The organism is Salinigranum rubrum (assembly GCF_002906575.1).
Lineage (GTDB): Archaea > Halobacteriota > Halobacteria > Halobacteriales > Haloferacaceae > Salinigranum > Salinigranum rubrum.
Genome location: NZ_CP026309.1, coordinates 3,568,171 through 3,623,208, shown reverse-complemented (window position 1 = coordinate 3,623,208; position 55,038 = coordinate 3,568,171). Strand labels below are relative to the sequence as shown.

General features: G+C 65.4%; 59 protein-coding genes, 3 tRNA genes and 4 pseudogenes (2 of these 66 cut by a window edge). 35 read left to right on the top strand and 31 right to left on the bottom strand.

The genetic code is table 11. The features are described from left to right. The 3 genes from C2R22_RS17775 to C2R22_RS17765 form a co-directional block, all read right to left on the bottom strand. Positions 1–289 carry the beginning of an acyl-CoA synthetase gene (locus tag C2R22_RS17775; protein WP_103426948.1) on the bottom strand. 1,361 nt of this gene lie to the left of the window's left edge, so only the first 289 of its 1,650 coding nucleotides appear in the window; it begins with the start codon at positions 287–289; its stop codon lies off the left edge, out of view. Positions 290–418: 129 nt separating this feature from the next. Further along, positions 419–1,219, bottom strand: coding sequence for a CoA-transferase subunit beta (locus C2R22_RS17770; protein ID WP_103426947.1), 801 nt, complete (start codon positions 1,217–1,219; stop codon positions 419–421). After that, positions 1,209–2,102, bottom strand: coding sequence for a CoA transferase subunit A (locus C2R22_RS17765; protein WP_245902808.1), 894 nt, complete (start codon positions 2,100–2,102; stop codon positions 1,209–1,211). Before C2R22_RS17765 ends, C2R22_RS17770 begins: the two co-directional genes overlap by 11 nt. 185 nt (positions 2,103–2,287) lie before the next feature. On the opposite strand from C2R22_RS17765, the gene C2R22_RS17760 reads away from it, so the two are divergent. From C2R22_RS17760 to C2R22_RS17745, 4 genes are all read left to right on the top strand, one after another. Continuing rightward, positions 2,288–3,628 carry an ABC transporter substrate-binding protein gene (locus C2R22_RS17760; protein ID WP_103426946.1) on the top strand — a complete coding sequence of 447 codons (1,341 nt, stop codon included), beginning with the start codon at positions 2,288–2,290 and terminating at the stop codon, positions 3,626–3,628. 163 nt (positions 3,629–3,791) lie between these two features. Further along, positions 3,792–4,652 carry a branched-chain amino acid ABC transporter permease gene (locus C2R22_RS17755; protein ID WP_103426945.1) on the top strand — a complete coding sequence of 287 codons (861 nt, stop codon included), beginning with the start codon at positions 3,792–3,794 and terminating at the stop codon, positions 4,650–4,652. Beyond that, on the top strand, positions 4,649–5,686 hold the full coding sequence (locus C2R22_RS17750) for a branched-chain amino acid ABC transporter permease (protein ID WP_103426944.1): 1,038 nt from the start codon (positions 4,649–4,651) through the stop codon (positions 5,684–5,686). Before C2R22_RS17755 ends, C2R22_RS17750 begins: the two co-directional genes overlap by 4 nt. Positions 5,687–5,766: 80 nt before the next feature. Then, positions 5,767–6,219 (top strand): pyridoxamine 5'-phosphate oxidase family protein, encoded by a 453-nt coding sequence (locus C2R22_RS17745; RefSeq protein WP_103426943.1) that lies wholly within the window; start codon positions 5,767–5,769, stop codon positions 6,217–6,219. A 7-nt stretch (positions 6,220–6,226) separates the two neighbouring features. Here the strand turns inward: C2R22_RS17745 and C2R22_RS17740 are convergent, their stop codons facing one another. Beyond that, positions 6,227–6,919: an ABC transporter ATP-binding protein gene (locus tag C2R22_RS17740; protein ID WP_103426942.1), complete on the bottom strand. Its 693-nt coding sequence runs from the start codon at positions 6,917–6,919 to the stop codon at positions 6,227–6,229. After that, on the bottom strand, positions 6,916–7,641 hold the full coding sequence (locus tag C2R22_RS17735) for an ABC transporter ATP-binding protein (protein ID WP_103426941.1): 726 nt from the start codon (positions 7,639–7,641) through the stop codon (positions 6,916–6,918). Before C2R22_RS17735 ends, C2R22_RS17740 begins: the two co-directional genes overlap by 4 nt. Before the next feature lie 399 nt (positions 7,642–8,040). Between C2R22_RS17735 and C2R22_RS17730 the strand changes: the two are divergent. From C2R22_RS17730 to C2R22_RS17720, 3 genes and pseudogenes are all read left to right on the top strand, one after another. Next, a pseudogene (locus C2R22_RS17730) lies at positions 8,041–9,215 on the top strand (thiolase domain-containing protein). Continuing rightward, a complete protein-coding gene (locus tag C2R22_RS17725; RefSeq protein WP_103426940.1) occupies positions 9,212–10,690 on the top strand; it encodes a 3-hydroxy-3-methylglutaryl CoA synthase in 1,479 nt (492 codons plus the stop codon). The pseudogene C2R22_RS17730 and the gene C2R22_RS17725 overlap by 4 nt, the downstream one beginning before the upstream one ends. Then, positions 10,687–11,493, top strand: coding sequence for an enoyl-CoA hydratase-related protein (locus C2R22_RS17720; RefSeq protein WP_103426939.1), 807 nt, complete (start codon positions 10,687–10,689; stop codon positions 11,491–11,493). Before C2R22_RS17725 ends, C2R22_RS17720 begins: the two co-directional genes overlap by 4 nt. A 12-nt stretch (positions 11,494–11,505) precedes the next feature. Here the strand turns inward: C2R22_RS17720 and C2R22_RS17715 are convergent, their stop codons facing one another. Next, positions 11,506–11,955, bottom strand: a complete 450-nt coding sequence (locus tag C2R22_RS17715; RefSeq protein WP_103426938.1) for an acyl-CoA thioesterase — start codon at positions 11,953–11,955, stop codon at positions 11,506–11,508. Positions 11,956–12,055: 100 nt separating this feature from the next. Between C2R22_RS17715 and C2R22_RS17710 the strand changes: the two genes are divergently transcribed. The 3 genes from C2R22_RS17710 to C2R22_RS17700 all read left to right on the top strand — a co-directional run bounded on the left by C2R22_RS17710 (position 12,056) and on the right by C2R22_RS17700 (position 14,653). Further along, positions 12,056–12,853, top strand: coding sequence for an enoyl-CoA hydratase/isomerase family protein (locus C2R22_RS17710; protein ID WP_103426937.1), 798 nt, complete (start codon positions 12,056–12,058; stop codon positions 12,851–12,853). 109 nt (positions 12,854–12,962) lie between these two features. Beyond that, complete coding sequence (locus C2R22_RS17705; protein WP_103426936.1) at positions 12,963–13,856, top strand: 3-hydroxyacyl-CoA dehydrogenase family protein; 894 nt, start codon at positions 12,963–12,965, stop codon at positions 13,854–13,856. Further along, positions 13,853–14,653, top strand: a complete 801-nt coding sequence (locus C2R22_RS17700) for an enoyl-CoA hydratase/isomerase family protein (protein WP_103426935.1) — start codon at positions 13,853–13,855, stop codon at positions 14,651–14,653. Before C2R22_RS17705 ends, C2R22_RS17700 begins: the two co-directional genes overlap by 4 nt. Before the next feature lie 35 nt (positions 14,654–14,688). On the opposite strand, the gene C2R22_RS17695 is transcribed toward C2R22_RS17700, so the two are convergent. Continuing rightward, the gene (locus C2R22_RS17695) at positions 14,689–15,801 is read right to left on the bottom strand and encodes an NAD(P)-dependent alcohol dehydrogenase (protein ID WP_103426934.1); all 1,113 of its coding nucleotides are present in this window, start codon (positions 15,799–15,801) and stop codon (positions 14,689–14,691) included. A 396-nt stretch (positions 15,802–16,197) separates the two neighbouring features. Here C2R22_RS17695 and C2R22_RS17690 point away from each other — a divergent pair. The 3 genes and pseudogenes from C2R22_RS17690 (at position 16,198) to C2R22_RS17680 (ending at position 19,774) form a co-directional block, all read left to right on the top strand. Next, a pseudogene (locus tag C2R22_RS17690) lies at positions 16,198–17,723 on the top strand (heme-binding protein). Positions 17,724–17,822: 99 nt separating this feature from the next. Then, positions 17,823–18,113 carry a PAS domain S-box protein gene (locus C2R22_RS17685; RefSeq protein WP_103426933.1) on the top strand — a complete coding sequence of 97 codons (291 nt, stop codon included), beginning with the start codon at positions 17,823–17,825 and terminating at the stop codon, positions 18,111–18,113. Continuing rightward, positions 18,110–19,774 (top strand): GAF domain-containing sensor histidine kinase, encoded by a 1,665-nt coding sequence (locus C2R22_RS17680; protein WP_103426932.1) that lies wholly within the window; start codon positions 18,110–18,112, stop codon positions 19,772–19,774. Before C2R22_RS17685 ends, C2R22_RS17680 begins: the two co-directional genes overlap by 4 nt. Before the next feature lie 3 nt (positions 19,775–19,777). Here C2R22_RS17680 and C2R22_RS17675 read toward each other — a convergent pair whose 3' ends face one another. The 4 genes from C2R22_RS17675 to C2R22_RS17660 form a co-directional block, all read right to left on the bottom strand. Continuing rightward, positions 19,778–19,996: a hypothetical protein gene (locus tag C2R22_RS17675; RefSeq protein ID WP_103426931.1), complete on the bottom strand. Its 219-nt coding sequence runs from the start codon at positions 19,994–19,996 to the stop codon at positions 19,778–19,780. 2 nt (positions 19,997–19,998) lie between these two features. Continuing rightward, positions 19,999–21,051 carry an aldo/keto reductase gene (locus tag C2R22_RS17670; RefSeq protein ID WP_103426930.1) on the bottom strand — a complete coding sequence of 351 codons (1,053 nt, stop codon included), beginning with the start codon at positions 21,049–21,051 and terminating at the stop codon, positions 19,999–20,001. Positions 21,052–21,076: 25 nt separating this feature from the next. Then, entirely contained in the window at positions 21,077–21,439 is a 363-nt protein-coding gene (locus tag C2R22_RS17665; protein ID WP_103426929.1) for a hypothetical protein, read from the bottom strand. 76 nt (positions 21,440–21,515) lie between these two features. Next, the gene (locus C2R22_RS17660) at positions 21,516–21,755 is read right to left on the bottom strand and encodes a hypothetical protein (protein ID WP_103426928.1); all 240 of its coding nucleotides are present in this window, start codon (positions 21,753–21,755) and stop codon (positions 21,516–21,518) included. A 74-nt stretch (positions 21,756–21,829) separates the two neighbouring features. Here C2R22_RS17660 and C2R22_RS17655 point away from each other — a divergent pair. Together C2R22_RS17655 and C2R22_RS26515 are read left to right on the top strand one after the other, a co-directional pair. After that, positions 21,830–23,713: pseudogene (locus tag C2R22_RS17655) on the top strand (sucrose-6-phosphate hydrolase); the annotation flags it as partial. Next, positions 23,689–24,027 carry a GH32 C-terminal domain-containing protein gene (locus tag C2R22_RS26515; protein WP_245903036.1) on the top strand — a complete coding sequence of 113 codons (339 nt, stop codon included), beginning with the start codon at positions 23,689–23,691 and terminating at the stop codon, positions 24,025–24,027. The pseudogene C2R22_RS17655 and the gene C2R22_RS26515, both read left to right, overlap by 25 nt. 29 nt (positions 24,028–24,056) lie before the next feature. Here C2R22_RS26515 and C2R22_RS17650 read toward each other — a convergent pair whose 3' ends face one another. Both C2R22_RS17650 and C2R22_RS17645 read right to left on the bottom strand, forming a co-directional pair. After that, complete coding sequence (locus C2R22_RS17650) at positions 24,057–24,437, bottom strand: hypothetical protein (RefSeq protein ID WP_103426927.1); 381 nt, start codon at positions 24,435–24,437, stop codon at positions 24,057–24,059. A gap of 50 nt (positions 24,438–24,487) precedes the next feature. Continuing rightward, positions 24,488–25,807 carry a glycoside hydrolase family 68 protein gene (locus C2R22_RS17645; RefSeq protein WP_103426926.1) on the bottom strand — a complete coding sequence of 440 codons (1,320 nt, stop codon included), beginning with the start codon at positions 25,805–25,807 and terminating at the stop codon, positions 24,488–24,490. Positions 25,808–25,948: 141 nt separating this feature from the next. On the opposite strand from C2R22_RS17645, the pseudogene C2R22_RS17640 reads away from it, so the two are divergent. The 8 genes and pseudogenes from C2R22_RS17640 (at position 25,949) to C2R22_RS17605 (ending at position 30,319) form a co-directional block, all read left to right on the top strand. Further along, a pseudogene (locus tag C2R22_RS17640) lies at positions 25,949–26,877 on the top strand (acyltransferase). A gap of 231 nt (positions 26,878–27,108) precedes the next feature. Beyond that, a complete protein-coding gene (locus tag C2R22_RS17635) occupies positions 27,109–27,519 on the top strand; it encodes a DUF7577 domain-containing protein (protein WP_103426925.1) in 411 nt (136 codons plus the stop codon). Then, positions 27,489–28,244 (top strand): Nmad3 family putative nucleotide modification protein, encoded by a 756-nt coding sequence (locus tag C2R22_RS17630; protein WP_245902807.1) that lies wholly within the window; start codon positions 27,489–27,491, stop codon positions 28,242–28,244. Before C2R22_RS17635 ends, C2R22_RS17630 begins: the two co-directional genes overlap by 31 nt. A 76-nt stretch (positions 28,245–28,320) precedes the next feature. Further along, entirely contained in the window at positions 28,321–28,992 is a 672-nt protein-coding gene (locus tag C2R22_RS17625; protein ID WP_103426923.1) for a hypothetical protein, read from the top strand. A 116-nt stretch (positions 28,993–29,108) separates the two neighbouring features. After that, entirely contained in the window at positions 29,109–29,558 is a 450-nt protein-coding gene (locus C2R22_RS17620) for a hypothetical protein (RefSeq protein WP_103426922.1), read from the top strand. Positions 29,559–29,621: 63 nt separating this feature from the next. After that, positions 29,622–29,972 (top strand): hypothetical protein, encoded by a 351-nt coding sequence (locus C2R22_RS17615; RefSeq protein ID WP_103426921.1) that lies wholly within the window; start codon positions 29,622–29,624, stop codon positions 29,970–29,972. After that, on the top strand, positions 29,969–30,184 hold the full coding sequence (locus tag C2R22_RS17610; RefSeq protein ID WP_103426920.1) for a hypothetical protein: 216 nt from the start codon (positions 29,969–29,971) through the stop codon (positions 30,182–30,184). Before C2R22_RS17615 ends, C2R22_RS17610 begins: the two co-directional genes overlap by 4 nt. A gap of 51 nt (positions 30,185–30,235) precedes the next feature. Continuing rightward, positions 30,236–30,319: transfer RNA gene (locus C2R22_RS17605), tRNA-Ser, on the top strand. 266 nt (positions 30,320–30,585) lie between these two features. On the opposite strand, the gene C2R22_RS17600 is transcribed toward C2R22_RS17605, so the two are convergent. The 5 genes from C2R22_RS17600 to C2R22_RS17580 form a co-directional block, all read right to left on the bottom strand. Further along, positions 30,586–31,704 carry an ATP-binding response regulator gene (locus C2R22_RS17600; protein ID WP_162562560.1) on the bottom strand — a complete coding sequence of 373 codons (1,119 nt, stop codon included), beginning with the start codon at positions 31,702–31,704 and terminating at the stop codon, positions 30,586–30,588. A 15-nt stretch (positions 31,705–31,719) separates the two neighbouring features. Then, positions 31,720–32,181, bottom strand: a complete 462-nt coding sequence (locus C2R22_RS17595; protein ID WP_103426918.1) for a response regulator — start codon at positions 32,179–32,181, stop codon at positions 31,720–31,722. Then, on the bottom strand, positions 32,178–34,418 hold the full coding sequence (locus C2R22_RS17590; RefSeq protein ID WP_103426917.1) for a PAS domain-containing sensor histidine kinase: 2,241 nt from the start codon (positions 34,416–34,418) through the stop codon (positions 32,178–32,180). Before C2R22_RS17590 ends, C2R22_RS17595 begins: the two co-directional genes overlap by 4 nt. A 232-nt stretch (positions 34,419–34,650) precedes the next feature. Beyond that, positions 34,651–34,722: transfer RNA gene (locus C2R22_RS17585), tRNA-Thr, on the bottom strand. 152 nt (positions 34,723–34,874) lie between these two features. Then, complete coding sequence (locus tag C2R22_RS17580) at positions 34,875–35,591, bottom strand: DUF7114 family protein (protein ID WP_103426916.1); 717 nt, start codon at positions 35,589–35,591, stop codon at positions 34,875–34,877. Between the two features lie 60 nt (positions 35,592–35,651). Here C2R22_RS17580 and C2R22_RS17575 point away from each other — a divergent pair, with 60 nt between their 5' ends. Together C2R22_RS17575 and C2R22_RS17570 are read left to right on the top strand one after the other, a co-directional pair. Further along, complete coding sequence (locus tag C2R22_RS17575) at positions 35,652–36,347, top strand: enoyl-CoA hydratase/isomerase family protein (RefSeq protein WP_103426915.1); 696 nt, start codon at positions 35,652–35,654, stop codon at positions 36,345–36,347. An 82-nt stretch (positions 36,348–36,429) separates the two neighbouring features. Further along, a complete protein-coding gene (locus tag C2R22_RS17570; RefSeq protein ID WP_103426914.1) occupies positions 36,430–37,071 on the top strand; it encodes a hypothetical protein in 642 nt (213 codons plus the stop codon). A 129-nt stretch (positions 37,072–37,200) separates the two neighbouring features. Here the strand turns inward: C2R22_RS17570 and C2R22_RS17565 are convergent, their stop codons facing one another. Beyond that, positions 37,201–38,031 carry an NAD+ synthase gene (locus tag C2R22_RS17565; protein WP_103426913.1) on the bottom strand — a complete coding sequence of 277 codons (831 nt, stop codon included), beginning with the start codon at positions 38,029–38,031 and terminating at the stop codon, positions 37,201–37,203. A 337-nt stretch (positions 38,032–38,368) separates the two neighbouring features. On the opposite strand from C2R22_RS17565, the gene C2R22_RS17560 reads away from it, so the two are divergent. The 6 genes from C2R22_RS17560 to C2R22_RS25275 all read left to right on the top strand — a co-directional run bounded on the left by C2R22_RS17560 (position 38,369) and on the right by C2R22_RS25275 (position 43,836). Beyond that, entirely contained in the window at positions 38,369–39,496 is a 1,128-nt protein-coding gene (locus C2R22_RS17560; protein WP_394342396.1) for a tyrosine-type recombinase/integrase, read from the top strand. Positions 39,497–40,706: 1,210 nt separating this feature from the next. After that, a complete protein-coding gene (locus C2R22_RS17555; RefSeq protein WP_103426911.1) occupies positions 40,707–41,537 on the top strand; it encodes a hypothetical protein in 831 nt (276 codons plus the stop codon). Positions 41,538–41,905: 368 nt separating this feature from the next. Then, on the top strand, positions 41,906–42,187 hold the full coding sequence (locus C2R22_RS17550) for a hypothetical protein (RefSeq protein ID WP_162562558.1): 282 nt from the start codon (positions 41,906–41,908) through the stop codon (positions 42,185–42,187). Between the two features lie 4 nt (positions 42,188–42,191). Next, complete coding sequence (locus tag C2R22_RS17545) at positions 42,192–42,485, top strand: hypothetical protein (RefSeq protein ID WP_103426909.1); 294 nt, start codon at positions 42,192–42,194, stop codon at positions 42,483–42,485. A 216-nt stretch (positions 42,486–42,701) separates the two neighbouring features. After that, positions 42,702–43,193 carry a hypothetical protein gene (locus tag C2R22_RS25280; RefSeq protein WP_162562557.1) on the top strand — a complete coding sequence of 164 codons (492 nt, stop codon included), beginning with the start codon at positions 42,702–42,704 and terminating at the stop codon, positions 43,191–43,193. A 79-nt stretch (positions 43,194–43,272) separates the two neighbouring features. Then, positions 43,273–43,836 carry a hypothetical protein gene (locus tag C2R22_RS25275; protein WP_162562556.1) on the top strand — a complete coding sequence of 188 codons (564 nt, stop codon included), beginning with the start codon at positions 43,273–43,275 and terminating at the stop codon, positions 43,834–43,836. A 24-nt stretch (positions 43,837–43,860) separates the two neighbouring features. On the opposite strand, the gene C2R22_RS25270 is transcribed toward C2R22_RS25275, so the two are convergent. Continuing rightward, positions 43,861–44,661: a hypothetical protein gene (locus tag C2R22_RS25270; RefSeq protein ID WP_162562555.1), complete on the bottom strand. Its 801-nt coding sequence runs from the start codon at positions 44,659–44,661 to the stop codon at positions 43,861–43,863. 730 nt (positions 44,662–45,391) lie between these two features. Here C2R22_RS25270 and C2R22_RS17540 point away from each other — a divergent pair. Both C2R22_RS17540 and C2R22_RS17535 read left to right on the top strand, forming a co-directional pair. Then, positions 45,392–45,462: transfer RNA gene (locus C2R22_RS17540), tRNA-Gly, on the top strand. A gap of 339 nt (positions 45,463–45,801) precedes the next feature. After that, on the top strand, positions 45,802–46,524 hold the full coding sequence (locus C2R22_RS17535) for a TIGR00266 family protein (RefSeq protein ID WP_103426908.1): 723 nt from the start codon (positions 45,802–45,804) through the stop codon (positions 46,522–46,524). A gap of 54 nt (positions 46,525–46,578) precedes the next feature. Here the strand turns inward: C2R22_RS17535 and C2R22_RS17530 are convergent, their stop codons facing one another. After that, positions 46,579–47,199, bottom strand: a complete 621-nt coding sequence (locus C2R22_RS17530) for a metal-dependent hydrolase (RefSeq protein WP_173862813.1) — start codon at positions 47,197–47,199, stop codon at positions 46,579–46,581. 115 nt (positions 47,200–47,314) lie between these two features. Here C2R22_RS17530 and C2R22_RS17525 point away from each other — a divergent pair, with 115 nt between their 5' ends. Together C2R22_RS17525 and C2R22_RS17520 are read left to right on the top strand one after the other, a co-directional pair. After that, positions 47,315–47,983: a potassium channel family protein gene (locus C2R22_RS17525; RefSeq protein ID WP_103426907.1), complete on the top strand. Its 669-nt coding sequence runs from the start codon at positions 47,315–47,317 to the stop codon at positions 47,981–47,983. A gap of 363 nt (positions 47,984–48,346) precedes the next feature. Next, positions 48,347–48,949: a DUF7384 family protein gene (locus C2R22_RS17520; RefSeq protein WP_173862812.1), complete on the top strand. Its 603-nt coding sequence runs from the start codon at positions 48,347–48,349 to the stop codon at positions 48,947–48,949. 72 nt (positions 48,950–49,021) lie between these two features. Here C2R22_RS17520 and C2R22_RS17515 read toward each other — a convergent pair whose 3' ends face one another. The 10 genes from C2R22_RS17515 to C2R22_RS17470 form a co-directional block, all read right to left on the bottom strand. Beyond that, positions 49,022–49,657, bottom strand: a complete 636-nt coding sequence (locus C2R22_RS17515) for a non-canonical purine NTP pyrophosphatase (protein WP_103426906.1) — start codon at positions 49,655–49,657, stop codon at positions 49,022–49,024. Positions 49,658–49,718: 61 nt separating this feature from the next. Next, positions 49,719–49,991 carry a DUF5808 domain-containing protein gene (locus C2R22_RS17510; protein WP_103426905.1) on the bottom strand — a complete coding sequence of 91 codons (273 nt, stop codon included), beginning with the start codon at positions 49,989–49,991 and terminating at the stop codon, positions 49,719–49,721. A gap of 49 nt (positions 49,992–50,040) precedes the next feature. Further along, positions 50,041–50,244 (bottom strand): hypothetical protein, encoded by a 204-nt coding sequence (locus C2R22_RS17505; protein ID WP_103426904.1) that lies wholly within the window; start codon positions 50,242–50,244, stop codon positions 50,041–50,043. 201 nt (positions 50,245–50,445) lie between these two features. Beyond that, a complete protein-coding gene (locus tag C2R22_RS17500; protein WP_103426903.1) occupies positions 50,446–52,047 on the bottom strand; it encodes a bifunctional N(6)-L-threonylcarbamoyladenine synthase/serine/threonine protein kinase in 1,602 nt (533 codons plus the stop codon). Between the two features lie 12 nt (positions 52,048–52,059). Beyond that, a complete protein-coding gene (locus tag C2R22_RS17495) occupies positions 52,060–52,374 on the bottom strand; it encodes a 30S ribosomal protein S24e (protein WP_103426902.1) in 315 nt (104 codons plus the stop codon). A 99-nt stretch (positions 52,375–52,473) separates the two neighbouring features. Beyond that, positions 52,474–53,034, bottom strand: a complete 561-nt coding sequence (locus C2R22_RS17490; protein ID WP_103426901.1) for a GTP-dependent dephospho-CoA kinase family protein — start codon at positions 53,032–53,034, stop codon at positions 52,474–52,476. Between the two features lie 23 nt (positions 53,035–53,057). Continuing rightward, positions 53,058–53,255: a transcription elongation factor subunit Spt4 gene (spt4, locus tag C2R22_RS17485; protein ID WP_103426900.1), complete on the bottom strand. Its 198-nt coding sequence runs from the start codon at positions 53,253–53,255 to the stop codon at positions 53,058–53,060. Continuing rightward, positions 53,255–53,824: a DNA-directed RNA polymerase gene (locus C2R22_RS17480; protein WP_103426899.1), complete on the bottom strand. Its 570-nt coding sequence runs from the start codon at positions 53,822–53,824 to the stop codon at positions 53,255–53,257. Before C2R22_RS17480 ends, spt4 begins: the two co-directional genes overlap by 1 nt. A 17-nt stretch (positions 53,825–53,841) precedes the next feature. After that, positions 53,842–54,219: a PIN domain-containing protein gene (locus C2R22_RS17475; RefSeq protein ID WP_103427735.1), complete on the bottom strand. Its 378-nt coding sequence runs from the start codon at positions 54,217–54,219 to the stop codon at positions 53,842–53,844. A gap of 15 nt (positions 54,220–54,234) precedes the next feature. Next, positions 54,235–55,038, bottom strand: partial view of a translation initiation factor IF-2 subunit gamma gene (locus C2R22_RS17470; RefSeq protein ID WP_394342370.1) — the 3' portion only. The gene runs 429 nt beyond the window's last position; the window shows 804 of its 1,233 coding nt (coding positions 430–1,233); its start codon lies off the right edge, out of view; its stop codon occupies positions 54,235–54,237.

The window sequence follows — 55,038 nt, the reverse complement described above, 5'->3', positions numbered from 1 at the left end:
CCTCCGGTCTGTTGGGGAACCGGACCACGACGCGGCTCCCCGCCTCGACGCCAATCTCCGACAGCGCGTTCCCGAACCGGTTTACCCGTGACTGCAGGTCCGCGTAGGTGATCTCCTCGTCCTCGAAGTAGATGGCGACGTCGTCACCGCGGCCCTCCTCGACGTGCCGGTCGACCAGTTCGGTGGCGGCGTTGATTCGTTTCGGGTAGTGCGTCTCCGGGAGCGTGAAGAGCAAGTCCGGCATCGACTCCGCGTCCGGGAGCTTCCCCTCCGGAACCTGTGGCTGCATGACAGGGGAGAGTGTTTCGGCGGGGAATATAGTAGTTCCTACTAGTCGTTCGGGATAGATACGCGGAACCGCCTCCTCCGAACCGGCGGACGCGACGGAGGCGGTCTCGGAGTGGGGAGACGGGGGCGCTCAGCGCGTCCAGAAGCCGTCGGGGTCGAACGTCCGGATGAGGTCGAGTTCCTCCGCGGTGGGTTCGGGCGTGGTCTCGACCGCTCCGCCCGCGTCGCCCGTGAGGTCCGACTTCGCTCGGAGGTCCCACGGGAAGTCCTCGCGCACCTCGTCGAGGCTCACGCCGGGATGACAGCTCTTCACGTACAGTTCGCCGTCCTCGAAGCCGAACGACGCTTTCGTCGTGACCAGTGCGCTCGGACCCCCACCCGGGAGGCCCTCGCGCTCGCGCCAGTCGCCACCGTCGCCGTGACCGGGACTGGTGACGTATTCGACGCGCTCGACGAAGCGGCGGGGCTCGTGCGCCATCAGGACGACCGTCCGGTCGGCCATGCAGGCGATGTCGCAGGCGCCACCGCTTCCGGGAAGTCGAATCTCCCGGTCGCCCGCGTGGACGCGCGTTGTGTTGAGGTTCCCGTATCGGTCTATCTCCGCGCCACCGAGGAAGCCGACGTCGATGTCGCCGCGGGCGAGCCGGCCCATCACGTCGAGCATCCTCGTCGTCGACACCGCGCGGTTCAGGTTCGGGAGGTCACACATCGTGTGGATGAAGCCCTCCGCGGCGTCGCCGCGGACGACGCCGCTCTCGAACACCGACGTCGCGTTCGGCGCGTGCGTGCTGACCGCGACCTGGAAGGCGATGAGCGGCAACCGCATCCCGACGAACGCCACGTCTCCATCGGAGATTTCGCGGGCGGCCGCGCTCACCATCAGTTCCCGCGCCGTGTACTCGTGGTCCCCACCCACACCCTCACTGGCCATAGGTCACCTCCGCGGCGACGGTCGGTTCCTCGACCGAGAGGTCGCGGTCGATCTTTTCCATGTACGCGGCGCGGTCGTCGACGCCGTACACCCACTCGTCGAGCCACGCGGCCGCGTCGTCGGGGTCGCGGGTCGACTCGGCGTATTCGAGGTAGAAGTCGTTGTCGCGGTGGTACCGCCCGGCGAGCGGGGAGGGATGTGCGCCGAAGGGAACCTCGACGACGGCGTCGACCTGCTCGCGGGTGATGCGGGTCCGACTCGGGTCGCTCGTGATGACCGACTCGTCGACGACCTCTTCGGCGGTGACGACGACGCGGTCGGCCGCCCGGACGCCCTCGTACGTGACGCCGGTGTTCCCCCAGAGGTGGGCGTCTCCCGCGGGCGAGGCGCGCTGGACGTGCACGAACGTCCAGTCCGGGGCGATTGCGGGAACCTGGACGACCCGCTCGCCCTCGAAGGGGTCCTCGGTGACGCGCAAGTGCGGCTCCGCGGCGATGTCGCTCCCGAGCAACGAGCGCGTCGGGAGGTACGGCACGCCCAGTTCCGCCGCGTGGAGCGAGAGCGCGATGGAGAAGTTCGAGTGGTTCTCGACGTCTATCTCCCCGCCTTCGACCGCCCGGCGGTAGTTGTAGCCGCTGCCGGCGCTGACGTTCCCGACCCACGCGGCGCGTACCTGCGAGACGAGGTCCGCGGCCACGAACTGGTCGAAGAGGACGTCGCTGATGGGGCCGACGAGCGTCAGGTCCTCGACCCCCTGTCTGATGAGTTCGTGCCCGGCGGCGGAGGGGATGGCGTGTTCGAGCGCCAGTCCGGCGGCGACGGTGCTCCCCCGGTCGATCCGGCCGATGGCCTCGGCCATGCTGGTCGTCTTGTCTGCCGGCATGGCTCAGAGGCCGCGGGCAGTCCTCATAAATCCACGCCCGTCGGCAGCGGACGCCCGACCGTCGTCGCCCACGACGCCCGCGGCCGGCCCCGCCCCGACTCTCGATTCGACCCCCGGACACGTGCCAGCGTGTGCCACGAAGCCAGCCTGCAAAGATATAAATCCCCGGAATAATAGTGACACTCATGAAGGACAGGGCGTACTTCGAGAGACGCGAGTTTCTGAAAGCGACCGGTGGCGTCGCCGGCCTCGGGCTCCTGGCGGGGTGCTCGGGGAACGGTGGAGAAAGTAGCGGTGGCGGCGGCGAAACCGAGAGCGGTGGCGGCAGCGACGGTGGTGGTAGTGGCGATGGTAACGGCGGTAGCGACAGCAACGGTGGCGGCGACGGGGGCGAGAGCACCAGCAGCGGCGGCGACGGGGGGTCGGGTGACCCCCTCGTCATCGGCGCGCTCCAGCCGCTCTCGGGGCCGTTCACCCCGTGGGGCAACGCACACAAGGCCGGGCTCTCCTTCGCCGTCGAGGAGATCAACGCCGACGGCGGCGTCATGGGGCGCGAACTGACGGTCGTCGAAACGGACACCGGGAGCGACGCCGCGGCGGCCGATTCCAGCTTCCGCCGGTTCGTCGAACAGGAGAGCGCCGTGGCGGTGACCGGCCCCGTCTCCTCTGACGTCGGTATCCGGACCGCACGCACGGCACAGGACCTGGAGGTCCCGCTCTTCCTCCACATGTCCGGGTCGAACGAGGCCATCACTCCGGAGACGACATACACGTTCCGGGTCGGCCTGCTCCCGGCCGCGACGACGATGCAGGCGCAGGCGGCGTTCGTCGAGGACGCCGGCTACACGCGCGTCGGCGCCATCATCGGCGACTACGCGTGGGGGCGCTCGGTCGAGAGCGGCATCCAGGAGCACTTCGGCGTCGACGTCGACATCCGCGCCGCACCGGTCAGCGCGAGCGACTTCCGGTCGTTCATCCGGCAGTTCCCACAGGACCTCGAGATGATGATCGCGACCGGCCACCCGCCGGGGTCGCTCTCCATCGCGACCCAGCTAAACGAACTCGGCTACAGCCCCGAGGTAATCACCGGTCCGAGCTTCCCGCCGGGCGTCATCGCCGGCGCGCTCGGCGACCTCGCGTTCGAGGGCGGGTTCACGCACGTCCACAACACCGACGTCTACTCCGACGAGTTCGCCGAGGTCGCTCAGCGGTTCGGCGAGGAGCGGAGCGCGCAGTTCGACACCCACACCGCGTACGGCTACGTCACCGGGAAACTGATCGCGGCGGCCATCGAGGACGCGGGCTCGGCCGACCCGACCGCCATCGCCGACGCCACCCGGAACATCGAGTTCGACACGCTGTTCGCCAACCCCATCCAGTACTCCGAGAACGGCGAACTGGCGAACCAGGTGCAGATTTACAGCCAGCTTACGCCGGAGGCGCCGTCGTACTACCCGGACGGGGATTTCGGCTTCGAAGAGCAGTTCCGCACCGACGCGCTCCCCGCGCTCGCTCCCGACATGTGAGCTGACCCGGGACGAAACAGCCCCGCCGGGGAGACGAACCCCGGTCGGTACGCCCCCTGTCGCCGCCAGCCGTCACACTGCCTCGACGGTCGCTTACCTCACGGTCGACCGTTGGGAGTTCCGAAAGGTATACGTCACTCACCGCATCTGGTATGAGCAACTCATGGTAACGGTCAGCACACTGCTGGGTGTCGCGGTCGACGGCCTCGCGTTCGGGGTGTTCCTCGCCCTGCTCGGCGTCGGCATCACGCTCGTCTTCGGCCTCGGCGAGGTGCTCAACCTCGCAATCGGCGCGTTCGCCGTCCTCACCGTCCTCGTCGCCACCGTGGTCGTCAACGCGGGACAGGGGCTCGTCGTCGCGGCCGTCGTCGCGCTCGTCGCCGTCACGGCCTTCGGACTCGTGGTCGACCGGACGCTCCTCTCGCTCGTCTACCGCTCGGAAGGGGAGGAACGCATCCTCCTCGGCATCTTCACCACGCTCGGACTCACGGTGTTGCTCGACGGCGTCCTCATCAACTTCTTCCCCTCCCGGTACACGCTCCCGCTCGACGTCGGCACCGTCTCGCTCGGCGGCGCGGTCCTCACCGGCAGTTCGCTCGCCGTCATCACCATCGGCGTGGTGGTCCTCGGCGCCCTGTTCGCCTTCCTCCGGGGCACGTTCCTCGGGAAGGCCACCCGGACCGTGTTTCAAGACGAGCGCGGGGCCCGCCTGGTGGGGGTGAACCCCCGCAAGATACGCACGCTCATCTTCGTCCTCTCGGCGGCCGTCGCGGGCCTCGGCGGCCTCGTCTTCGCCGTCGGCTCCGCGGTGTCGGTCGCCAGCGGCTTCCAGTTCACCACGTTCGCGCTCATCATCTCCATCGTCGGCGGCGTCCGGAGCCTCGTCGGCGCCATCACCGCCGGCGTCCTCCTCGGCCTCGTCAACCAGTTCGCCAACTTCTTCGTCGGCTCGTACATCGCCACGATCATCCTCTTCACCGCCGCAATCGTCGTGCTCCTCGTCCGCCCGGAGGCGATCTCATGAGCGACCGTCCCTCCTTCGGCGTCGAGGCGCGGAACGTCCTCCTCGTCGCCGCGGTGTTCGCCCTCGCGCCGCTCCCGGTGCTCGGGAGCAGCTACTACGAGAGCGTGCTCGCGCATCTTGTCCTCATCGCCCTCCTGGCGGTGGCGCTCAACATCGTCTTCGGCCACACCGACCAGCTCTTCCTGTTCGTCGGCGGCCTCGCCGGCCTCGGCGCGTACGCGACGGGCCTGACGGCCGACGCGCTCGGCGTTTCCGCGTGGCTCACGCTCCTGCCGGCGGCCGTCCTCTGCGGCCTCGTCGGCCTCGCCGTCAGCTGGGTCGCCGCCAAGCGGAACTTCACCGTCGTGCTCATCTCCATCCTCACGCTGAACCTCCAACTCGTCTTCACCGAGGTGTTCGTCGGCGCGCGCGACATCACGCGCGGCTCGACCGGCTTCCCGTACGAGTACTTCTCGCTCGAAGTCGTCGCCAGCGCGGTCGGCGTCGGGGAGAAACTCGTCCTCTACTACCTCGTCGTGCTCCTCCTCGTCCTGACGCTGTTTCTCTACCTCCGCCTCGTCCACTCGAAGTACGGCGTGGCGTTCGACGCCATCCGCGAGGACGAAATCGCCGCCGAGTCCATCGGCATCGACGTCGTCCGGTACAAGACCATCGCGGGCTTCATCGGCGCGTTCCTCATCGGCCTCATCGGGGCGTTTTTCGCCCGGGAGTCCGCGTACATCCTCCCCGGGAGCTTCACGTTCCTCGCCGTCGACGTCATCGTCCTCATCGTCCTCGTCGTCGGCGGCCTCCGCACCACGCTCGGCCCGGTCGTCGGCGCGACCATCGTCGTCGCCATCGAGGAGTTCCTCTCCTCCGCACAGAACCTCCAGTCGTGGCGGACCGCCATCTTCGGCGCGCTCCTCATCGTCCTCTTCTTGTACTTCCGCCGGGGCGTCGTCCGCTCGGCGCGCGAGACGCTCGTCGACTTCGGCCTGATGGACGAGGGACGCGAGGGCGGGGGCGGCGGACCGACGACCGACGGCGGGCGGTAGCCGCTCCTCCACCTCGCGCCGTTCTCGCGGGCTGGGAACCGTGCCCCCGTTCTATCCTCGTCGCCGTCGAACTCCCGTTCATGTCCAGTGACGACCTGGCAGAGGCCCGCGGCACCCGGATGACCGACGAGGCGATAGACGACTTCCTCAGCGAGCAGGGGTTCGGCGCGCTCGCGCTCTCGGACGGCGGCCGGTCGTACGCCGTCCCCGTCTCGTTCGGCTACGACGCCGAGCGGGAGCGGTGTTACCTCTCGCTCGTCCGGTTCGGCGACGACAGCGAGAAGCTCCGGTTCGCCGAGACGACGACGTCGGCCGCGCTGTGCTGTTTTTCGGTGGCGTCGCGGTTCGAGTGGCGAAGCGTCGTCGTCCGCGGCCCGCTCGAACCGGTTCCGGAGGACGAGCGCGACCACGCCGAGTCGGTGATGGACGACAACGCGTGGTTCCCCAGTCTCTTCCCGCCCACGGAGCCGATTACGGCCGTCGAGCGGGTCGCGCTTGCGATGGAGGAGGTGTCGGGCCGACGTTCGGGCTGACCGCGAGTTAGAGATACGCTTGCTTGATGTGCTCGGATTCGAGGAGCGCCGCACCGGTGTCCTCGGTGACCATCTCGCCGTTCTCCAAGAGGTAGGCGCGCTCGGCCAGTCCGAGCGCCTTGTGGACGTGCTGTTCGACGAGGAGGACGGTCACCTCGTCGCTGATCTCCTCTATCTTCTCGAACACCCGGGTCGTGATCTGGGGGGCGAGGCCCTCCGACGGTTCGTCGAGCGCGAGGATCTTCGGGCGAGCCATCAGTCCCCGGCCGATGGCGAGCATCTGCTGTTGGCCGCCGCTCATCGAGCCTGCCCGCTGCTCTTGGCGCTCTTCGAGGATGGGGAAGAGTTCGAACACCTCTCGCATCGTCTCGCGGAGTTCGGCGCGCTTCGTGTACGCTCCCATTTCGAGGTTCTCGCGGACGGTCATGTCGCCGAAGAGGTTGCGCTCCTCGGAGACGTGGACGAACCCCTGTCTGACGACCTCGGAGGGGTCCATCCCGGCCACGTCCTCCCCCCAGGCGGTGACGCGCCCGTCGTCGACGGGGTGGAGGCCGGACATCACTCTGAGGAGCGTCGACTTCCCCGCGCCGTTGGGCCCGACGATGGCGACGACGCTGTCCTCTTCGGAGATGTGGAACGAGAGGTCCCACAGCACCTGAATGTTCCCGTACGAGACGTCGATTTCGTCGACTTCGATCACGCTTCGTCCCCCAGGTACGCCTCGATGACCGTCTCGTTCGCGCGGATCTGCTCGGGGGTGCCCTCCGCGATTTTCTTGCCGGAGTTCAGGACGATGATGCGGTCGGCGACGCCCATGATGGCGTCCATGATGTGTTCGATCCAGAAGACGCTCACGCCGCGTTCGTCACGAAGTCGACGGATCGTGTCCGTGAGCCCCGCGATTTCGCCCGGCGTGAGTCCGCTCGCGATCTCGTCGAGGAGGAGCAGTCGCGGCTCCGAGGCGAGCGCCCGCGCGAGTTCGAGTTGCTTCTTCTGGGCGATGGGGAGGTTGCTGGCGAGGGTGTCGGCCTTGTCGTCGAGACCGATGAATTCGAGCGCCTCCCGACCGCGCTCTCTGGCCTCCTCGGTCGAGGGCGAGGCGTCGGAGCCGAACATCGCGCCGGCCGCCGCGTTCTCCAGGACGGTCATCTCGTCGAACACGCGGACGATCTGAAACGTGCGGACGAGTCCGCGCCGGGCGATGAGGTGGGTGTCGAGGCCGACGACGTCGGTTCCGTCGAACTCGATTCGCGCACCCGGTTCGGGTTCGTGGACGCTCGTGATGGTGTTGAACAGCGTCGTCTTGCCGGCGCCGTTGGGGCCGATGAGGCCGACGATCTCCCCGTCACCGATGTCGAAGCTGACGTCGTCGACCGCGACCAGCCCCCCGAACTCCTTGCGGAGGTCGGTCACTGATAACATGATACTCACAGTCCCCGCCAGCACTATAACGCTTTCTCGACGCCGACCCGTGCCGGAACCGGCTGGTGTCTCCCGACTGACGCGTCCGCGCGTCCTACGGTGGCTCGACACCGTTCGGCCGAACCGTTCCTGTTCCTCCCGTTCCGAACCACCTCGACGGGACCGTTCAGCCCAAGTCGACGTAGCCGAACGAACCGGGACGGGTGGGACTGAAAGGGGCCGGTCTCTCGGCGAACCCGGACGAGACACGCACGCGAGCGAAGCGAGCGCGCGCAGCGAGTCCCGGGAGCCGAGAGAGCGGGGGCTTTCGAGGCGTGTTCGACTTCTCCACTGTCCCCTCTCCGACTACTGCTCCCGGTCCACACGCTTTTCTACACCGACCGCGACGGGAGAGACACGATGGGCGATGCGTACCTCATCGGGGCCGGGCAGTCGCCGTTCGGGTCGTTCCCGGACGAGACGTACCGGTCCCTCTTCGACACCGCGTTCGACCGCTGTCTGGGGAGCGTCGACGGCGACGTCGACCCCAGCGAGATAACCGAGGCGTTCGTCGGAACGCTCGGCGTCGGCGGCCGACAGATCGGCCTCAGCGGCCCCGCCGTCACCGAACACCTGGGGCTCCACGGGATTCCGACGACCCGCGTCGAGAACGCCTGCGCTTCCAGCGGCTACGCGCTCCGGAACGCCGTCGCCGCGGTGCGGGCAGGGATGGCCGACCTCGTCCTCGCCGGGGGTACGAGGTGATGACCGACACGAGCGGCGACCACACGAAGTGGTGGCTCGGCGTCTCCGGGGAGACCGAGTGGGAGCGTCTCTCGGGAACGACCTTCGCCGGCGTGTACGCACAGATGGCGAGCGCGCACATGGCCGAGTACGGCACGACGACGGAGGACCTCTCGCGCGTCGCCGTGAAGAACCACTCGAACGGCGCGCAGAACCCCGACGCCCACCTCGGCTTCGAGTGCACGCTGGAGGACGCGATGAACGCGCCCTCGGTCGCGGACCCGCTGAACCTCTACCACTGCTGTCCGACGACCGACGGCGCGAGCGCCGTCCTCGTCGCGAGCGAGGACCTGGCTCGAAAGCTCTCGGACGAACCCATCAAAATCGCGGGCGTCGGCGCGGCCAGCGGTCGCGTCGGCCTCTTTCAGCGCCCCTCGCTGACCTCGATTCCGGCGACGCGAACCGCCGCCGAGCGCGCCTACGAGGAGGCCGGGGTCTCCCCGACCGACCTCGACTTCGCGGAGGTCCACGACTGCTTCGCCATCGCGGAACTGCTCGCGTACGAGGATCTCGGCTTCTGCGACCCCGGTGGCGCCGGTGAACTCCTCCGGGAGGGCCGCACCGACCCCGACGGCGACCTGCCGGTGAACACCAGCGGCGGCCTCAAGTCGAAGGGTCACCCCATCGGCGCGACGGGGACGGGACAGGTCGTCGAGGCGTTCAAGCAGTTCCGCGGGAAGGCGGCGGTCCAGACCGACGACCCGCAGTACGGTCTCACGCACAACGTCGGCGGGTCCGGAGGCGGCGTCACGGTCCACGTGTTCGAGCGGGCCGCGGAGGTGGGGTCGTGACCGCTGGTGAGGGCAGGAGAGGAATCGTCGCCGCGGGCGTGTACGTCCCGCGGGCCCGCGTCACGAGCGAGGCCGTCCGGGAGGCCTGGGGCACGTTCGCGGGGAAGGGCATCGACACCGCTGCGGTCCCCGCGGGCGACGAAGACGCGCTGACGATGGGCGTCGCCGCCGCGCGGCGCGCTCTCGACAACGCGTCGCTCGACCCCACCGATGTGACGACGGTGGCGTTCGCGACGACGACCCCGCCGCTCGCCGAGGAGGGACTCACCCCTCGGCTGGGACGGGCGCTGGGACTCTCCGAGACGGTTCGCGGATTCCACCACGGGCAGAGTACGGCCGCCGGCGCGGACGCGCTGGAGACGGCGCTCTCGGCGACCGGCCCCGCGCTGGCTGTCGTCGCCGACGCGCCGACGGGTGACCTCGGGGGCACCGACCACGCGATGGGTGCCGGCGCGGCCGCGTTCGTCGTCGGCGAGGACGCGCCCGTCACCGTCGTCGGCCGCGCGGCGGCGACGGACGAGGCACCGGGGCTGCGCCTCCGCGAACCCGGCGGAGAGACCACGTCGCTCGACATCACGAGCTACGAGCGGGGAGTCGTTCGAGAGACCGTCCGCCGGGCCGTCGCCGGTCTCGACGTCGACCCCGACGACGTCGGCGGCGCTGCCGTCCACCAGCCGAACGGGTCGCTCCCGTACCGCGTTGCGGGCGAGGGGATTCCGACTTCCGCCGTCGCCGCGGGCCTCGTCGTCGACCGCATCGGCGACGCCGGCGCGGCGACCGTTCCCATCGGCCTTGCCGCCGCTCTCGAATCCGTGGATGAGTCGACGCCGGCCGACGGAGTGACGCTCGCCGCGTTCTTCGGGAGCGGATCGAGCGCTGTCGCCGTCGCCTTCGAGGGGAGTCTCGACAGCGACGAGGCGGTGACAGTCGACGGCGATGCGGACGAGAGCGAGAACGAGGGGGTGAGCTACGTCGAGTCGCTCCGCAAGCGCGGACGCCTCGGCGACGGCGACGTCGCCGGCGGCGGGGCGAACGTCTCGCTCCCGAACTGGCGGCGCACGCTCGACGGCCGATACCTACACACGGCCGGTCGGTGCCCCGCGTGTGACGCGCTCTCGTTCCCCGGCGAGGGTGCCTGCGACGCCTGTCACGAGCGCGTCGAGTTCGAACGAGTCCCGCTCGAACGCGAGGGAACCGTCGAGGCGCGGACGGTCATCGGCCACGGCGGCGCGCCGCCGGAGTTCGTCGACCTCCAGCGGCGCGAGGGCGCGTACGGCGCGGTACTGGTTCGACTCGCCGCGCGCTCGGGCGGGGGGTCGGTCGTCGTCCCCGCCCAGGTGACCGACTGCGACCCGGGTGACGTCGCGGTCGGTGACGCCGTCCGGACGACCGTCCGCCGAATCTACACGCAGGAGGGCGTGTCGCGCTACGGGGCGAAGTTCGTGCCGGCGGAGTCGACGGAGACGGGTCGGTGACGACCCGAACCGACCGCCTGCACGACCGCGTCCGCGTCGAGTACCGGACGGACCGCGTCGCGTGGGTGGTGCTCGAACCGGGCGACGAGTCGATGAACAGCTTCACCGCCCCCGTCGTGGATGCGATGCGCGAGGGTGTCGCGGTCGCTGCCGAGCGCGCGCGGGTCGTCGTCCTCCGTGGGGAGGGGGGATTCGCCGTCGGCGCGGACCTCCGGCATCTCCGCGAGCAACCGCCCGAGTCGCGTTCGGAGGTCGTCGACGACATCGTCTCGGCGTCGAACGAACTCGTCACCGCCATCCGCGCCGTTCCCGCGCTCGTCGTCGCCGCGGTCACCGGTGTCGCGGCCGGCGGCGGGTTCGGTTTCGCGCTCGCCTGCGACCTCGTCGTCGCCCACGAGGAGGCGACGTTCGACGCGGCCTACGCGCGCATCGGACTGACCCCCGACAACGCGACGCCGTTCTTCCTCGCGCGACTCCTCGGGCCGTACCGCGCCCGGGAGGTGCTGTTCTCGCCCGACCCGCTGTCCGCGGAGGAAGCCCGTGACTTCGGCCTCGTCTCGGCCGTCTACGACGGGTCGCCCGCGGCGTTCGACGACCAGGTCGCAGGGTTCGTCGAGCGGTTCACCCGCCATCCTCCCTCCCTGGTCGGCGAGACGAAGGCGCTCGTCGACAGCGCCCTGGAGACGAGTCTGGACGAACACCTCGCGCTCGAACGCGAGGCCGTCGTCGCGGCGAGCGGGACCGACCGCTTCGCGGAGGGCATCGACGCGTTCTTCGACCGGCGCGACCCCGACTGGGCCTGACTCGCGCGTCTCTCACGTCTCCCGGTCGGGATGGGCGTCGAGCGCCGCGCGCTGGAGGCGGCGCCCCTCGTCGGTCACCACGTCGAGGTCGGGGACGGGCGTCGGCGTGTTCGCGTCGTCGACGGCGACGTACGTCGCGTACGAACTCGTCGTGAGTTCGGTCTCGCCGGTTCGTGGGTCCTCCCGGAAGGCTCTGAGCCGGACCTTGACGCTCGTCCGACCCGCCTCGTACACGTACGACTCGACGAGCGCCGTCTCCCCGACGGGGATGGGCCGCTCGAAGTTCAACTCGTCCATCTTCGCCGTCACACACGTCTCGCCGGCGAAGCGCATGGCCGAGAGGCCGCCGAGGCCGTCGAGCCACTTCATGACGTTGCCGCCGTGTGCGCTCCCGAAGTTGTTCGAGTGGTTCGGCTGGACCTCCCAGCGGTTCTCCAGGTACGTGTCCATCAGCGTCGGCATAGGGCGTCGTTCGCCGCCCCGGCTGAAAACCTCTCGCCCGCACGGTGAATCGTCTCGACGATGCGAAGCTATTTGCCGCCCGCTTCGCGTCGTACACGACATGACCTCCGACCCTGTCACGCTCGACGTCTCCGCGGGCGTCGCCACCGTGACCATCGACCGCCCCGACCGGAAGAACGCCCTGTCAGCGGCGGTCGCCGGCGCGCTCGCCGACCACTTCTCGGCCATCGACGACCGCGACGACGTCCGCTGCGTCGTCGTCACGGGGACGGGCGGGGCGTTCTGCGCCGGCGGCGACATCGAGCGGATGCGCGAGCGGGCCGACTCCGACGCCCCGGTCGACGACCACGTCCGCGAACTCCAGCGGACGGTGAGCCGAGGGGTCGCGAGCGTCGCCGCCTGCTCGCTCCCGACGGTCGCACGGATAGACGGTCCGGCGGTCGGTGCGGGCGCGACGCTCGCCATCGCCTGCGACCTCCAGGTCGCCTCCGAGTCGAGCGTCGTCGGCTTCTCCTTCCGACGGGTCGGTCTGAGCGTCGACTCGGGCGCGTCGCACCTCCTGCCCCGGGTGGTCGGGGTCAACACCGCCAAGCGCCTCGTGTTCACGGGCGAACTCCTCTCGGCGGCCGAGGCCGAAGAACTGGGCCTCTTCACGCACGTCTTCGACGACGACGAGTTCGACGAGCGCGCCGACGAGGTGGTCGAGACCGTCGCCGAGGGGCCGACCGTCGCGCTCAGACACGCGAAGCGCCTCCTCGACGAGGGTGCGCGGAAGCCGTACGAGCAGGCCGTCAGGGACGAGGCCGTCGCCCAGGGCCTCGTCTACGACTCCGATGACCACGCCGAGGGTGTCGAAGCGTTCCTCGACAAGCGCGACGCCGAGTTCGAGGGGCACTGAGCCCGCACGTCGGCCGTCGGAGAACGTCGATGGCGGGCTTCGGACACCGGCGGGAGCGGACGGGCGAGGTGTGGTGTTTTATGCCCTCCGCGTCGTGGGTAAGGCGACGATGCAAGTGTGTGTACTCGGCGCGGGGACCATGGGCCACGGCATCGCGCAGGTCGCCGCGATGGCCGGCCACGACGTCCGCCTCCGCGACATCGAACGGTCGTACGTGAACGACGGACTCGACGCCATCCGCTCGAACCTCGACGGCGGGGTCGAACGCGACAAACTCTCGGCCGACGAGGCCGACGCGGCGTTCGACCGCATCGAGGGGGTCACCGACCTCGAAGCCGCGGTGTCGGGCGCGTCGCTCGTCGTCGAGGCCGTCCCCGAAGACATCGACCTCAAGCAGGAGACGTTCCGCGACGTCGAAGGGTGCGCCGACGAGGAGACGGTCATCGCCACCAACACCTCGTCGCTGTCGGTCACGGAGATCGCGAGCGTCCTCGATTCGCCTGCCAGAGCCGTCGGCCTCCACTTCTTCAACCCGGTCCACATCATGGGCCTCGTCGAGGTCGTCCTCGCCGAACAGACCGACGCCGACACCCGCGCGTTCGCGCTGTCGTTCGTCGACGACATCGACAAGACCGCGGTCGAGGTCAGAGACGCGCCGGGCTTCGCGTCCTCCCGACTGGGCGTCGCCCTCGGCTGTGAGGCCATGCGGATGGTCGAGGAGGGGGTCGCCTCCGCGGACGACATCGACGCTGCGATGGAACTCGGCTACCGACACCCGATGGGGCCCCTCGAACTGACCGACGTCGTCGGCCTCGACGTCCGCCTCGACATCCTCGAATACCTGCGGGAGGAACTCGGCGAGCGCTTCCGGCCCCCGCAGGTGCTCAAGCGGAAGGTCCGCGCCGGCAACCTGGGCAAGAAGAGCGGCGAGGGGTTCTACGTCTGGGAGGACGGCGAGGCGGTGCGGCCCGCCGACGGCGACACGGGAGGGGACGGCGCGTGACCGACCTGCCGCACGCCGACGACTGCGACCTCGTTCGGTGCTCGGTCGACGACGACGTCGCCCGGGTCACCATCGACCGACCCGACGCTCGGAACGCGCTCAACGGCCAGGTCCGGACCGAGTTGAAACGGGTCGTCGGCCGCATCGCCGAGAGCGACGTCCGCGTGGTCGTCCTGACCGGCGCGGACGAGGCGAAGGCGTTCGTCGCCGGCGCGGACGTCTCGGAACTCCGCGAGCGCGACACGTTCGAACAGCGCGAGGCGAGCCGACGCCCCCGGGTGTACGAGGCCGTCGCGGACCTGCCGCAACCCGTTATCGCCCGCCTCAACGGCCACGCGCTCGGCGGCGGCTGCGAACTCGCGCTCGCCTGTGACGTCCGCGTCGCCCACGAGCGGGCGAAGATCGGTCAGCCCGAAATCAACCTCGGGCTCATCCCCGGCGGTGGCGGCACGCAGCGTCTCCCCCGGCTCGTGGGAGAGGGACAGGCGATGCGGCTCGTCCTCACCGGCGAACTGGTGTCGGCCGAAGAGGCGCGGGAACTCGGGCTGGTGGACGTCGTCTGTTCGGACGAGGAGTTCGACGCTCGCGTCGACGACATCGCCCGCTCGATGGCCGACAAGTCACCACTCGCGCTCGAACTCGGGAAGGAAGCCATCAAGGCGAGCAGTCGTCTCGGCCTCGAAGACGGCCTCGACTACGAGGCGAACCTGTTCGTTCAGCTCTTTTCGTCCCACGACAAGAACGAGGGCATCGACGCGTTCTTCGAAGAGCGCGACCCCGAGTGGAAGGGGCGATAGCGTTCGGGAGCGCCCGGCTGCGTTCCGAGTCCCCGTCAGGGTTCGCTCATCCGGAGGACGGGCTTGATGGTGTCACCGGACTCGGAGTCTTCGACGGCCTGCTCGATGTCCTCGAAGTCGTAGTACGTGACGAGTTCGTCGAACGGGAACTTTCCTTGCCTGTAGAGTTCGATGAGGTCCGGGATGAACTGCTGTGGGTCGGAGTCGCCCTCGACGATGCCGGTGATGGTGCGGCCGAGCAGGATGAGGTTGTTCACGTCGTAGCTCGCCTCGGTGCCCAGTGCCGGCGCGCCGATGATGCCGAGCGTCCCGCGGTGGGCGAGGGCTTCGACGGCCTGTTCGGCTACCTGCGGCACGCCGGTCGTCTCCAGCGCGTAGTCGGCGCCGCCGCCCGTCAGTTCCTGGACGTGTTCGACCACGTCGTCGACCTCCTCGGGGTTGACGGTGTGAGTCGCGCCGAGTTCGGCCGCCTTCTCCAGTCGGTTGGGCTTGAGGTCGATGGAGAGTATCTCGGTACAGCCCTTGATGCCCGCGGCCATCACGGCCGACAGTCCCACGGAGCCGGCCCCGAAGATGGCGATGGACGACCCCGCCTGCGGGTCGAGCGTGTTGATGACGCCGCCCGCACCGGTCTGGATGCCACAGCCGAGCGGCCCCAGGAGTTCGAGGGGCACGTCGTCGTCGACAGGGACCACGTTGCGCTCGGTGGCGATGGCGTACGTCGCGAACGACGACTGGCCGAAGAACCGCCCGCTGATGGTCTCTCCCTCCTTCGAGAGCGGCGAGGTGCCGTCCGACGGCCGCGACCCGCCGAAGTTGTACGCGAAGAAGTCCTCGCAGTAGGCGGGGTGGCCGTCCCGACAACTCGTGCAGGTGTGGTCGAAGTCGAAGCTCAGTACGACCCGGTCGCCCGGTTCGACGGCCGTGACGCCCTCGCCGACTCGTTCGACCACGCCCGACCCCTCGTGTCCCAAGACGGCGGGAAGCGGCGTCGGATACATCTGGTCGCGGACGATCATGTCGGTGTGACACACGCCCGCGCCGACGACCCGGACGAGCACCTCGTCGGCCTGCGGTTCCTCTAGCTCGACTGACTCGATTTCGAACGCACCACCCTCCTCTCTGACGACCGCTGCGTCTATCTGCATGCATCCAATCCACGGAGCAATCTTACATAAACATTCGGAACGTTTTGTCCGGTCGCGGCGCTCCGACGGGTCGCGACTCCGTTCGCTCCCTCTCGCTCGCGTTACGTCGTTCGTGATGGAATAAGTTGTATCGAGCGAACCGACAAAGCTGTTCGATTAGACTAGATGCGTGATTTTCGCGGATGTATATCGATAAAAACAGCCACAACCGATAAACAAGTCGGAAACAGAACTAAACAAGTGAAGTGGTGGACTCATTGGTACAATTAATTATATTCGATCGACACGTGAGACTCGCTCGTTTCCGGCGGTCTCTCGGAACGCCCCGCTTCGGTCGCCGGTCGTGTGGTGGAGGAACACGCAAACCCCATACCGCTGCCTTTCTAACCCCCACCCATGCCAGAAGCACCACCGACTGACGAGGGCTGGTTCGTGCTCCACGACTTCAGAACCGTCGACTGGGACGCCTGGCGCGACGCGCCGGAGCGAGAACGGCGTCGCGCCGTCGAGGAGGGCGTCGCCTATCTCTCCGCCCACGAGGCCGTCGAGGACGCCGACGAGGGAGCGAGCGCCGTCTTCAGCGTCCTCGGGCACAAGGCGGACCTGCTCGTCATGCATCTCCGCCCTTCCCTCGACCACCTCTCGCGCGCCGAGCGCCAGTTCGAAACGACGGCGCTCGCCGGTTTCACCGACCAGGCGACGTCGTACGTCTCGGTCACCGAGGTGTCGGGCTACGTCTCGGACGACTACTTCACCGGGACGAGGAGGACATCGACGAGGGTCTCAGGCGGTACATCGAGGGGAAGATGACGCCCGACCTCCCCGACGACGAGTACGTCTCCTTCTACCCGATGTCGAAGCGCCGCGAGGGCGAGGACAACTGGTACATGCTCCCGTTCGACGAACGCCGCGAGATGATGTCGACCCACGGCGACACCGGCCGGGAGTACGCCGGGCGGATCAAACAGATCATCTCCTCCTCGGTGGGCTTCGACGACTACGAGTGGGGCGTCACCCTCTTCGGCGCGGACCCGACGGACATCAAGGACATCGTCTACGAGATGCGCTTCGACGAGGTGTCGGCCAGATACGGCGAGTTCGGCCGGTTCTACGTCGGCCGGCGGTTCCCGCCGAGCGACCTCGGCGCGTACCTCGCGGGCGAGTCCGTGCCGACGGGTGGGGCCGACGAGGGTCACCCCCACGCTCACGCGGCCGCGGGCGACCACCCACACGGCTCCGACCACGCCCACGGCGGGTCCGGCGACCACCCGCACGGCTCCGACCACGCCCACGGCGGCGAGGGCGGTGGACACGACCACGGGGGTGAGAGCGACGACGACGCGGACATCCGCGGCGAACTCGACGACCTGAACATCTACGCCGGCAAGCCCCACGGCGAGGACGTCTACGCGACCGTCCTCTACTCCGAGGCCGACCCCGACGAACTGTTCGAGGAGGTCGACGGTCTCCGGAAGAACTTCGACCACTACGGCACGCACGTCAAGACCGCCGTCTACGAGGCCGAGACGGTCGACAGGACGGCCGTGGTGAGCATCTGGGAGACCGGTTCCGCCGCCGAAACTGCTGCGGGTTTCCTCTCGGAACTCCCCGACATCGTCTCCCGCGCGGGCGAGGAGAGCGGCTTCGGGACGATGGGGATGTTCTACACGGTGAAGCCCGAGTACCGCGAGGAGTTCGTCGAGAAGTTCGACGTCGTCGGTGGCCTGCTCGGCGAGATGGAGGGCCACCACGAGACGGCGCTGATGGTCAACCGCGAGGACGAGAACGACATGTTCATCTCCAGCCAGTGGCGCTCGCAGGAGGACGCGATGGGCTTCTTCCGCTCCGACGACTTCCGCGAGACGGTCCAGTGGGGCCGGGACGTGCTCGCCGACCGCCCGCGGCACGTGTTCCTCGCCTGAGGCGCTCCGCCTGACACGCCGTCCGAACGCGTTTCGACCGTCTCTCTCGCACCGACTCCCGACGCCGGTTTCTTATTCGTTCCACCCGAGACCACGACAATGGCGGACTACCGTGCGCTCGCCGAGCAGGACCCCGTGGGGCGATGTGTCGTCCGCGACGCCGCCGTCGTCTACGTCAACGCGCGGTTCGCCGCACTCACCGGGTTCGACGCCGACGACCTCGTCGGACGCGACCCGCGCGACGTGTTCGTGGTCGACGGGGACGAACCTGGGGAAGACGACGACGCGGACGGCCACGAGGGCGGTGGAGACGCGGACGACGGCGACGACGTCCGTCCGTTCCTCGCCGGTCAGCGTCTCCCCCCGACACGGAACTCGACCAGCGGGTGACGATTCGCAGACGGAATCGGCCGCCGCTCGAAGCGACGGTTCGGGTCACGCGCATCGAGTACGACGGCGCACCGGCGACGCTGGCAGTCGTCGTCCCGTCCGCGTCGGCTCGAACCGACGCCGGGTCGGTGCTCGAACGGGCGACGGCCGACCTCGTCCGCGCGACGGACCGCCACGACGTGTGTTCCGTCGCCGTCGCGGCGGCGTCGGAGATACTCGGCTTCGAGGCCGTCGCCGCCTACGCGCTCGACGACTCCGGCACGCTCTCGACCGTGGCGTCGACCACGTCGGGGGCGACGCTTCCGGCCGAACTCCCGACCGAGGGTGCCGTCTGGCTGGCGTTCCTCTCCGGCGACAGCCGCGTCGTCCCCGGCGAGGAGTGTGGGCTGGAGTCCGACGCCGACCTGCTCGTCGTTCCGCTCGGCGACGCCGAACTCCTCGTCGCCGCCGCTGTGCCCGACCGCCGACTCGACACGGCAGCCGAACTGGTCGACCTCCTGGCGACGAACGTGGGGGCGGCGCTCGGCCGCGTCCGTCGCGAACGGCGGCTCGAACGCCTCCACGAGGCGACCCGCGGCCTCATGGTCGCCGAGACGGAGTCGGAGATCGCCGAGGTCGCCATCGACACCGCTCAGGACGTGCTGCAGCACGACCTCTGTGGGCTCCATCTCTACGACGCCGACCGCGACGTGCTCCTCCCTGTCGCCGCGAGCGAGCGGACGCGGGAGTTCGTCGGCACCGACGGGGAGCTACCGACGTTAGAACGCGGCGACAGCCTCGCGTTCGACGCGTTCGAGACCGGGGAGACGCGCGTGTACGACCGCGTCAACGAGGTGGACGGGGTGATGGATCCCACGACGGAGATCCGGAGCGAACTCCTCGTCCCGCTCGGCGACCGCGGCGTCTTCCTCGCGGGGTCGGTCCTCCCCGGACACTTCGACGAGACCGACGTCTCACTGGCGAAGGTGCTCTGTGCGAACGTGGAGGCGGCGCTCGAACGCGCCGAGCGGGAGACGGCCTTCAGAGAGCAGCGGGCGGAACTCGAAGAGCGGAACGGCCGCCTCGACGAGTTCGCGTCCGTCGTGAGCCACGACCTCCGCAACCCGCTGAACGTCGCACAGGGGCGCCTCGAACTCGCCCGCGAGGAGTGCGAGAGCGAGCATCTCGACGCCGTCGCTCAGAGTCACGACCGGATGGCGGAACTCATCGACGACCTGCTCACCCTCGCCCGGCAGGGCCGCGGCCTCGACGACACCGAACGCGTCGCCCTGACCGAACTCGCCCTGACGTGCCGCCAGGCGTTCGAGGCGGTTGAACTCGCCGTCGTCGACGACCTGACCGTCGAGGCCGACCGGAGTCGCCTGCGCGAACTCGTCGAGAACCTCCTTCGCAACGCGGTCGAACACGCCGGCCCCGACCCGACCGTCCGACTCGGCGCGCTCGGCGCTCCCGACGACCCGGTCGGCTTCTACGTCGAGGACGACGGGCCCGGGATTCCCGAAGACGACCGCGAGCAGGTGTTCGAACACGGCTACTCGACCGACGCCGACGGGACCGGCTTCGGACTCGCCATCGTGCGCGCCGTCGCCGACGCGCACGGCTGGGACGTCGAGGTGACGGAAGGAAGCGACGGCGGTGCGCGGTTCGAAATTCTGTTCTGACCGCTACTCTAACTCGATCTGGTCGACGAGTTCGTCCAGCGGGACTGCCTCGTCGTCACCGCCCGACAGGACGTAGACGAGGACGGCGACGACTCCGGTCAGGAGCGTCGCGGCGACCCACTTCCCGACCGGTCGGTCCCGTTTTCGCGCGTCGGCGGCGACGAGCGCCGCGAGGACGGCGTGGACGGCGAGCGTGACCTTCAGGAGCGTCGTCTTCGACACGGTCAGTCACCCGCCGCCTGCTTGTCGACGCCTTCGAGGTCCGCGCCACCCACGGAGGAGCGGAGCGAGTCCATCCCGTCGAAACGGTCGACGCCGAAGTTGTTCCGGTAGAGCTGCTCGACGCGGTCGAACTCCTCGTCGGACAGCGGCGGCGTCTCTGGCGCCCGCGACCACGCCGTGACGTCCTCCTTCGTGCGGAACGTCGGCGTGACGGCGGCCACCTCGTCGTGTGCGAGGAGCCACTGGATCGACGCCTGTGCCATCGTTCGTTCCCCCTCTCGTTCGAGGAACCGCAGCGATTCGAGCTTCTCCCACCCCGTCTCGTACCACTCGCTCGGACGGTGCGCGCGGTGGTCGCCCTTCCCCAACTCCGTGTCGGGCGTCACCTGCTCGTTCAAGAGCCCAGACGAGTGGGGGACGCGCGCCACGACGGAGGTGTCGGCGTCGCTCGCGCGGATGGTCTCGATGAAGTGCCGTCCGGGCGTCTGCTCGAAGACGTTGAACACGGTCTGGACCGCGTCGAAGTCGAGTTCGACCGCCCTGTCGCCCTCGGCGAGCCAGCCGATGGAGGGGCCGAGCGCCCACCCGAGCGCCTCCACTTTCCCCTCTTCCTGGAGGGTTTCGAGCGTCTCCATCACGTCGGGCGTCACCTCGTCGACGTTCGCGTTGTGCAGCTGGAGGAAGTCGACGTGGTCGGTGCCGAGTCTGTCCAGCGAGCGGTCGACCGCCGTCCGAATCCACTCGGGCGTCACCTTCTTCGGGAGTTCGCCGTGGCCGGCCTGCGGGTTGTTGTAGAAGTCGTAGCCGATTTTCGTCGCGAGCGTCACCTCGTCGCGGCGGCCCTCGATGGCCTGCCCGACGAGTCGCTCCGAGTCGCCGTGGCCGTACACGTCGCCGGTGTCGATGTAGGTGACGCCGCAGTCGAGGGCGTGGTGGACCAACTCGACCGCCTGCTCTTCTGTACGATCACCCCACCAGTCCGTGCCGACGACCCACGCGCCGAAACCGACCTCGCTCACCTCGACGCCGGAGTCACCGAGTTCGCGGTGCTTCATGTCCTCCCGTCGGGCTTGCGGCGACTTATACTGACTGCTGTCTCCCAGCGTGTGGGTTCGGTCGCCGTATCCATCTCCTCTCGCGCGTTCGCCTCCAGTCCCGTGCCCACGACACCGCACACTCCCTCCCCGGCACCGCCAGTCGCTCGCGCGCGGCCTCCGGGGGACAGTCGAGCGCGACCCCGTACCACTCGCTCGTCGGGGCGAGCAGTCGCGCGTACCGCTCCTCGCCGTACGCGTCGTGCGGGTCGTCGCCGTACGCGACCCCCGTTCCGGGCGATGACGCGGAGTTCGTCGAGGAGCGCCAGCACCGAGCGGCGGTCGCCCTCCCACGAATCGTCCTGTCGCGTCCGCCCGTTCTCTGTCGTGCCCGTCCGTCCTCCGTCATCGTCCGACGGTTCAGTCGCCGCGCACGTGAACTCGACACCGACCCCCTCTCCCGGTCGGCTCAGCCGGCCGGTCGGTCACTCCAGCCGCGTCCCGTCCCGCGGGCAGTAGTCGTACTCCTCGGCTTCCGTCCGAAAGCCGCAGGCGGGACACGTCCGCACCGACTCCTCGCTCCCGCCGCGCCCTCGAAACAGGAACGGCACGAACGGCACGAAGAGGAAAAAGGCGAGCGTGTCGAACTGCCACCAGAGGACGACGCTCACGAGCAGGCTGACGACGAGTCCGGCGAGCGCCGTGAGGGTTCGCGAACTGACCACGTCGAAGCTCGGGAACCGACGCAGAAAAACGGCGCGAAGCAAGCGTTTTTCCATCCGCCCGACCGAGACGGGCTATGGATCTGTCCGGGCTCCGCGTGGCGACCCTCTCGCTCGGGGAGCACACGCCGGAGCAGGAGGCGGCGTACGACTCCATCGGGGGGGCCGCCGTCGACCATCTCGATCTGACGGCCGTCGCCGCCGGCGACGCACGACTCGCCGACTACGACGTCTGCTGGTGGCACCGTGACCGTCCGCTCGATTGGGTCGACGACGGCGGGGCGACGCTCGCTGGCTGTGCCGACCCGGTCGACGACGCCCTCCGGGAGGGCTGTGGCCTCCTCCTGACGCTGCACGCGCTCTCGGCCGTCTCCGAACTCGGCATCGACTCCGTCCCCCCCGACGCGACGGGCCACGAGAGCGCCCCGGCGCAGACGGGCTACCTCGCGAAGACGGTCCACCGCGACCACCCCGCATTCGAGACGTTCGACGGCCTCCGCGTCCACACTCGCGCGGCGGACGCCGACACCGCCTTCGCCCGCTACGAGCGCGTCCTCCCCGAACGGGGGACCGTCCTCGCGGCCGAGGTACGGGGAGAGGACCTCCTCGTCGACCGGAAGCCGCTCGTCGAGTGGCAGGTCGGCCCCGGTCGAGTCGTCGGCGCCGGCGTCGGCTTCTCGTTCGCGAACGCCCGCGACTTCGAGTGCGCCGCCGCCCAGGAGCGACTCGTCGGGAACCTCCTCGTCGCCCTCGGCACCCGCCGATGCCCCGACTTCACCGACCGTCCGACGACGACCGAGGGGTTCGAGCGGCTCCGGGACGCGCTCGCGGACGACCACCACCGCCCCCGGTATCACTTCGCCCCGCCCGCCAACTGGCTGAACGACCCCAACGGCCTCGTCCACCACGACGGCGTCTACCACCTGTTCTACCAGTACAACCCCGGCGGTCCCTCTCACGGTACTATCCACTGGGGCCACGCCACGAGCGAGGACCTCGTCCACTGGGAGGACGAGCCAGTGGCGCTGTCGCCCGACCCCGACGGCCCCGACCGCGACGGCTGCTGGTCGGGGTGTGCCGTCGACGACGACGGGACGCCAACGCTCCTCTACACCGGCGGGCGAGACCGAAGACAGCTCCCGTGTCTGGCGACGGCCGCGAGCGACGACCTCGGCGAGTGGGTAAAACACGCCGAGAACCCCGTCATCGAGACGGTCCCCGACGACCTCCCGATTCTCGGCACGGAGCACTGGGAGGCGGAGTTCCGCGACCACTGCGTCTGGCGCGAGGGTGAGACGTGGTACCACCTCATCGGCTCCGGGGTGGCCGACGTCGGCGGAACCGCGCTCCTCTACAGGGGAGAGACGCTCGACGAGTGGGAGTACGTCGGCCCCCTCCTCACCGGGGACTGGGAGGGTGCGGGCCCGGTGTGGGAGTGCCCCGAACTGCTTGACTTCGGCTCCACGCAACTCCTGCACGTCTCGAACTACGCCGAGGTCCGCTACTTCCTCGGCGAGGCGGACCTCTCGACGCCGGGGTTCGAAGTCGAGGCACAGGGCCGCCTCGACTACGGCGACTTCTACGCGCCCCAGACCATGACCGACGCGACGGGTCGGCGGCTCATGTGGGCGTGGGTGCCCGAGGCGCGCGGGGTCGAACCGCAGTGGGAGGCCGGCTGGTCGGGGCTCATGACGCTCCCGCGCGTCGTCGACCTCGACGAAAACGGCCGCCTCCGGCAGCGTCCCGCCCCCGAACTCGAATCGCTCCGTGGCGAGCGGCTATCCGACGGATACGAACTCGCTCCCGAGGAGCGGACGACGCTCTCCCTCTCGGGCAACGCGTACGAACTCGACCTCTCCGTCGAGCGGGACCCGGGCGCGACGTTCGAACTCGTCCTGTTCGAGTCGCCGGCGCGCACCGAACGCACCGTCGTCCGGTGGGAGGGCGACGAACTCGTCGTCGACCGCTCGCGGAGCAGCCACGGTCACGCCGCCGAAGCGGGCGAACAGCGACTCCCGCTCGGCCCGGTCGAGACGGACGGCGCACCCATCGACGAACACGCTCACGTCACCGACGGCGGTCGGGGGGAAACAACGACCTCTCGCTGCGGGTGTTCGTCGACGGCTCCGTCGTCGAACTGTTCGCGAACGGGTCGCGGTGTCTCACCTCGCGCGTGTACCCCTCCCGGAAGGACGCCGAGGGGGTCTCGTTCGTCGCCCGCGACGGGGTCGTCTCCGTCTCCGTCGACGCGTGGAAACTCGCTTCCGCCGTCTGATCGGCTGACCGCGTCGGCCGTTCGAGTGCTCACCCGAAGAGGAAGACGAGCGCGGCAGTCGTGGCGGCCGCGACGACGACGGCGACGGCGGTTATCTTCGCCGCCTGGAGTTGGTCCTCGCGCCGGTCGGTCGCGTCCGTGACGCTCCCCGCGCTCCCGCCGGAGCCGGTGAAGTCGTAGCGGCTGAGCAGCGCCAGCCGCACGCAGAAGCCGGTGTACGCCTGAATCACCCACTCGAAGCCGAAGCTGAGCGGGACGAAGACGCCGACGAGGAGCGCGGATGGAACGACGCCGAACAGATGCGCGACCACGTACGCCGCCGCGGCACCGAACGCGACAGCACCGCGGCGGAGCCGTCGTCGCCGCTGTCGTCGACCGATGTTGCAGTATCCGGGCTGGTAGCCGGTCACACCGGGGCTAGTCGACGCGCTCGCTTGAGGGTTATCTTCCCCCGACGGGGTCAGTACCCGTCTCCGCCGCCATCGTCCCGCTCCGCTCGCAGGCGGGCGATTCGTTCGTCTTCGGTCTCGGGCAGGTCCTCCTCTTCGGTCGGCAGGTGGCCGTGGTCGAGTGCCCCGCGAATCCACGTCTCCCTCCCGTCGACGCCGAGTCTGAGCGTCGGCGCCAGCGTCCCGCCGAAGCGCCTGAACTGCTCCGACTCGGGGAGGTACGCGACGTCGTCGAGCGTGGGCCGGTCGTAGTCGTAGTAGTTGAGAAAGGAGGTGACGAGGACTTCGTCTCTGTGGCCGTAGGCGAGCCACGAGTACGCCTGAAACGGGGCGTTGCTTGGATTGGTGGCGACGAGGCCCGACCCGTTCAGCGGTTCGTATCGCTCGAATAGGGAGTCGGCGGCGAAGCCGTACAGCGCGTCGTACCCCTCTATCCCCGGTGCGAACGTGTGCCTGTGGCTGGCGACGAACAGGTAGTACGTCCCCTCGCGGTAGACGACGTGCGGCCGTTCGAGTTCCTGGTTGACACAGACCGCGTCGACGAGCGGCGGCAGGAGTTCGCACTCGGTCGGGTCGGTTTTCGAGGTTCGGGCGATGCCGACCGAGCCGTTGAACTCCTGTCGCGCGGCGTCGCCGCCGCACGCGTCCGAGCCCTCGGGGACGGGCGTGTTCGCCTCGAAGAGGACGTACGCCTCCCCCGTCTCGGGGTCCTCGAAGTACCACGGGTCGCGGAACGTGTATATCATCCCCCGGGACTGCTCCTGGCGCTCGTACCACTCCCCGTCCGGATGGGCCAGCGACTCGTGGTGCCACGGCCCCTCGAAGCGAACGCCGTCCTCGGCGTCCGTCTCGATCGATCCGCCGTGGGCGACGGCGAGGTGCTGGGTGTACGAGAGCGCGCCCTCCGCGCGGACTCCCGCCGCCGTGTAGTACAGCCTGACGTCGCCGGTCTCGGGGTCGTAGACGGCTGAGCCGGCCCACTGCCGGGAGCCGAGGGGGTCGGCGTCGTCGAAGACCTCCCCGCCGGGCGTCCAGTGCCGTCCATCGGCGGAGTAGTAGAAGCGGTGGGTCGCGACGTCGTGGCGTTTCCCCGGGAGGAGGTCGTTCGACGCCGTCAGCGCGACGATGACGCGGTAGCCGCCGACGTCCGCGACCGCACCCTCCGGCGTCCGAAGCAGCCAGGTGTCCCAGATGTGGTTGTCGGGGTCGGTCTTCGACTCCGGTGGGTAGATGACCGGAGCGGTGTTTTCGGCCGTTCGTTCGAGCCGGCGGGCGTGCTCGCGGGTCCAGGCGGACGTCCGTCCGCCCGTTCCGTCTGCGGGGTCGCTCATTGGCACACCGTCGACGTCGCGTGCAAAAATAGCCCACTACTTCGGACGGCACGGTCCCGGCTTCGGGCGGTACTTCGACGCGCTCTGACGGAGCCTTCGCACATCCAAATCCATTTTATCGCTGACGGCTAAAGGCTGTCAATGACAAAGCGCCACGTGTCTCTCCCCCCGAGGCCGAAGAGGGAGTCAACGCGTTCATCGCCGAAGTCGACCAGCGGCTCTCTTCGGACGAGGACACCTGCAGCGTCGTCCAGGACGTCCTCATCGACCTCTTCGGCGACCGTGAGGCGTACGAACGGTGGCAGTCGGGCAAGCCGGTGTCGGCCGCGACCCGCGTCCGCCTCCAGGGGTACGACCCGTGCAACGCGACGCTCGAATCGGAGTACTACGCCGAGAAGGACGAGGAGGCGTTCACGCGCTCGAAACACCTCCAGTGGCTCTGGCGGCAGTTCGACGCGACCCCGATGGCCGACAACGTGGCGTTCGCGCTCCGCTTCCGGGCGATGCTCGCCGAACACCTCTTCGAATCGGTCGGGGAGAACTGCCGCTTCTTCAAGGGCATCAGCTTCACGTACGGCCACAACATCACGGTCGGCGACAACACCGTCATCCACGACGACGTCCACCTCGACGACCGCGGGAGACTCACCATCGGCGACCGCGTCTCCATCTCCGACAGCGCCCACCTCTACAGCCACGACCACGACATCGTCGACCAGACCGCCGTGGAGAACTACCACACCGTCGTCGACGACGACGCCCGCGTGACGTACGACGCGATGGTCACCGCCGGGGCCAGAGTGGGAAAGAACAGCGTCGTCGGCGCGAAAGCCATCGTCCGCGGCGACGTCCCCGACCACCACATCGCCGTCGGCTCTCCGGCGAAGAGCGTGAAGGTGAAACCCGGCTGGGAGGACGTCGCCGAACCGCTCGAAGCCGGCGGCGAGAACCGGAAGGAAGAGCGCAAAATCGAGTACGACCTCCCCGACGACCTCGACGTCTTCGACGAGTTCGGCCGCGACGTCCGGCCGCCGTCTTCGGAGTCGACGTCGGCGCGGAACTCGCAGTAGCGCGTTCGTGTCGGCCGTGGTGCTTCTCGTATGATGATGGTATGGTGGATGGTCTCGTGTCGATCCGCGGTGTGTGGATAGCCGTCACGCGCCACCGCGCTCGTGTATCGTCTACGCTCTCGTGCCCGGACGTGCATCTCCCGCGCCCAGTTGCCACGCACGGTCCCTGTCCCGGCCGCCACACCCCTTCCGTCCGAAGAATCAAATGGCTTGACACCGTATACCACACCAATGGACGTGTGGGGATGGATCGCCGTCTACGCGGTCGGGCTGACGCTCCTCCAGTTGCTCGTCTACCGCTACCTGCTGAACAGCGGCGGGTCGCTGCGGCGGCGCGTGGGCACCCCGTTCAGTGACGGCGACGGGGACCGCGACGCCTCGTGGATGGACGGGTCGTCCAGCCCACCGGGCGACTCCGGGTCGGCGCGGTCGTCGGGTGACGACGACACGGCCGGCCGGGACGTCCCGTCGTCGCGCGGCCTCGACGCCTGGCCGAAAGAGCGCGCTCGCGTCGCACCCGAACCGCAACAGCCCCGGCCGGCCGAGACGGACGGGCGCCCGTGTCGGCACTGCGGCGCGGTGAACGAGGCGGACCCGACGTTCACCCGCTGTTGGAACTGCACGAGCGAACTGCGAGCGTGACGGCGACCGACGGTCCGCGCGCCATCGCCATCAACGTCGGCGCGAACACCAACCTCCCGGGCGTCCGCGGTCCGATCTACCCCGACGGGCGGTTCGAGTACCTCCCGATTCCCGAACGGGAACCGACGCGCGAGTCGGTCCCGACCTACGCCGACCTCGACGCTCGTCTCGGGTTCGACGTCCCCGAACGGTTCCTCGACCTCCCCGTCCACCTCGACCCGGCCTTCGCCGAGTACCCGCTCTGTTCGACCTACACCTACGGCGACGAACACGGCGTGAAAGCCGGCCCGCTGTCGAAACTCGACCCCGGCGACGTGCTGTACTTCTACGCCACGCTCGACCTCCACGGCGACCCCGAGGCGGCCGTCGACTGGGTCGTCCCCGGTTGGGGCGCGTATCTCATCGGCGAGTTTCGGGTGGAGGAGGTGGTGACCGGTGAGGCGTACGAAGGGCTCGCGGCGGACGCCCGGGAGCGATTCGCGACCAACGCTCACGTCCGACGCGACCCGTTCGACGCGAAGGTGCTGGTCGCGGGCAGCGACGAGTCGGAACTGTACGACCGCGCGGTCCCGCTGTCGGCACCCTCGGGCGGGACGGACGCGAACGACCTGGTGACCACGTTGTCGAACGACTCCGGGCGGGGGCCGTGGTGGCGGCGACGGCTGTGGTTCGACGCCGACGCGACCGTTCGCCTCGGGAGACACGTCGCGACCCACCGCTCCTGACGGCCTCTCTCTCGTGACTGTCGCGCCGCCGTGTCCGTCCGAGAACGGTTAAGCTCCCCGCGAGCGTGTCTCTCGTATGGTTCCAACGACGAGCGATGCGCCCGGTGACGGCGACCGACGGTCGTCTTCGACTCCGGACGAGGACGGGGACTCCGAGGAGGCGTTCAGCGTCGAACGCCGGACGGTACAGGGCCACGCGGCGCTCGTCGCTCGGTATCCGGACCGCCTCTCCGTCGAGTGGCGACCGACCCATCCCGTCCACTTCGGTGTCCACGTCGGCGACCGACTCAAGGACGCCGACGCCGACGTCTCGTCGCCGCGCATCGACGAGTGGGAGGTCACGGAGATAACGCCCGAACTCGTCGTCGGCGAGCACGTCCGGACCGGCGACCGCCGCGAGTTCGACCGGCGGCGCGTCGAGCAGGGGCTCATCGTCGGCAACTACGCGACGAACCTCTCCGGCTTCGAACGCGTCGTCGCCCACGCGGTCGGAAGCTGGGAGACGTACGACCCCGACGCCGAGACGGGTACGGTCTACCGCGGGAACCCCTACGTGACGGTCGTCGCCTACGGCAACAACGGGCAGACGTACGGCCTGCGGTACCGCTACACGGAGGCGGGAAACCCCGAGTCGGTGACGCTGTGGGAGGAGGACGTCTCCGTCGGGAACCTCGACGCCGACCTCCGAGCCCAACTGACCGAGGCGGTCGAGGCGGCCCTGACCGTCGAGGGGTACGCGGTCGACTAGGTCGTCTCTCGACGGCCCCGGCGGGGTCCGCCGTGCTCGTCGCACGGCCTCTCAAACTTCAAAGAAACAGAATTTGTCTGACGTAGACTTATCTCGACGGCCTCGGAGAGAGACGTATGAAGGAGCGAGTGAGCCGTCGTCGCCTGCTCGCGGGGCTGGGGACCGCGGGCGTCGCCGCGCTCGCGGGCTGTTCGACCGCCGCGGGGTCGTCCACCTCGCGGCTCGCGTACGTCCGGGTCGCGAACTGGCACGAGAGCGCCCACACCGTCCACGTCCTCGTCGAACGCGACGGCGACCTGGTCCACTGGTCGTCACACGACCTCGCCGCGCGCGACGGCGACATCACGACACAGCCGATCGAACAGACGTGGGCGGACGAGCAGGCCGAGTTCGTCGTCCGCGTCCGCGTCGACGACCAGCGACGGTGGAAGGTGTTCGATCTCGCGAACCGCGAGGGCGACTGCTACGGCGTCGAGGCCCGCGTGAACGAACAGGGCACCGTCGGCGTCTGGTACGAACAGTCCCCCAGACAGTGTCGCACCTCGACGCCGCAGGCCGCCGAGTGACGCCCACACCGGGACCGATAGTTTCCTGTGTTCGTCCGGAGTAGTTGGGAGAAGAGTCCGACGATGACCCGACGGCGACCGACCCGGGTGAGTGACGGTGGCACCGACATCGATGCCGACGACCGGTCGCTCGACGAACTCGTCGCGGCGCTCGCGTCGACGCTCCGGGAAACGGAGGAACTCCCCGTGGCTCCGGCAGCGAGCGTCTGGCTCGGGGAGGCGCACGCGGTCGCCGAGGACCTCGCGGGCGGAGACGTCGACGAGCGCGTGATACACGAGCGGGTCGGTCACGTCCACCGCCTGTTGACCAGCGCCGGTGACCTCGACAACGACGCGGCCGCGGGCCACGTCGACGACGCCGTGGCGCTCGCGACGCTCATCCTCGACCGGACCGACGACGAGGCGGGGCCGTGAGCGGTGGCCCGGCGACCGGTGCCGGTCTCGCCGTCGGGGCGCTCCTCACGGTGGTCGGGCTGGTCGCTGTCGTCGTCGGACTGGTCGCCGCGAGCCTCACGCTCGGTGCCGGCGAGTTCGCCGGAGTCGGTCCCGGCGTCGCTCTCGCCGCCGTCCTCTTCGGACTCACGATGCTCGCCGTGGGCGGGACGCTGCTGTTCGGCCTCGGCTGAGGGGTGGAGAACCGACAACCATTAGACGCCACCTCGATAACCCCCGACCAGGGTGGGATGGCGGAGTGGACTAACGCGCCTGCCTTGAAAGCAGGTGGCCCTACGGCCTCCTGGGTTCAAATCCCAGTCCCACCGCGTTCTGAAGCGAGCTACGAGGTGCGGAGTTTCATCTCCGCACCTCCTGCGAGCGTCTGTCGAGGAAACGGCTGGATTTGAACCCTACGAGTCGCGCGCAGCGAACGAAGTGAGCGAGCACGTCTCGGTCCGGTTCAAATCCCAGTCCCACCGCGTTTTCGAGCGAACCAGCGTGCGCGGAGCCCTGTCTCCGCGCATCCGTGAGCGACTGTCACCGGGGACCACCGTCACCGTGGCTCCCTCTCGCCCTCGGCTCCGTGCGCTCGTCACCTCCGCTCGACACCGGTGAACTCGAACCGTGCACCACCGTCGTCCCCGTCCGTCACGGTGACCTCCCACCCGTGAGCGTGAGCGATGTCTTGGACGATAGAGAGGCCCAACCCGGTCCCCGAGGGATTGGTCGTGTACCCCGCCTCGAACACTCGGGACCGATCGTCGGCGGGGATGCCCGGTCCGGTGTCCTCGACGTAGAAGCCGTCGAGGAGGGGTCCGACCCGAACCGTCACGTCCGAGCTACCCTGTTCGAGGGCGTTTCTGAACAGGTTCTCCAGCAGTTGTTTGAGTCGCGTCGGGTCCGCGGCAATTTCCTGCCCTCGTGAGAAGTCGCCGAGTTCCAGGGTCGCGTCTCCCGTCTCGACGTACGCCCACGCGTTCTGAGCTTCCGTCTCGACGTCGACCGGCTGGGGGTTTTCGACGTGCGTTCCGTTCCGCGCGAGCCGCAACAGTTTCTCGATGAGGTCGTCCATCCGTTCGAGCGCCTCGGTGACGTTGTCGAGCCTGTCGTCGCCGGTCCGCCGCGACAGTTCGAGTTCTCCGGCTGCGACGGCCAACGGGTTACGGAGGTCGTGGGCCACGAGCGCCGCGAACTCGTCGAGCCGCTCGGTCTTCGCTCGCAGTTGATCGCGCTGGCGTTTGAGTTCGCGCTCGTCGCGCTTGTGGACCATCGCGTGATAGATCGACCGGATCAGCAGGTCACGGTTGAGTTGGTCCTTGACGAGATACTCGTCCGCGCCCCTGTGGAACGCTTCCATCCCCGTCTCCCGGTCCCGCATTCCGGTGAGGACGATGATCGGGACCGAGTCCGTGGCTCGACGGAGCGCCGTGAGCGTGTCCAGTCGTTCGCTGTCAGGGAGGTTCAGGTCTAAGAGGACGGCGTCGATGCCACCCTCCTCCAGGCGTTCGAGTCCGGACGAGAGCCGGTCCTCGTGGATCAGTTCCGGGGGAGCCACCGGGTCACTGTGGTCGAACTCGGCCCCCTCGGGTTCCCCCCGGTCGAGCACGCGTTCCGTGAGTTCCGTGACGTCACGGAGCATCTCCCGAATATAGCGGGCGTCCCCGGGGTTGTCCTCGATCAGCAGGAGTCGGAGTGAGTCGTCGTGAAGCATGGACATCGTCTCGTCTCACACCGATTCGTCGGGGATAGGCGGGGAGCGGACGATAGTGAACCAGAACTCCTCCATCGACCGCACGACGGCGACGAACTGGTCGGGGTTGACCGGTTTGGTGATGTAGGCGTTCGTGTAGTTCTCGTAGCTCTTGATGATGTCGTCCTCCGCCGACGAACTCGTCAGGACGATCACCGGAACGCGTTTCAGCTCCGGATCGGATTTGAGCTGCTTGAGCACCTCGATTCCGTCCACCTTCGGGAGGTTGAGGTCCAGCAGGACGAGGTCCGGGAGCGAGACCGAGGCGTACTCGCCGCGTCTGTGCATGAAGTCGAGCGCCTCGGCACCGTCGGTGACGACGGACATCTCGTTGGTGAGTTGGAGCTCTTTGAACGCTTCCTGCGTGAGTCGGACGTCGCCCGGGTTGTCCTCGACCAGCAGTATCTCGACGGGATCACCGTCTCGACCAGGCGTCATTCGTGCCCACCTGCAGGGGAGAGCGTGAAGTAGAACGTCGTTCCCTCGCCCGGTTCGGACTCGACCCAAATCTCTCCCTCGTGACGGTCGACGATCCGTTTGCAGAGCGTCAGACCGATTCCCGTCCCCGGATACTCCTCGTGGGTGTGGAGTCGCTTGAACACCTCGAATATCCGGTCGGTGTACTGGGGCTCGATACCGATGCCGTTGTCCTCGACCCGGAACAGCCACTTCCCGTCTCGTCTCGTGGCGCCGATTTCGACGCGAGGCGGGTCGTCGTCGTGGTACTTGAGCGCGTTCGAGACGAGGTTCTGAAACAGCTGTTCCAGCAGTTTCTCGTCGCCCCGGACGGTCGGGAGCGTCCCGACGTCTACCTCGGCGTCGAGTTCCTCGACCTGTATCTGCAGACTCTCGAGGACCCGCTCGACGACCTCCGCCGTATCAGTGGTTTCGAGCGAGTCGGAGTGCTGCTCGATGCGCGAGTACGTGAGGAGGTCGTCGATCATCTCGCGCATCCGGTCCGCACCGTTGACGGCGAAGTCGATGAACTCCTCGGCGTCGTCGTCGAGTTCGTCGCGGTAGCGGTTCTCGAGTAACTGCAGGTAGTTCGAGACCATACGCAGCGGTTCCTGCAGGTCGTGCGAAGCGATGTACGCGAACTGTTCGAGCCGTTCGTTCGACTCCTTTAGGTCCTCGATCGTGTCGGTCAGCCGTCGTTCGTACCGGGCTCGTTCGATCGCGTTCGAGAGGACGTTCGCGACGGCCTGCACGAAGTTCACGTCGTGCTGGGTGAACCGCCGACGGGTGGTGTCGTGCGTCCCGAGCACGCCCCACGGGGAGTGGAACGGTCCGATGATCGTGCTGATCCCACTCATCACGTCGTGTTCGACGAGCAGATCCGGACCGGCGAATCGGCTCTCGGTGACCATGTCGTCAACGACGATCGGTTGCTCCGAGGCGAGCGTGTAGCCCGCCTGCGAGGCCATTTCCGTCCCGACGGTCGCCTCGCCGACGTAGCCGTCCTTCCAGCCACAGCCGGAGCGCAACAGGAGTTCGTCCCCGTTCGGCAGCAGTTCGAGCACCTTGCAGTAGTCGCTGCCGAGCGTGTCGGCGACCGCCTCGACCGCTTCGTCGAACAGCACGTCCAGTTCGGGGTCTTCGAGCGCGCGTCGCCCCAGGTCGGTGACGACCTGCTGCTGTCGGACACGCGTCTCCAGTTCGTGCTCGCGCTCGACGCGGTCGGTGATGTCTCGGACGACACCGATACGCTCGTGTCTCCCGTCCTCGCCGGTGAGGACTGCGAACGTCGCCTCCGCTCGGAACGTCCCCCCGTCTGCCGTCTGGACGTCGGCTTCGATCCGTGCCGTATCGCGCTCGCCGGCGACCAGTTCCTCCTGGAGGCGCTGGGCCCGCTCGACGGTCTCCCCTTTGACAACCGTCGACGCGGGCATCCCGAGCAGCTCCTCCCTGGCGTAGCCGGTCATCTCGGCGTACGCCTCGTTGACCATCGTGAATCGGTCGTCGTCGCCGATGACGTAGATTCCGTCCTCGACCGTCTCGACGACCCGTCGGTAGCGGTCGAGGTCGACCTCGTGTTCTTTCCGCTCGGTGATGTCCCGGACGACGCCGACCGCACGGACCGGCTCGCCAGCGTCGGAGAAGAACTCGGCGTGTACCTCGATCCACCGCTGCTCGCCGTCCGAACGGACGATACGGCCCTCGAACCCCCACTTGCCCTCGTCGAGAGCCGTCTCGAAACTCTCCTCGATGCGCGCTCTATCCGCCGGGTGGACGTGTTCGAGGAACCGCTCGAACCCCCACTCGTCAAGCGGCTCCTCGTATCCGAAGATACGGTCGTGCTGTGGTGACCTCCTGGACGTCGCTTCGTTCCGCAGGTCGAGCTCCCACACCCCCATCTCCGCGGCGTCGAGCGCGAGCCGCAACTGCTCTTTGCTCTCCTCGATACTGTCCTGTCCGTGCTCGTCCTGCCGGGACGGGGACTCGGGGCAAGTAACGCCCGGTCGCCACCAGACCCGGGTTCGGTCCCCGACCTCCCTCGTCTCCAGCGACCCCTGCTCGACGAGTTCTTCGAGACGTTTGGCCGCCGAGTCGGCCGGACACCCCATCGACTCTGCGACTTCGTCCGTCGACAGGGGCGCGCCGGGGTCGCTCAGCCGGTCGAACACCCCGAGCGTCTCCTTCAACGTACTACTCGACGGCTGGTCGACGGAATTCATGGCTTAATTCTCAGGCGGGTTGCTGATAGCTTTACTCCTGGAATTCTGGAACTTATCGCCACGTGGAACGTCTGCTCGTGGGGGCCTGCGGGTCGTCCCGAGGCGAATCGGTTACCACCCCGTGCGAATCGGCACCGGAGTGGGTGGGTCCACGTACGACGGTTCGAACGGGGAGTACTCGGCTTCGACTGATTCGTTCTATCGATCGCTCGCTGTGTGAGTTCGCGAGAAGAGCCTAGGCCGGGATTTGAACCCGGGCTCTCGTCCTTACCAAGGACGCGCTTTACCGCTAAGCTACCCAGGCGCGTTATCGCGTAGGCCGGATTCGTTTTTACACGTTTCGATACGCCGCCGTCTTGTCGCGGTGTCGCACTCGTAAAGCCCGTTGCCAGTCAGTCCCGGCTGCCACCACTCCCAGTGGCGACAACGACCGGGACACAGCGACACCGGGTCATCTCAGGGGTCGGTCGCCGACGAGGGGACGCGGTCGCTCTCGCTTTCACTCTCCTCGCGCTCGGTGAGGCCGGCGAGCGCGGCGAGTCCCTCGACGCCCGTCTCCCCGAGCGCGACTGCAGTCGGCGGGAGGTGATCGTCGGGGTCGAAGCCGGCCGCGAGGCCCTCCGCGTGTTCGAGGAGGGCCGGCGGTACCTCGGCGTCGACGGCGGTCGCCCCGGCGATACACCCGAGGACGAACACCGACTCCTCCAGCGTACGGTCGAGGGTGACGGTGTCGGCGTCCGGTTCCCGTCTACGCGTCTGGTTCCGGCCGAACGCCCGGACCGTCTCGACGGCGTGGTCGGCGGCGTCGGTCCGGGCGAGCAGGTAGAAGCCTCGGGAGACGAGTACGGAGGCGGCGAGCATGTCGAGGTCGGCGGCAATCTCGCTCCCCGCGTCGGTCGTCTCCCACGGCTCGTCGTGTGCGAGCGTCCGCGTCAGACGGAGACCCTCGTAGATGAGCTGCACCCCGGCGATCCGCTCGGAGATCGCGTCGGCCTCGACAGCGCCGTCGGCGTCGTCCTCCCGACCGAGCGCCCGGGCGCAGAGCAGCGAGAACACGGCCGGGGCCATCGACGCGTCGTCCAGTCGGTCGTAGAGTGCATCGCGGAGACGTGGCGGTTCGATGTCGGCCAGTGCCTCGCGCGCGGCATCGCGGGCCCGCGCGGCATCGTCCATCGCGCCAGTCTAGCGACGGCAGAGGCAAAGACCTTTGGAAAGTGCACCACATCGGACGACATGATTCGAACGACGAACGAGGACGACGTCCGCGTCGTCACCCTCGACCGCCCCGGTCGCCGGAACGCCCTCCGACCGGCGGACCTGGACGCCCTCGAAGCGGCCGTCGTCGACGCCGCGGAACCGGTCGTCTACCTCCACGGTGCCGGGTCGAGTTTCTGTGCGGGTGCCGACCTCGACGCCGTCGCCGCGCTCGACGACCCCGAGGCGTTCGCCCGTCGGGGCCAGCGCGTCGCACGGGCGCTCGAAGGGAGCGAGTCGGTCGTCGTCGCCGGTATCGACGGTGCGGCCCGTGGCGGCGGCGTCGAACTCGCCCTGGCTTGCGACCTCCGAATCGCCACCCCCGACGCGACGCTCGGCGAACCGGGCGTCCGATTCGGCCTGTTCGGGGCGTGGGGCGGGACGGTCCGTCTCCCCCGCATCGTCGGCGAGGGCGAGGCGCTCGACTTCTCGCTCTCGGGGCGAGTCGTCGACGCCGACGAGGCGCTTCGGATGGGGCTCGTCTCCCGAGTCGTCGAGGACCCGCGGGTCGTCGCGACCGACCTCGCCGACGGCGCTCCCGACGCGCTCGCCGTCGTCAAGCAACGCGTCCGCGCCGACGAGGACGCCGAGACACAGGAACGTGCGGAGGCACGGGCGTTCGCGTCTCTCCACGGCGAACACGTCGACGACATCGCCGCGTCGCGGACCGAGTAACTCGTTCTCCGCCCGTCGAGACGCCACCTGTCGACCTATCCGTGCCGAGTCGTTCTTTACCGTCTGTCCCGTTCGACACGCTATGCACGACTGTCCGCACTGCACGGCGTCGTTCGAGGACGAAGTCGACTTCCTCGCTCACCTCCGCGACGACCACCCCGCGGAGTTCGGGGCGGTCGACCGGCGACGCCTCGAACAGCTCTCCGGCGGCGACGACGCCGGCATCTCGGGCACCGCACTGCTCCTCAGCGGACTCGCGCTCGCCGTCGTCGCCGTCGTCGTCTTCGTCACCTTCGGTCTCGGCGGATCGTCGGGGGACGACGGCGTCGCGGCCGCACAGACCCCGACGAACGTCGGGTCGGCCCACCACCACGGGACGATGGAGATGGTCGTCCTGGGCGAGCGCGTCGACTTCTCACAGAGCCAGTATCAGCTTCAGGCGAACGCTTTCCACTTCGAAGCCGGCGAGGGAACGGTCTGGCACGTCCACGCACAGGGCGTCACCCTCGACTGGGCGATGTCCTCGCTCGGTATCGAGGTGACGGAGAACTCGGTCACCTTCGACGGGACGACCTACCGCGACTCCTCGCCGGAGTACGCGGTCTCTGTGACGGTCAACGGCGAACCGGTCGACCCCGAGACGTACGTCCTCCAGGGCACGTCCGGCACCCAGAACGCCGCGTCTCAGGGCGACAACGTCCGCATCGTCGTCGAGACGGAGTGACTGTCCCGCCGGTGTCGCTGTCTCGGATGACCGTGTCTGTGGGGTAACTCCATCGTCGCTCCCCACCTCTCTCATCCGTCACCGTCTGAGACTCCGTACAGCAGCCGAACGCGACGGTCGCTCGCCGTCTCAGAACAGCGGTTCGGGAGCGGGCGGCATCCGTCGCTTGTGTGCGCTCCGCTCGCAGAGGTCGACGACGCGGTCGACCTGTTCGGCGCTGACCCCGAGTTCGCGGACCGTCGCTCCCTTCGACAGCGGGCCGTCGACGTGGAGCGCGAGGATGGCGTCGAGCGTGTCGTACCCCAGTCCCATCTCCTCCTCGTCGGTCTGTCCGAGCCACATCTCGGCGGAGGGCGTCTTCATCACGAGGTCCTCGGGGAGTCCGAGCGACGCTGCGACCTGACGGACCTGCTGTTTGTAGAGGTTCCCGATGGGGTTGCAGTCGACCGCCTGGTCGCCGTACTTGGTGAAGTAGCCCGTCAGCGCCTCGCTTCTGTTTCCGGTCCCCAAGACGACCTTCCCCTCGTGGTTGGCGACGAAGTAGTTCAACACGCCTCGGACCCGCACCCGGACGTTCCCCGTCGCCATCCGGTCCTCGGTCGCATCCGGATAGGCTTCGAAGAACGCCTCGGCGATGGGGTTGATATCGACGACGTCGTACTCGATGTCCAGCATCTCGGCGACGCGCTCGGCGTCGCTCATGTTCTCGTCGGTGTTCACTTCGCTGGGCATCACGAGGCCGTGGACGTGTTCGGCCCCGAGCGCTTCGACCCCCAGTGCGGCCGTCGTCGTCGAGTCGATGCCGCCCGACAGGCCGATGACCGCCCCCTCCGCGTTCGCGTCGTCGACGACGTCCCGGATGAACGAGACGATGTGTTCGCGCGTCGCTTCGAGTTCCTCCTCGGTGAGTCGGATGTCGAGCGGTGCGTCGTCGTCGAGGACCGAAAGCTCCTGGCTCATCGGTTCTCGCTACCCGCGGGGACGACTAATATCCACGTCTCTCGTCCGAAGAGTGAACGAACGTTCGATTCGAAGACGTGGACGAACCGTCCGTCTGAAGCGCTATTTTCAAGTACGGTGGTCCGATATGGAGAGGTGCACACGAACGACGTGAGCGCGCCGTTGGTCCAGTGGTAGGACAGTGGCTTCCCAAGCCACTAAGACGAACCCGGTTCTTACGAACTTCTTAGCAAGACGTTCCAGTGCTGTAGTTTTCTGCCTTCTAAAGCAGGAAACCAAAGCAATGCCACACGCCAACGACATTGAACGAATAGAAGAAAGTCGCTCCCGTGACGCGATTTCTGACGACCTTCTGGCCAACCAGAATATCGACGGTATCCCCCTTGTGCCTGAACCGTCTCAGGCAGTTCTCAACGAACGTCAGAAAGTCGATTACGCAGAACACAGAAGACGGCTGATTCAATGGGGGTTACACTTTGGAAAAGACCCTGACAGAGCAGATGGCTACGCATACGAAACTGTACGAGTCAGAGCATGTCGCTTGGATGCGTTCTACAGGTGGGTCTGGACGGAGAAAGGTAGGTACACGACCGCAATCACGCATGAGGATGCTGACGCCTACATGAGAGAACTGGTCTACAGTGATTCCAGCAACACGCACAAGGCCAACACACAAAAGGCTCTCAAGATGCTCTGGAAGTGGAAGGCCCACGAGTTGAACGAAGAGCCGTGGGAGCCTGCCGTAACGTTCTCTAACTACGGAGGTTCGATTAAGCCCCGTGACTTCCTGACTCGTGACGAACGTACCAGACTTCGTGAAGCCGCCTTAGAATATGGGACTATCCCACACTACAACTCCCTGACTGCCGAAGAACGCTCAGAGTGGAAGGCTCTGTTAGCTCAGAGGTTTGGAAAGCCGAAGTCCGATATTACCAGAGCCGACTTTGACAGAGCTAATGGGTTCAAGATACCTTCTATGGTATGGACTTCTCTCGACGCCGGATTACGTCCCGTAGAAGTAGGTCGTGCGAAGGTATCTTGGGTGGATGTTGAGAACGCTGTACTACGTATCCCGGCTGAGGAATCCAGTAAGAACGAAGATAACTGGGTTGTCAGTCTACAACCTCGTACTGCTGAGGTTCTGAGATTGTGGCTGGAAGAACGTCAGCAGTACGAGAAATATGCCGACACAGACGCCTTATGGCTTACACGGAGAGGTAATCCGTACAAGTCTTACAGCCTCAGCCACCTGTTGAAGAAGCTGTGTGAAGTGGCTCAAATTCCTACAGAAAATCGTAAGATGTCATGGTACGCGATTCGTCATAGTGTTGGGACATACATGACTCACGAAAGAGGGTTAGCGGCGGCAAAGGCTCAGTTACGGCATCGTTCTGAACGAACGACTCTCCGTTATGACTCTGCTCCTATCGAGGACCGTCGTTCTGCCTTAGAACGTATGGGTTGAACGTTCTCATAATCTGGGAAACACTTTCTGAAATTTAACTATATAATAATTGCGAAACTTTTATATATGTTGTAGCTCCTATAATAGAATACTTCCCCTTCTCGGTTGGATTGAGTGTATAGAAAACTCTCTCCTTGTAGTAGACGGTCTATCAGGATGATGTGAGTCTGACGTACTCTGTACCTGTCTCTTACCTTCTTGTCGGTCTGAAAGCTCCCTGTGTGTCGTAGGGTCTGTGACCATGTGTGACTCAGGGAGCTTTTGGTCACTGTCGATGTACATGTTTGTACACTGATGTGCTACTTAGTCATGGCTGTTAGTATTACTGCTGTCTGATAGGAAGGCTCTCAGACGGCCTACAAGCCTCTCTGTTGCATCAGACTGTTCTGATAGTAGGATGTACTACTGACGGCAAGAACGTCAACACAGACGATTCTGGTGCGTCTGAGAGGGGTTGTAGTAGTAATCATAGTCAGTGTGATAATTCTGCCGTGAGACGTCCTTATAACTTACACTATTAATCATTTAGTATTTTCATAGACCAAGAGTTAGCCGATTAGTCCCACGAATCTCCACTCCTTACCTCCCGCTTCGATGGAGTGGTTACACTGTGTCAGTGAACTGCCTGTTCGTAGCGTCGTTGTGAGGAAGGTCTTACCGACACGAACAATCGCAGATTGTGAGTGGAGGAAGACCGACGAACTGACGCACACAGTATCCTACTGTTTCACCTTCCTCTGGATGCTTCTTCTCAACGATACTTCTAACACAAGCATCGTCGTGATGCCCTATTATGCTACCCTCTCAATAACACTTACATTCAAAGCCCCCCTCAGCCAGTCATCACCTTGATATATCAAGTAACCCTGATATAACAAGTTGCCAGTATAAATAGGCTTCAAGCATTACACATATAATAAGGAGACTGAAGTGCAGTTCAGTTTCCGCGTATTACCAATAGAGTGAGGAGTGTAAGAGAAATGCAACGAAACGAACGTATTGCCCTTAGTGCGATGGAGAAGAGTCAGTTGACTGAATTGAAGGAAGAGATGTACGGGACGCAGAGTGTTCCATACGGCACAATCGTGGAAGACTTGGCACGATTCTACTGGCAAAACAAGTAACGACGGACGACTGGTAGCGGCCTGATTGCTGTAGGAACGGTGTTCCTTGAGACGTTATGCCGCTTTTAGAGATTAAGGTAATAATAATGATACAAAAGACTACGACAGAGATTGAAGAAAAGTTAGAGAACGACCCTTTCGCTTACAGAGACTACGACGTACTCGTTTACTTAGTCGAGGAGGGTAGACCTATCCGAAGTGTTGTAAATGAGTACGGTTGGGACGTTGAAGACTACAAGGAACAGCTCAAGGAGCATGGTCTGACGGACAGGCATGAGTATGACTGGAATCTGCCACCTATAGACTATGACTACGTGTGTTCCGATATGCGGCCTAAGACACGGTCTGTCAGGGTAGACCCTTCGGCAGACCGTGCTATGACAGACGGAGGTGATTGGCTGGATGCACGCTCGTACAAGGCGGCTACGGGAGACGGAGAGGAGTTAGACGGCTACGTACAGGTGTATACGTCCGCAGAAGACGCTAAGAGTGCTACACAGATTCGTGCTGATGACGCACCTAAGGAGAAACGTAAGTTCTACACAAAGCTGTCTGAGCTAAACGACGGCAGAGGTAACTACGGTTCGAGCAACAATGCCGGTGAGTACGCCGCATCTCACTTAGTCGTCAACAAGGACAAGCGTCTCAATCGACGTTGGGCAGAAGCGACGTGTGACGGCTTAGGACTCTCAGGACGACAGAAGACACAGGTTCTCAAGATTGTTGCAACACAGAACTTTGCGTCATGGTCGTACATCGGTAAGCGTCCAGAACCGTTCTACGGTATCATCGCCTTTGTGCTGTACGAGGATGTAGACACGGCGCTACAAGACCCACGGTTCTACGGTCATGAGGAGACTGTCGAGAAAATGCACCCTAAGTTATCGGAGAAAGGCTGGATAGCAGGACATTACTGATAGTGGACCCTTTGAATGTATGTGTTATTGAGGGGAACAGTTTGGCGTAGTCTTCTGTTCGTCTCACGTTGGTCATATTATTGTTTTGAGAACACCCTAATCATTATTAGGGCTTTTTCTTGCGCGTATCACGACCAAGCGACCATATAGGCTACAAATGGGTGTTTCTACAAGTCTGCGGTAGGCCGTTGAGCACCATTGGAGATTCAAAATGAATTATACAATTGAAAGAGTCTCGTTTTTCGAGTACGATGAAGAGGTAGAGCTTCCTGACAACTACGAACTAATAGACATTAAGTCAGTTGCAACGATTAGTGGGCAAACTCGCTACGACGTAATTTCCCTCGTACCGCAGGAGAGTGATTAACATGGAGTTTCATCTAAACAGAGGAGACGACGGCGTTCCTGCCGCAGAGAAGCGTGCAGACTTTGAGGCTATTGATAACGGGTCGTATGAGTTTTCTGAGGCTGATTTCGATAAGTTACACGTTCTTGAGCATCTGTTGTATGAGCATGATATGAAGAACGACGAATTGGCAGAGCTGTTCGGTGTGACCCTGCAGGATATTAACAGCGTTCTTCATTGGCACGGTCTTCTCTACCCAGAATTGCCTCCTGGTAAGTTCTCTGGCGAAGCGAAGTGGTGGTGAGACGATGATAGAGCTAACACGGTACTGCACCACTTCTCTTACAACAGACGAGATAGAGTGTGCAGACCCGTTCGGTGCATTAGTCCTGTTCGGTCCTGTTGTTTACGAGAACGACCCTGACGGACGAGAGCCTGCTATCGGTCTGCACATCGTAGGAGAGGACTTCAAGAGTATGACCACGTTCACGGTCGAAGAGCTTGAGGAGTTTATCGTCTATCTCAAGAAGGCCGTTACAGATGCTAAGACGGCAGAACCGGCCTACTTCGACGTTGAGAGTGGTGTGCTGTATGAGCGTTGAAACACGGGAGGAAGCTCTTGCAAGAGGCCGTTGTGGCTATCGTCTTGCTGACGGTCGCTACTGTAGCTGCCTGCCGTTAGACGCTTTTGTGTTTGAGGACGGTGTTTCAATCTCACGTCGATGCAGGCACCATGCGTCTGAAGTTGAACGACTGAAATTCAAGAGATACCAAAATTAGAGTTACGCCTAATACTATTGGGATTAGATATATCCATCATGGTGTTTCTTGAGGCAGTGGGTACGTTTGCAGGAGTCAGCGTACCGTTTGTCGTTGCATACGTGAGATACAGAAAACGAAAGAAAGACCAATTGCGACGAGTTCGCAAGGCCCTCTTGCATGAGATTGGTCGTACATATGGAGTCCTTGACACGGTAGAAGAGTATATTCAGGCACGGGAATATCTTCCATCCTACTATCCTTCAACAGCGGTATACGAGTCAGTCGGCTCAGTATTGGGTGACATGACTGACGAAGAGGTGAGAGCAATCACTGATTATTACACGTGGGCACATAATATCCAGTGGAAAATGAGCGATATTAATAATCCGAACCGTGAGATATTATTCAGAAATCTGTTAACACTCCATGAATTAGCTGACGACGCGTTAACAGAGATTGAAACTGTTTCTGGATTAGAGCGTAAAGTGCCCGACTTCGAGATAGACGATGTTGTAATAAAGGATACTACGAGTACTGAGAGTGAGTAACGACAACTGAATCCAGTGGATGAATCAGTCAATTACCACAAAAGTCTAAATGGAATCATTACGTTGAATCGTCAAGCCGATGGTTGAAAATACGGCTTTTTCGATACTAATCCCTCTTCTCGCTCTTATCGTGATTGAGCTTGCAAAGGTAGCACGAGAAATAGACCTTGTTGAAGTAGCACAAGAAGAGAGACTGCCTCTGAAAATCCTCACCTACGGAGGCCTACTTGACCCTCGCGTAAGTCGTCCAAGCCTCGGCAGGTTCAATTTGCTACATTTTGCCAATACCCTCATACTCGCCTTCGGAATACATCTTGCAAGTTTCTTCTTTGACGGAGACATGAAGTGGCTTCTTGCTGTCCCTCTCTGGGTTGTTCTTCTCTTACTACCACTTCTCGAAGTAGACGAATATGGAGACGTACTACAGGTTGAGAATCCTATCACATCGTTTCGGAGTCATTTCGTCCTAACAGCCGTGTACGTCTCTGTTTTCTTGATTACCGAGAATAGGTGGATATTCTTCATAACTGCCTTTGCATCAGTGTGGATATTCAACTATCGACTAAGTGAAGAATTGCCTGATAATGTTGGTGAGGAACAACGAACGACCCAATCAAGAATAACGGAGTATGAGACAGAGTAGTTGAAAGGCATGCCTCAAGCTGTATCAGTCGCTTGGCTGAGGGTCAACGTCGTTATAGAGAAGTGCAAGTAGAATAATTACGGCCCAGAGATACGGAACCGCCATCGTGATTGACGTTTTTGTAAAATATGGTACGTTGAATTGAGTGGCGTAAAAGAACACAACATACACGGGTAGGGTGAATAAGATAATAAACGCGCCAACGGTGAATGTACTAACAAACCAGCCTCTGAGGACGACTCCGTAATTTTTCGTTGGTAGTAGATTATGTGACCACAGTGAATACATCACTTTGTAAACTGAAACCACACAAATCCCATAAATGAACCAGATTGGTTCAACTAAACTATTGAAAATAAACCAATTCACTGTCTGGTTAATCATGTCTCTGAAATAGAAGGCAGCTCCAAAGTAAACAACTGACGACGAACTCAGAGGTAAGATAACCGATAAGGAATAGTTGATTCCTGAAATGGATTGTTCAATCAGTGAGCCACTCGGGTCCGAGATTCCTGAGAGTCGTATATTCATGACAACGACCGAAAGCGCAATGAATGGGAGTCCACCGAAGATTAGCAGAGTAGCAACTTGCGTATACGTACTATCTAATTCAATTCCCAACTGGTAACCGACAAGCATGCCACCGACCAAAATTAAAATGATTCCTGTGAAGAGAATTTGAACTTCAATAGGTATTTCACGGCCAGAACTGAGTCCGTCAATACCACCGTGAACTCGGACTAATAAATCGATAAGAATTGCTAACGCAGGTGTGATGAGTCCTACAAACTGGATTAATTGCAAAAGCGTTGACTGTTCCACCATTTGACTTTTCTGTGACACTCCTGACGTTTTAAACTTCGGTACGTACGTAGGGTTTTTATCCACGCTCAGTGCAGTGGAACGTACGTGTCAAAGAAGCCTAATTTTGCTACCCCCGTTAGTAATACATTCATTCTTGATTATTACTGTGGCACATCTATGAGCGTCGTGTGCAGCCGTAGAGAGCTTCCTTGAAGGAATACGTACAATCACCTTCGAACAACACGGACGGCGTTAGAACGGACGAGAAGGGCATTAGAATCGAATAGCTGTTTCCGAGGTATGAGGGTAGTACACGAGTATGAATCAATGGGTACTCATGCGGCCATAAACTTACTTATCGCCCATAGAGTACCCACACAAAATCGCATGACTGCGACGACTTGACTACTATCATAGCAATCTATTGTCAATAATACAAGCAACTATTGCCGCATAGAACCGTGTAGTGATAGGACTGTAGACAGTCATTGTATCGGTACGGTTCTGAGTAAGAGTATAGTAGTATAATATATGCGCGTCTAATGATATTTCTGGCAATTTCTGTAGTTGCGACGAGAAGGGGGCGTCGTATCTATGACCCTACGTTGAATCTCACATGGCTACAGGCCAACGAACCTGCAGTATATAAGTCGGTGTACGCTCTATGTGGATGCAGAAGGCAGAAAGCTACAGACGGAACACTCGTATTCCGCTGAGTTAAAGTAGTAAGGCCTGTTCGCACACACTGCACGCGCCGTTGGTCCAGTGGTAGGACAGTGGCTTCCCAAGCCACTAGCCCGGGTTCAATTCCCGGACGGCGCATGCCTGCGACGAACGAACGTGACGAGCGGCATCGCCGCCGAGGGAATCGAATCAGAGAGTGGAGCGAACGAAGTGGGCGGAACGACCGTGGTTCAATTCCCGGACGGCGCATCTCTACCGAAATCACGACCGGGAGCGACTTCCATACGCTCGCAGCCGTGCCGCAGTTCTGAACGAAAACGTTACTCTCTCAGTCGCGCGCAGCGACGGACGAGCGGATGTCCCCACACCGTGCTAAGCCGTGGACGTGGTGTTCTGCCGCACGTGAACCCTAGTTTTCACGGAATTGATATTCATCGCGTAAGTACATTAAAATGATATCTAATCGATATACGCACTGTGCAACACCACATCGAGAAGGGGCCGAGTTACGCGGTCCTCCAGACGACGATGGAACGGGGCGACCGACTCATGGCGGAGACGGGGGCGATGATCAGTCGGAGCGAGAGCGTCCGTGCCGACGCCGAGGTCGGTGGGGGAGAGGGCATCGGTGGGATGATCAAGTCGGCAGTGAGTTCGAGCAAGGACCTGGTGGAGAACGTTTTCGAAGCTGGCGCGGACGGCGCCGAACTCACGTTGGCCCCCGACCACCCTGGCGACGTGTTCGCCGTCGACGTGGGGCAGGACGGCCCGATAAAGGTCAACTCGGGGTCGACACTCGCGTGGGAACCGACCGTCGAGCGGTCGAGCGCGTTCAACGACGCCGGGGGGTTCTTCTCGTCGGGAAGCCTCCGCGTCCTCGAACTCTCGGGGACGGGGCAGGCGTTCCTCTCGGCGTACGGGTCGATCATCGAAACCGAGGTAACCGCTGACGACGCGATGGTCGTCGACACCGATCACCTCATCGCGTGGACCGACGGTCTCTCCATCTCCCGTGAACAGGACGGCAGCATCAAATCGACGATGCTCGGCGGCGAGGGAATCGTCTCGAAGTTCTCCGGGCGAGGGAGCGTGTGGATTCAGACCCGCGACCCCGCGGTGTTTCGGGCCGCGGCCGGAGGCGGTACCCAGGGCGGTGACGGCGGCGACGGGCCGACCATCGACCCCAGCGACTTCCTCTGAGAGCTACCGGAGGCGTTCGGGCTACCGGTACGCGCGCTCCGTCCGGCCGACCGATCACCGATACGCGGCGATGAACGACGACACCCGTCCGGGGAGGCGGTCGAACACGTCCTGCGGAATCCGGGGAACCACCCGGTCCGCGAGCGCCACGAGCGGCTTCCGCAGGACGGTGTAGGCCGCCGAGACACCCAGCGCGGCCACGATGGCCGTCTGTGCCGCGCCGTCGAGGACGAGCAGTCCCGGGAGAGCGAACGCGCCACAGAGCGCGAGGTCCTCGGGCGCACCGTCGTACCGGATCCACCGCCGCGGGCGAATCCATCGGCCGCTCGCGTGGTTGTACACCGCCCGCTCGCCCTGACCGAGCCAGGGGCGCGGTTCGAGGCCGCCGCCCGCCGCGTCCATCACGGAGTGGAGCGCGGCCGCGGTGAGAAACAGCGCGAGCGAGAGCGTCAGCGGCGTCGTCACGACGGCGGCGACGACGCCAGCGGCCACGGCAGCGACGCTGTAGTAGACCGGGAAGTGGAGCGTCTTGCGGTGGTCGCCCGTGAGGTCTAAGTCGGGGAAGAAGCCCCCGATGCCCGCGGCTATGAGGGGTAGCCCGCCGGCCTCGGGGACGAACAGCGAGACCCCGACCGCGAGTGCCACGCCCGCGAGGGCGTGGGTCGTTGCCATCATCGTTCCGAGGTTGGGGTTTCGAGGGAAAAACGCTGTCGTGACTCGTGGTATCGTTTCCGTACCACCCCGGTGCGGGGTCCATCCTTTTTAAGTTCGGGGCGGCGTACTCCTGGGTATGCGATTCGTTATCGTCGGGTACGGCCGTGTCGGTGCGCGGACTGCACGCGTCCTCAAAGAGGAGGGTCACGACGTCGTCCTCGTGGAGAACGACGACGGGAAGGTCGAACGCGCCCGCGAGGCGGGGTTCGAGGTCGTCAAGGGCGACGGGTCGAACGAGGCTATCCTCGAACGCGCTGGCATCGCGGACGCCGACGCCATCGGCGGGCTCACCGGTGACCCGAACGTGAACTTCGCGGCCTGTATGATCGGCAAGGAGTACGGCTGTCGAGCGGTTATGCGCATCAGCGAGGACTACCGCGAGGAGATCTACGAGCAGTACGCCGAGGACGTCGACGAGGTCATCTACCCCGAGCGCCTGGGTGCGGCCGGCGCGAAGACCGCTCTCCTCGGCGGGAACTTCAACGCGCTCGGCGACCTCACGGAGCGCCTCCAGCTCTCGACGTTCACCGTCCCCGAGGGCGCCCCGGTCGTCGGACAGCGCGTCTCGGAGGTCGACCTCGGTCCGAAAGCGCGCATCTACGCACACAGCCACGACCGCGAGGAGATGACGATTCCGCTCCCGGGGACGGAGATTCAGGTGGGTGACCAGCTCGCGCTCATCATCGACCTCGACGCCGTCGACGAGGTGAAGACGGCGCTGCTCGGCGACGCCGTCGAAGCCTGACGCGAGACGAGTCGGTGGAGAGAGTGGTGCCCGCCGTCGTGAGACAGCGTCGACGGCGAGCGACCGGGAGATGGAGCGTCGTCGGCACCGAAACCGGTGCCACACACCGTACAGTCGCGGGGTGTGCCGGGCGCGCGGGTGGGAGGATGGGAACTGAGGCCGTAGTGCGCGCCCACCAGATTCCACCGCAGGTGTTCACTTAAATCCGCGTCAGACGAGCGTGTGACTTCGCCCGAAAAAACCGGCCGATGGCACGGTGGTGTCGTCCGATTCGTTCCCGACACGCCGCGGACACAACGGGGAACACGACGCCGCCTCTGGCGAATCGGTAACGCTCTTGTCGTGCCGCGTCTACCCCTCGTCGTGACCCGGACCTGGGAGGAACTCTTCGAGCGCGCGGCGGCGTACGACGTATCCGAAGCCGACGTCCGGACGACGCTCGAAACCGTCCGGAGCGACGAGGACGAGGGGGACGGCGATGGACGGTCCGACGAGCCGACTGCGCCGAGTCCCGCCCGCGTCGTCGCCGACGCCGACGTGCTTGCGGCCGACCTCCTCGTCGGCGGTGACTCGCGTTCGGCGCTCGACCACGTCCGCCGTCACTCGTGGATGACGCTCGTCGCCAGCGACGCGCTGCTCGACGACGCGGCGGCGGTCGTCGCTCGACTCGCGGACGAGACACTCGCGACCGACTGGCGCGAGCGCTGTGCGGCGTGGCGCGAACCCGTCGACCACCCCGCCGCCGACCATCCGGGGCTGGCGTCGGCCTATCGGGGTGGCGCGATGCACCTCCTCTCGTTCGACGAGCGACTCGGGAGCGCCCGCGCCGGTGCGTCGCTCCAGGGACGCGTCCCGCTCAGCGTCCGCTCGCCCCGAGCGTTCGCGACGCTGTTCGACGCCGAGAGCCTCTACCGGGAGGTCGTCGGGGACGACTATCCCGGCCCCGACCGCGGCCCGCGGGAATGACGGGGCTTTCGGGGACGCTTCACGGTCGTTCAGCGAACCACGTCAGACGCGAAGCGCCCGACGAGCCGTCCGTCACTCCGCGGTGCTCCGTTCCGGATACCACTCCGCGAACTTCGCGAGCGCCCGTCCCCGGTGTGAGATGCCGTTCTTCTCGTCGGTACTCATCTCGGCCATCGTCTTCCCGTTGTGCTCGAAGATGGGGTCGTAGCCGAAGCCGCCCTCGCCGCGGGGCTCGACGATGCGTCCGCGAACGATACCCTCGAACAGTTTCACGGGGAGCCCGACGTCTCCCTCGTCGCCGTCGGGACCGGTCGCGGCCGCGACCGTCCGGTCGTCACGGTCGACCGGATCGGGGCTCGCGTCGAACCCCTCGCCGTCGCAGTACGCGAGCGTACACCGGAAGGCGGCGCGGCGGTCCTCCTCGGTCGCGGCGAGTTCGTAGACGCGTTCGATGCCGACCGTCTCTTCGACGTACGACGAGTACGGACCGGGAAAGCCCTCGAGCGAATCGACGAACAACCCGGCGTCGTCGACGAGAACCGGTTCACCGGCGTGGCGGTACGCCTCCCGCGCCCCGCGTGCGGCGATGGGGCCGAGTTCCGGGCTCTGTATCTCCGTGTAGTCGAAGTCGAGCTGGGCGACGTCCGAGCCGAGGTAGTCCGTCGCCTCACGGACCTTCCCGGGGTTCGTGGTGACGTATCTGAGCATATCCGCTCTGACACCCAGCGGGCAAAAGCAGGTTCGATTTCGCGGTCAGGGAGGGAGGGGCTCAGTCGTCGATGATGACCTCGACGGGGTCGTCCTCCATGTCCTCGACGTCGTCTTCGCCCTGTCGTTCGTTCCAGAGGAGCACCGCAACGACCGCGAGGACGACCCACGAGCGCCACGAGGCGAGGTTGATGGTGTAGCCGATGCCGAACGGTTTCTCGACGAGCATTCCCTTACCGGGCTGCCAGTACGACGAGAGGAGGCGGCCGACGCTCGGTCGTTCGAAGTTGTAGGGGACGCCGAAGATGTTTCCGGACTGTGGTTTATCTGCCATACGCCACCGTACGACGGCGTCCGGTAAATGGTTTAGCCTCTCGCTCGCGTCACGAGCGGTCGACCCTCGCCGGTGGCGACGTCGACAGCGCGTCCCCGACGAGTGGGACGATGCCGATGAAAAACGCCGCGAAGACGAGGAGGAGGAGCGGGGTGATCTGTATCCCGACGTCGTACGCGACGGTGAATACGAGCAGCGAGTCGACCACTGCGACGAGGTACGGCCGGAAGAGAGAGCGTCGCGTTGCTGTCATCCGTCCCCGTCTCGGTGGCAGTCGACATCATCGCGTGGGCCGATCCGCCGGCCGCAGATGAGACCGGGGACCGAACGTTCATGACCGATACCGCGGCCACCGGGTCGTATGCGCTGACAGCCACTGCGGGGCGTGCTGCGATGTGGCGGCACGACGCCTCGCAGCCTCGTGTGCCGCCCGTTCGCCCCTCGTCCTCTCCGGCTACTGGTACCGACCGCGGCCCTCGACCGTGCGGAGCCGTTCGACGACGTCCTCGGCCGCCTCGCCGCCGGTGTCGAGATAGCCCGCCAGACACGCGTCGAGCAGCGGTTCGGGCGTCTCCGCCGTTCCTTCGACGCTCTGCCCGAAGACGTGGAGGTCCATCGCGTGGTCCTCGACGTGGCCCGTGTGGAAACCGAGACCGAAGTCGACGAGGAACACCGCCGGCTCACCCGTCTCCTTCGACACGCGTACGTTCCGCGTCGTCGGGTCGCCGTGGACGATACCGGCGTCGTGGAGCGTCGCCAGATGCTCGCCCACCTGTCGCGTCGCTTCGGGCGAGAGCGCCCTGGCGAGGTCGCCCTCGCCCACGCGCTGCAGCGTCAGCATCGACTCCCGGAGGTCGACGTCGTACACGAGCGGCGTCGGCACGCCCACGCGTCGGGCTTCGCTCAACAGTCGCGCCTCGGCGACGGTCCGCTCCCGTCGTAGCCGTTCGTCGAGCCTCGCGTGTCGGTACTCCTTGGGGAGTCGGCGCTTCCTCACCACGTCTCCCTCGGTCGTCACCGTCGCCTCGGCTCCGCGGACCGTCCCCGATTCGGACGGCGCCCGCGCGACCGATTCCTGAGTTCCGCGCCACGACACCGGTACCTCGTCGGGCCGGAAGTTCGGATCGACCGCGGAGTCAGGAATGGAAAGCGTGTCGCCGGCGTCGCACATCTTCGCGCCGAGGACGGCGATCATGCCGGCGTTGTCGCGGAGGAAGCGCGGCTCGGGTGCGTAAAACGAGGCACCGCGCGCCTCGCACATCTCGCGGAGCATCGCCCGAAGCCGTGCGTTCTGACCGACACCACCCCCTAACACGAGTTCGTCGGTGCCCGTCAGTGACAGCGCCCGCTCTGTGACTTCCGTGAGCATCGCGAAGACGGTCTCCTGGAGGCCACAGCAGACGTTCTCGACGGGCTCCCCGTCGTCGTACGCGTCCTTCGCGGCGCTCATGATGCCCGAAAAGGAGAAATCCATCCCCTTGACGACGTAGGGGAGGTCGATGTACTCGCCGTCTCTCGCCCGCGCCTCGACCTTCGGGCCGCCGGGATGTGACCAGCCGACGTGTCGGGTGAACTTGTCGATGGCGTTCCCCACGCCCGTGTCCATCGTCTCTCCCAGCACCCGGTAGCGGCCGTTGTGATAACCCAGGAGGTGAGCGTTCGCGCCGGAGGCGTTCAGACACACCGGCGCGTCGAACCCCGACTGATGGCGGCCGATTTCGAGGTGGGCCACCATGTGGTTGACGCCGACGAGCGGGACATCGAGCGCTCCCGACAGTGCGCGAGCGGCGGTTCCGACGATGCGGAGACAGGGACCGAGGCCGGGTCCGCGCGAGAACGCCACCGCGTCGACGCCGCCCCCACTGCGGGCGTGTTCGAGCGCCGTCTCGACGACGCGCGGGACGGCCTCGCCCATGTGCTCGGCGGCCTCACGCGGGTGAATGCCGCCGCTCTCCGGTTCGTATGGGTCGGACTCGATGAACACCTCGTCCGTCTCGGTGTCGAAGACCGCAGCGCTCGCTGCCCAGGCCGTCCCTTCGATACCGAGAACGCGCACCGGTGACCGAAGTCAGGCCTCTTCGGCCTCGACCTCGGGCTCGTCGCCGCTCGTGATCTTGTTCCGTTCGAGCATGTACTCCTGCTCGACGTCACGGGCGAACGCGGGGCTCTCGTACACCTTCGCGTAGCCGACCGTCTTGCGCATGCCGAACTTCGTGTCGAGCGTGTGGATCACGACCTCGTCGGAGTCTTTGTTCAGTTTCGCGGCGAGACTGTCGCGAACAGAGAGACGAGAGGGGGTCGCTTCCTCGTGGATGACCTCGAAGCGCACGTCAGTTCGGTGTAACATCGGGTTCTCGTCCTCGTCGATGATTTCGATTTCCATGGTCAGTTGCCTCTATTTCGCCCCGAGGCAGGCAAAAGGATTTCGAAGGACGTGACGACGCCGTACGGACAGCGTCCGCGGCGATGCGACCGGTTCGACTCAGTCTTGGTCGTCGGCTCGATTCGCCCTCCCCTCCAGAATCGAAAACGCGGCGTCGACGTCACCCTCGAACCGACCGAGCAGTTCGCGCATCGTCTCGCGCGTCTCGGGTGTGACGCGGATCAGTACCATCCCCGCGTCGGGCTGACCGTAGACGACGCTCGCCCCGTCGGGGGCGGCGACGACGGCCGGGAGCGTCACGAGGTCCTCCTCGCCGTCGACGTCGAGCACCTGTGGGTCGGCCGCGTCGAGCGCCTCGACGAGCGCTCGCAACGTCGACTCCGTGAGTTCGGCGGCGGGGTTCTTTACGCTCGTCCCCGGCGGGAGGTCTTCGAGCGCCGCTGCCGTCTCTTCGGACACCCTCTCCCGTTTGGTCCGCCCGTCGATGACCGACAGCTCCGGGACCCGACCGGCGCGCAGGAGGTGGGCGGTGACCACGTCGCCGACGACGACGAGCGGTTCGTCGGCGGCGGCGTCGTCGAGCAGTTCCGCTGTCTCGGTGTAGACGGGACCGAACGGCTCTTTGAACTCGCTTCGAAGCGCGTCCGGGAGTCGCAGCATCGATGTCGACATCGCGCTCGTGTTCAGCGGACCTTCAGCGCGTACCCGCCGGGTTCGGAGACGTTCATCTCCGCGGCGATCTCGCTCTCTTCGGGGTGGGTGATGTAGACGTAGCCCGCCCAGTCCTCGGTCAGCGAGGAGGAGCCACAGAGGTCACACGTCTGGTTGTCGGGGCCGTTGATGTGGTGACACTCCCGGCAGGCGAGTCGCTTCTTGGCCATCAGTCACCGGCCTCCGCTTCCGACTCCTGCCGCTTGGCCTCCAACCACCCGTGTTTGCCGAGACCGGGCTGTTTCGCCGTGAGACCGATCTTCGAGTCGCGCGGGTTGCGCTCGTCGACGCTCTTCGTCACGATACGCACCCGAACGGAGTCGCCGACGCCGAGCGTCTGGTTCGACTCCGTCGAGGCCAACTGCTGGTTCTCGCCGTCGTACGCGAGATACTCGTTGGATATCTGTGAGACGTGGAGCAGGCCGTCGACGGGACCGATACCGACGAAGGCGCCGAACTCGACGACTTCGACGACGTTGCCGTCGACGACTTCCTGCATCTGTGGGTCGAAGGTGATGGCGTCGAACTCCGCCTCGTAGTAGACGCCCGGTCGGCCGGGGAGCACAGAGCCATCCCCGATGTCGTGTACCTCGATGACGCTGACGACGCTGCCGACGTCCTCGTCCATCCGTCCCTCGAGTTTGTCCTGGAGCAGTCGCTTCACCCGTCCGGGGGTGACGTCCGCCAGGTGGCGGGGCGGCACTTCCACCGTGTCTTTGAGTCGTACCCGTTTGTACATGCGTAGTTTGAGTCCTGTTACGGTTCCGTAATCGCAAGTGTGTTGCGGCCCCGCCGGCTGACGACCGGGACACCCCGGTCGAGCAGTCGCCGGCGGAGGGGGCTGTCGTTGGTGACGACGTAGTCGCTTCCGTCCGAGAGTTCGACGACGGCGTCGTCCGCGTACGACGCCGTCGTGTCGACGGTTCGACACCGGTCTGCGAGGTCACGACCGACGCTCGCGGCGACGGCCTCCTCGCTTCCCCCCGACGAGAGCTTCTCCAGCTCGTCGACGACGGCGCGCGGCACCACCAGGTCGAGCGTCCCCTCCTCGACGCTCCCGCCGAGCAGACGGGCGAGTTCGTCGAAGACGCGGACGTCACATTCGACCGGCATCATGAGCGCGTTGGTGTCCATCACGACCGTCGTCACTTACTGTAGGGTTCCGATTCCGATGAGGCGCCAGCGCGCACCGACGCGTCGGTTGATGGCGATCTTCGCCCCCGACTCGGCACACACCGGTCGCTTGAGGTTCACCTCACACTCGCCGTCGCGGGCGCTCGTCACCGCGCCGACCGTGGTCGCCGTCCCGACGGTGAGCATGAGCGGTTCGCCCGTGGAGATGTCCTCGACGTTCCCCTCCTCCGCGCCGACGACGCGGTCGAGGAGGTCGACGCTCATGACGAACGACTCCCGCGTCGGCGGGAGCGTCCCCGGCGCGCCGGCCACCTGTCCGGCGAGCGCGTCACCCTTCGTCAGCGACGGGTCCAGCCCCGTTCCGACGCCGAGCAGTCCGCCCGGACCGGCCCGTTCGAGCTGCGTGCCGCCGGCCTGCAGCGAGCGCACCGTCGTCTCGATGGGCCGCCACTCGGACTGCCCACCCTCTTCGACCTCGCGGCCGGGACGGAGTTCCAGGTCGTCGTCGACTTCCAGTTCCCCCTCGACGAGACTCCCGCCGACGACGCCGCCGGTGAGGCCGTCCCACGTCGTGCCCGGGCGGTTGATGTCGAAACTGCGGGCGACGAACATCCGCGGGTCCACCGACGCGTCGCGCTCCGGCGTGGGTATCTCCCGCTCGATGGCGTCGATCAGGAGGTCCATGTTGATCTCCTGCTGGGCGCTGATGGGGACGATGGGGGCGTCCTCCGCCACCGTGCCCTCGACGAACTCCTGGATCTGTCCGTAGTTCTCGACCGCGCGGTCCCTGTCCACGAGGTCGATCTTGTTCTGGGCGAT

Bases quoted from the DNA above. Each gene is read 5' to 3' on its own strand.
- C2R22_RS17770 (WP_103426947.1), bottom strand. From the start codon at position 1,219: ATGGCCAGTGAGGGTGTGGGTGGGGACCACGAGTACACGGCGCGGGAA.
- C2R22_RS17765 (WP_245902808.1), bottom strand. From the start codon at position 2,102: ATGCCGGCAGACAAGACGACCAGCATGGCCGAGGCCATCGGCCGGATC.
- C2R22_RS17760 (WP_103426946.1), top strand. From the start codon at position 2,288: ATGAAGGACAGGGCGTACTTCGAGAGACGCGAGTTTCTGAAAGCGACC.
- C2R22_RS17755 (WP_103426945.1), top strand. From the start codon at position 3,792: ATGGTAACGGTCAGCACACTGCTGGGTGTCGCGGTCGACGGCCTCGCG.
- C2R22_RS17750 (WP_103426944.1), top strand. From the start codon at position 4,649: ATGAGCGACCGTCCCTCCTTCGGCGTCGAGGCGCGGAACGTCCTCCTC.
- C2R22_RS17745 (WP_103426943.1), top strand. From the start codon at position 5,767: ATGTCCAGTGACGACCTGGCAGAGGCCCGCGGCACCCGGATGACCGAC.
- C2R22_RS17735 (WP_103426941.1), bottom strand. From the start codon at position 7,641: ATGTTATCAGTGACCGACCTCCGCAAGGAGTTCGGGGGGCTGGTCGCG.
- C2R22_RS17715 (WP_103426938.1), bottom strand. From the start codon at position 11,955: ATGCCGACGCTGATGGACACGTACCTGGAGAACCGCTGGGAGGTCCAG.
- C2R22_RS17710 (WP_103426937.1), top strand. From the start codon at position 12,056: ATGACCTCCGACCCTGTCACGCTCGACGTCTCCGCGGGCGTCGCCACC.
- C2R22_RS17705 (WP_103426936.1), top strand. From the start codon at position 12,963: ATGCAAGTGTGTGTACTCGGCGCGGGGACCATGGGCCACGGCATCGCG.
- C2R22_RS17695 (WP_103426934.1), bottom strand. From the start codon at position 15,801: ATGCAGATAGACGCAGCGGTCGTCAGAGAGGAGGGTGGTGCGTTCGAA.
- C2R22_RS17685 (WP_103426933.1), top strand. From the start codon at position 17,823: ATGGCGGACTACCGTGCGCTCGCCGAGCAGGACCCCGTGGGGCGATGT.
- C2R22_RS17670 (WP_103426930.1), bottom strand. From the start codon at position 21,051: ATGAAGCACCGCGAACTCGGTGACTCCGGCGTCGAGGTGAGCGAGGTC.
- C2R22_RS17665 (WP_103426929.1), bottom strand. From the start codon at position 21,439: ATGACGGAGGACGGACGGGCACGACAGAGAACGGGCGGACGCGACAGG.
- C2R22_RS17645 (WP_103426926.1), bottom strand. From the start codon at position 25,807: ATGAGCGACCCCGCAGACGGAACGGGCGGACGGACGTCCGCCTGGACC.
- C2R22_RS17635 (WP_103426925.1), top strand. From the start codon at position 27,109: ATGGACGTGTGGGGATGGATCGCCGTCTACGCGGTCGGGCTGACGCTC.
- C2R22_RS17625 (WP_103426923.1), top strand. From the start codon at position 28,321: ATGGTTCCAACGACGAGCGATGCGCCCGGTGACGGCGACCGACGGTCG.
- C2R22_RS17620 (WP_103426922.1), top strand. From the start codon at position 29,109: ATGAAGGAGCGAGTGAGCCGTCGTCGCCTGCTCGCGGGGCTGGGGACC.
- C2R22_RS17615 (WP_103426921.1), top strand. From the start codon at position 29,622: ATGACCCGACGGCGACCGACCCGGGTGAGTGACGGTGGCACCGACATC.
- C2R22_RS17600 (WP_162562560.1), bottom strand. From the start codon at position 31,704: ATGCTTCACGACGACTCACTCCGACTCCTGCTGATCGAGGACAACCCC.
- C2R22_RS17595 (WP_103426918.1), bottom strand. From the start codon at position 32,181: ATGACGCCTGGTCGAGACGGTGATCCCGTCGAGATACTGCTGGTCGAG.
- C2R22_RS17590 (WP_103426917.1), bottom strand. From the start codon at position 34,418: ATGAATTCCGTCGACCAGCCGTCGAGTAGTACGTTGAAGGAGACGCTC.
- C2R22_RS17580 (WP_103426916.1), bottom strand. From the start codon at position 35,591: ATGGACGATGCCGCGCGGGCCCGCGATGCCGCGCGCGAGGCACTGGCC.
- C2R22_RS17575 (WP_103426915.1), top strand. From the start codon at position 35,652: ATGATTCGAACGACGAACGAGGACGACGTCCGCGTCGTCACCCTCGAC.
- C2R22_RS17570 (WP_103426914.1), top strand. From the start codon at position 36,430: ATGCACGACTGTCCGCACTGCACGGCGTCGTTCGAGGACGAAGTCGAC.
- C2R22_RS17565 (WP_103426913.1), bottom strand. From the start codon at position 38,031: ATGAGCCAGGAGCTTTCGGTCCTCGACGACGACGCACCGCTCGACATC.
- C2R22_RS17555 (WP_103426911.1), top strand. From the start codon at position 40,707: ATGATACAAAAGACTACGACAGAGATTGAAGAAAAGTTAGAGAACGAC.
- C2R22_RS17550 (WP_162562558.1), top strand. From the start codon at position 41,906: ATGGAGTTTCATCTAAACAGAGGAGACGACGGCGTTCCTGCCGCAGAG.
- C2R22_RS17545 (WP_103426909.1), top strand. From the start codon at position 42,192: ATGATAGAGCTAACACGGTACTGCACCACTTCTCTTACAACAGACGAG.
- C2R22_RS25280 (WP_162562557.1), top strand. From the start codon at position 42,702: ATGGTGTTTCTTGAGGCAGTGGGTACGTTTGCAGGAGTCAGCGTACCG.
- C2R22_RS25275 (WP_162562556.1), top strand. From the start codon at position 43,273: ATGGTTGAAAATACGGCTTTTTCGATACTAATCCCTCTTCTCGCTCTT.
- C2R22_RS25270 (WP_162562555.1), bottom strand. From the start codon at position 44,661: ATGGTGGAACAGTCAACGCTTTTGCAATTAATCCAGTTTGTAGGACTC.
- C2R22_RS17530 (WP_173862813.1), bottom strand. From the start codon at position 47,199: ATGATGGCAACGACCCACGCCCTCGCGGGCGTGGCACTCGCGGTCGGG.
- C2R22_RS17525 (WP_103426907.1), top strand. From the start codon at position 47,315: ATGCGATTCGTTATCGTCGGGTACGGCCGTGTCGGTGCGCGGACTGCA.
- C2R22_RS17515 (WP_103426906.1), bottom strand. From the start codon at position 49,657: ATGCTCAGATACGTCACCACGAACCCCGGGAAGGTCCGTGAGGCGACG.
- C2R22_RS17510 (WP_103426905.1), bottom strand. From the start codon at position 49,991: ATGGCAGATAAACCACAGTCCGGAAACATCTTCGGCGTCCCCTACAAC.
- C2R22_RS17505 (WP_103426904.1), bottom strand. From the start codon at position 50,244: ATGACAGCAACGCGACGCTCTCTCTTCCGGCCGTACCTCGTCGCAGTG.
- C2R22_RS17495 (WP_103426902.1), bottom strand. From the start codon at position 52,374: ATGGAAATCGAAATCATCGACGAGGACGAGAACCCGATGTTACACCGA.
- C2R22_RS17490 (WP_103426901.1), bottom strand. From the start codon at position 53,034: ATGCTGCGACTCCCGGACGCGCTTCGAAGCGAGTTCAAAGAGCCGTTC.
- spt4 (WP_103426900.1), bottom strand. From the start codon at position 53,255: ATGGCCAAGAAGCGACTCGCCTGCCGGGAGTGTCACCACATCAACGGC.
- C2R22_RS17480 (WP_103426899.1), bottom strand. From the start codon at position 53,824: ATGTACAAACGGGTACGACTCAAAGACACGGTGGAAGTGCCGCCCCGC.
- C2R22_RS17475 (WP_103427735.1), bottom strand. From the start codon at position 54,219: ATGGACACCAACGCGCTCATGATGCCGGTCGAATGTGACGTCCGCGTC.